General features: G+C 60.1%; 59 protein-coding genes (2 of these 59 only partly in view). 27 read left to right on the plus strand and 32 right to left on the minus strand.

Annotation, left to right across the window (positions count from 1 at the left end; translation table 11 throughout):
- Together MKR05_RS01445 and yeaG are read right to left on the minus strand one after the other, a co-directional pair.
- On the minus strand, positions 1-319 hold the 5' portion of the coding sequence (locus tag MKR05_RS01445; protein WP_012968476.1) for a YeaH/YhbH family protein. The gene continues 965 nt to the left of window position 1, outside the view; only the first 319 of its 1284 coding nucleotides appear in the window; the start codon lies at positions 317-319; its stop codon lies off the left edge, out of view.
- Between the two features lie 85 nt (positions 320-404).
- On the minus strand, positions 405-2339 hold the full coding sequence (gene yeaG, locus MKR05_RS01450) for a protein kinase YeaG (protein WP_004203779.1): 1935 nt from the start codon (positions 2337-2339) through the stop codon (positions 405-407).
- A 416-nt stretch (positions 2340-2755) separates the two neighbouring features.
- Here yeaG and MKR05_RS01455 point away from each other — a divergent pair, with 416 nt between their 5' ends.
- Entirely contained in the window at positions 2756-3502 is a 747-nt protein-coding gene (locus MKR05_RS01455; RefSeq protein WP_023289272.1) for a MipA/OmpV family protein, read from the plus strand.
- A gap of 91 nt (positions 3503-3593) precedes the next feature.
- Complete coding sequence (locus MKR05_RS01460; RefSeq protein WP_048334776.1) at positions 3594-4448, plus strand: aldo/keto reductase; 855 nt, start codon at positions 3594-3596, stop codon at positions 4446-4448.
- A 60-nt stretch (positions 4449-4508) separates the two neighbouring features.
- Here the strand turns inward: MKR05_RS01460 and MKR05_RS01465 are convergent, their stop codons facing one another.
- Positions 4509-5393: a D-hexose-6-phosphate mutarotase gene (locus MKR05_RS01465; RefSeq protein WP_060591059.1), complete on the minus strand. Its 885-nt coding sequence runs from the start codon at positions 5391-5393 to the stop codon at positions 4509-4511.
- Positions 5394-5467: 74 nt separating this feature from the next.
- Complete coding sequence (gene gapA / locus MKR05_RS01470; protein ID WP_004203784.1) at positions 5468-6463, minus strand: glyceraldehyde-3-phosphate dehydrogenase; 996 nt, start codon at positions 6461-6463, stop codon at positions 5468-5470.
- Between the two features lie 337 nt (positions 6464-6800).
- Here gapA and msrB point away from each other — a divergent pair, with 337 nt between their 5' ends.
- Together msrB and MKR05_RS01480 are read left to right on the plus strand one after the other, a co-directional pair.
- A complete protein-coding gene (gene msrB / locus MKR05_RS01475; protein WP_004203786.1) occupies positions 6801-7214 on the plus strand; it encodes a peptide-methionine (R)-S-oxide reductase MsrB in 414 nt (137 codons plus the stop codon).
- Between the two features lie 43 nt (positions 7215-7257).
- Complete coding sequence (locus MKR05_RS01480; protein ID WP_004203787.1) at positions 7258-7536, plus strand: YeaC family protein; 279 nt, start codon at positions 7258-7260, stop codon at positions 7534-7536.
- Between the two features lie 94 nt (positions 7537-7630).
- Here MKR05_RS01480 and yajD read toward each other — a convergent pair whose 3' ends face one another.
- The 5 genes from yajD to sppA all read right to left on the minus strand — a co-directional run bounded on the left by yajD (position 7631) and on the right by sppA (position 13223).
- A complete protein-coding gene (yajD, locus tag MKR05_RS01485; protein ID WP_002901254.1) occupies positions 7631-7975 on the minus strand; it encodes an HNH nuclease YajD in 345 nt (114 codons plus the stop codon).
- A gap of 160 nt (positions 7976-8135) precedes the next feature.
- On the minus strand, positions 8136-9389 hold the full coding sequence (locus MKR05_RS01490) for a glycoside hydrolase family 18 protein (RefSeq protein ID WP_032452507.1): 1254 nt from the start codon (positions 9387-9389) through the stop codon (positions 8136-8138).
- Between the two features lie 171 nt (positions 9390-9560).
- Positions 9561-10202, minus strand: a complete 642-nt coding sequence (gene pncA / locus MKR05_RS01495) for a bifunctional nicotinamidase/pyrazinamidase (protein WP_048334778.1) — start codon at positions 10200-10202, stop codon at positions 9561-9563.
- Positions 10203-10211: 9 nt separating this feature from the next.
- Positions 10212-11231 (minus strand): asparaginase, encoded by a 1020-nt coding sequence (ansA, locus tag MKR05_RS01500; RefSeq protein WP_032452508.1) that lies wholly within the window; start codon positions 11229-11231, stop codon positions 10212-10214.
- 138 nt (positions 11232-11369) lie between these two features.
- On the minus strand, positions 11370-13223 hold the full coding sequence (gene sppA / locus MKR05_RS01505) for a signal peptide peptidase SppA (protein WP_004203792.1): 1854 nt from the start codon (positions 13221-13223) through the stop codon (positions 11370-11372).
- A gap of 166 nt (positions 13224-13389) precedes the next feature.
- Here sppA and MKR05_RS01510 point away from each other — a divergent pair, with 166 nt between their 5' ends.
- On the plus strand, positions 13390-13941 hold the full coding sequence (locus MKR05_RS01510) for an NAD(P)H nitroreductase (RefSeq protein WP_064154871.1): 552 nt from the start codon (positions 13390-13392) through the stop codon (positions 13939-13941).
- A gap of 240 nt (positions 13942-14181) precedes the next feature.
- Here the strand turns inward: MKR05_RS01510 and phoC are convergent, their stop codons facing one another.
- A complete protein-coding gene (phoC, locus tag MKR05_RS01515; protein ID WP_008807621.1) occupies positions 14182-14928 on the minus strand; it encodes an acid phosphatase PhoC in 747 nt (248 codons plus the stop codon).
- A gap of 225 nt (positions 14929-15153) precedes the next feature.
- Here phoC and selD point away from each other — a divergent pair, with 225 nt between their 5' ends.
- The 3 genes from selD to MKR05_RS01530 all read left to right on the plus strand — a co-directional run bounded on the left by selD (position 15154) and on the right by MKR05_RS01530 (position 19303).
- Entirely contained in the window at positions 15154-16197 is a 1044-nt protein-coding gene (selD, locus tag MKR05_RS01520) for a selenide, water dikinase SelD (RefSeq protein ID WP_284118034.1), read from the plus strand.
- Positions 16198-16201: 4 nt separating this feature from the next.
- A complete protein-coding gene (locus MKR05_RS01525) occupies positions 16202-18148 on the plus strand; it encodes a DNA topoisomerase III (protein ID WP_023289280.1) in 1947 nt (648 codons plus the stop codon).
- A gap of 174 nt (positions 18149-18322) precedes the next feature.
- Positions 18323-19303 carry an NAD(P)H-quinone oxidoreductase gene (locus MKR05_RS01530; protein ID WP_072413017.1) on the plus strand — a complete coding sequence of 327 codons (981 nt, stop codon included), beginning with the start codon at positions 18323-18325 and terminating at the stop codon, positions 19301-19303.
- A gap of 43 nt (positions 19304-19346) precedes the next feature.
- On the opposite strand, the gene gdhA is transcribed toward MKR05_RS01530, so the two are convergent.
- Positions 19347-20690: an NADP-specific glutamate dehydrogenase gene (gene gdhA / locus MKR05_RS01535; RefSeq protein WP_284118035.1), complete on the minus strand. Its 1344-nt coding sequence runs from the start codon at positions 20688-20690 to the stop codon at positions 19347-19349.
- A 182-nt stretch (positions 20691-20872) separates the two neighbouring features.
- Positions 20873-21283 (minus strand): pyrimidine (deoxy)nucleoside triphosphate diphosphatase, encoded by a 411-nt coding sequence (locus tag MKR05_RS01540; RefSeq protein WP_023289283.1) that lies wholly within the window; start codon positions 21281-21283, stop codon positions 20873-20875.
- Positions 21284-21369: 86 nt separating this feature from the next.
- On the opposite strand from MKR05_RS01540, the gene MKR05_RS01545 reads away from it, so the two are divergent.
- Positions 21370-21984 carry a CDP-alcohol phosphatidyltransferase family protein gene (locus MKR05_RS01545; protein WP_072422037.1) on the plus strand — a complete coding sequence of 205 codons (615 nt, stop codon included), beginning with the start codon at positions 21370-21372 and terminating at the stop codon, positions 21982-21984.
- Positions 21985-22035: 51 nt separating this feature from the next.
- Here the strand turns inward: MKR05_RS01545 and MKR05_RS01550 are convergent, their stop codons facing one another.
- The 7 genes from MKR05_RS01550 to MKR05_RS01580 all read right to left on the minus strand — a co-directional run bounded on the left by MKR05_RS01550 (position 22036) and on the right by MKR05_RS01580 (position 28650).
- Positions 22036-23343, minus strand: a complete 1308-nt coding sequence (locus MKR05_RS01550; RefSeq protein ID WP_124074151.1) for a sulfurtransferase — start codon at positions 23341-23343, stop codon at positions 22036-22038.
- Positions 23344-23436: 93 nt separating this feature from the next.
- Positions 23437-24069, minus strand: a complete 633-nt coding sequence (locus MKR05_RS01555) for an ATP-binding cassette domain-containing protein (protein ID WP_023289286.1) — start codon at positions 24067-24069, stop codon at positions 23437-23439.
- Positions 24069-25604 (minus strand): ABC transporter permease subunit, encoded by a 1536-nt coding sequence (locus MKR05_RS01560; RefSeq protein ID WP_238875512.1) that lies wholly within the window; start codon positions 25602-25604, stop codon positions 24069-24071. The genes MKR05_RS01555 and MKR05_RS01560 overlap by 1 nt, the downstream gene beginning before the upstream one ends.
- Positions 25577-26755, minus strand: a complete 1179-nt coding sequence (locus MKR05_RS01565) for an ABC transporter substrate-binding protein (protein WP_130952532.1) — start codon at positions 26753-26755, stop codon at positions 25577-25579. The genes MKR05_RS01560 and MKR05_RS01565 overlap by 28 nt, the downstream gene beginning before the upstream one ends.
- 2 nt (positions 26756-26757) lie before the next feature.
- On the minus strand, positions 26758-27318 hold the full coding sequence (locus MKR05_RS01570) for a carboxymuconolactone decarboxylase family protein (protein ID WP_023289289.1): 561 nt from the start codon (positions 27316-27318) through the stop codon (positions 26758-26760).
- On the minus strand, positions 27315-28025 hold the full coding sequence (locus MKR05_RS01575; RefSeq protein WP_023289290.1) for a TVP38/TMEM64 family protein: 711 nt from the start codon (positions 28023-28025) through the stop codon (positions 27315-27317). Before MKR05_RS01575 ends, MKR05_RS01570 begins: the two co-directional genes overlap by 4 nt.
- Entirely contained in the window at positions 28012-28650 is a 639-nt protein-coding gene (locus MKR05_RS01580) for a TVP38/TMEM64 family protein (protein WP_223822588.1), read from the minus strand. Before MKR05_RS01580 ends, MKR05_RS01575 begins: the two co-directional genes overlap by 14 nt.
- On the opposite strand from MKR05_RS01580, the gene MKR05_RS01585 reads away from it, so the two are divergent.
- Positions 28582-28725, plus strand: coding sequence for a hypothetical protein (locus MKR05_RS01585; RefSeq protein WP_023289292.1), 144 nt, complete (start codon positions 28582-28584; stop codon positions 28723-28725). The genes MKR05_RS01580 and MKR05_RS01585 overlap by 69 nt on opposite strands.
- A 155-nt stretch (positions 28726-28880) precedes the next feature.
- Here MKR05_RS01585 and xthA read toward each other — a convergent pair whose 3' ends face one another.
- Positions 28881-29687 (minus strand): exodeoxyribonuclease III, encoded by an 807-nt coding sequence (xthA, locus tag MKR05_RS01590; protein WP_023289293.1) that lies wholly within the window; start codon positions 29685-29687, stop codon positions 28881-28883.
- 438 nt (positions 29688-30125) lie between these two features.
- Here xthA and MKR05_RS01595 point away from each other — a divergent pair, with 438 nt between their 5' ends.
- The 6 genes from MKR05_RS01595 to spy all read left to right on the plus strand — a co-directional run bounded on the left by MKR05_RS01595 (position 30126) and on the right by spy (position 36978).
- Positions 30126-31346 (plus strand): aspartate aminotransferase family protein, encoded by a 1221-nt coding sequence (locus MKR05_RS01595; protein WP_023289294.1) that lies wholly within the window; start codon positions 30126-30128, stop codon positions 31344-31346.
- Positions 31343-32377, plus strand: a complete 1035-nt coding sequence (gene astA / locus MKR05_RS01600; protein WP_023289295.1) for an arginine N-succinyltransferase — start codon at positions 31343-31345, stop codon at positions 32375-32377. The genes MKR05_RS01595 and astA overlap by 4 nt, the downstream gene beginning before the upstream one ends.
- On the plus strand, positions 32374-33852 hold the full coding sequence (gene astD, locus MKR05_RS01605) for a succinylglutamate-semialdehyde dehydrogenase (protein WP_072413020.1): 1479 nt from the start codon (positions 32374-32376) through the stop codon (positions 33850-33852). The genes astA and astD overlap by 4 nt, the downstream gene beginning before the upstream one ends.
- Positions 33849-35174, plus strand: a complete 1326-nt coding sequence (gene astB / locus MKR05_RS01610; protein WP_238875510.1) for an N-succinylarginine dihydrolase — start codon at positions 33849-33851, stop codon at positions 35172-35174. Before astD ends, astB begins: the two co-directional genes overlap by 4 nt.
- A 9-nt stretch (positions 35175-35183) precedes the next feature.
- Entirely contained in the window at positions 35184-36149 is a 966-nt protein-coding gene (astE, locus tag MKR05_RS01615) for a succinylglutamate desuccinylase (RefSeq protein ID WP_023289298.1), read from the plus strand.
- Positions 36150-36492: 343 nt separating this feature from the next.
- Positions 36493-36978, plus strand: coding sequence for an ATP-independent periplasmic protein-refolding chaperone Spy (spy, locus tag MKR05_RS01620; RefSeq protein WP_072096650.1), 486 nt, complete (start codon positions 36493-36495; stop codon positions 36976-36978).
- Between the two features lie 87 nt (positions 36979-37065).
- On the opposite strand, the gene cho is transcribed toward spy, so the two are convergent.
- Positions 37066-37929, minus strand: coding sequence for an excinuclease Cho (gene cho, locus MKR05_RS01625; protein WP_023289300.1), 864 nt, complete (start codon positions 37927-37929; stop codon positions 37066-37068).
- Between the two features lie 99 nt (positions 37930-38028).
- On the minus strand, positions 38029-38856 hold the full coding sequence (gene nadE / locus MKR05_RS01630; protein ID WP_023289301.1) for an ammonia-dependent NAD(+) synthetase: 828 nt from the start codon (positions 38854-38856) through the stop codon (positions 38029-38031).
- A 282-nt stretch (positions 38857-39138) separates the two neighbouring features.
- Here nadE and osmE point away from each other — a divergent pair, with 282 nt between their 5' ends.
- The 8 genes from osmE to chbG all read left to right on the plus strand — a co-directional run bounded on the left by osmE (position 39139) and on the right by chbG (position 45063).
- Positions 39139-39477, plus strand: coding sequence for an osmotically-inducible lipoprotein OsmE (gene osmE, locus MKR05_RS01635; RefSeq protein ID WP_023289302.1), 339 nt, complete (start codon positions 39139-39141; stop codon positions 39475-39477).
- 278 nt (positions 39478-39755) lie between these two features.
- Entirely contained in the window at positions 39756-40076 is a 321-nt protein-coding gene (chbB, locus tag MKR05_RS01640) for a PTS N,N'-diacetylchitobiose transporter subunit IIB (protein WP_002901547.1), read from the plus strand.
- 19 nt (positions 40077-40095) lie between these two features.
- Positions 40096-40212, plus strand: a complete 117-nt coding sequence (locus tag MKR05_RS01645; protein WP_032429133.1) for a hypothetical protein — start codon at positions 40096-40098, stop codon at positions 40210-40212.
- An 11-nt stretch (positions 40213-40223) separates the two neighbouring features.
- Entirely contained in the window at positions 40224-41582 is a 1359-nt protein-coding gene (chbC, locus tag MKR05_RS01650) for a PTS N,N'-diacetylchitobiose transporter subunit IIC (RefSeq protein WP_004203823.1), read from the plus strand.
- A gap of 53 nt (positions 41583-41635) precedes the next feature.
- Complete coding sequence (chbA, locus tag MKR05_RS01655) at positions 41636-41983, plus strand: PTS N,N'-diacetylchitobiose transporter subunit IIA (RefSeq protein ID WP_023289303.1); 348 nt, start codon at positions 41636-41638, stop codon at positions 41981-41983.
- 27 nt (positions 41984-42010) lie between these two features.
- The gene (chbR, locus tag MKR05_RS01660; RefSeq protein WP_004203825.1) at positions 42011-42835 is read left to right on the plus strand and encodes a transcriptional regulator ChbR; all 825 of its coding nucleotides are present in this window, start codon (positions 42011-42013) and stop codon (positions 42833-42835) included.
- Positions 42836-42945: 110 nt separating this feature from the next.
- A complete protein-coding gene (locus MKR05_RS01665; protein ID WP_044522424.1) occupies positions 42946-44292 on the plus strand; it encodes a 6-phospho-beta-glucosidase in 1347 nt (448 codons plus the stop codon).
- A gap of 12 nt (positions 44293-44304) precedes the next feature.
- Positions 44305-45063 carry a chitin disaccharide deacetylase gene (chbG, locus tag MKR05_RS01670; protein ID WP_032452530.1) on the plus strand — a complete coding sequence of 253 codons (759 nt, stop codon included), beginning with the start codon at positions 44305-44307 and terminating at the stop codon, positions 45061-45063.
- Between the two features lie 56 nt (positions 45064-45119).
- On the opposite strand, the gene katE is transcribed toward chbG, so the two are convergent.
- Entirely contained in the window at positions 45120-47378 is a 2259-nt protein-coding gene (katE, locus tag MKR05_RS01675; RefSeq protein ID WP_124074144.1) for a catalase HPII, read from the minus strand.
- A 190-nt stretch (positions 47379-47568) separates the two neighbouring features.
- Here katE and cedA point away from each other — a divergent pair, with 190 nt between their 5' ends.
- Positions 47569-47823: a cell division activator CedA gene (cedA, locus tag MKR05_RS01680; RefSeq protein ID WP_008807754.1), complete on the plus strand. Its 255-nt coding sequence runs from the start codon at positions 47569-47571 to the stop codon at positions 47821-47823.
- 57 nt (positions 47824-47880) lie between these two features.
- Here the strand turns inward: cedA and MKR05_RS01685 are convergent, their stop codons facing one another.
- From MKR05_RS01685 to hxpB, 4 genes are all read right to left on the minus strand, one after another.
- Positions 47881-49272, minus strand: a complete 1392-nt coding sequence (locus MKR05_RS01685) for an L-cystine transporter (RefSeq protein WP_023289308.1) — start codon at positions 49270-49272, stop codon at positions 47881-47883.
- A 135-nt stretch (positions 49273-49407) separates the two neighbouring features.
- Positions 49408-49998 carry a metal-dependent hydrolase gene (locus MKR05_RS01690; protein ID WP_023289309.1) on the minus strand — a complete coding sequence of 197 codons (591 nt, stop codon included), beginning with the start codon at positions 49996-49998 and terminating at the stop codon, positions 49408-49410.
- 91 nt (positions 49999-50089) lie between these two features.
- The gene (gene kduD / locus MKR05_RS01695; protein ID WP_238875534.1) at positions 50090-50851 is read right to left on the minus strand and encodes a 2-dehydro-3-deoxy-D-gluconate 5-dehydrogenase KduD; all 762 of its coding nucleotides are present in this window, start codon (positions 50849-50851) and stop codon (positions 50090-50092) included.
- 149 nt (positions 50852-51000) lie between these two features.
- A complete protein-coding gene (gene hxpB, locus MKR05_RS01700; RefSeq protein WP_017898668.1) occupies positions 51001-51669 on the minus strand; it encodes a hexitol phosphatase HxpB in 669 nt (222 codons plus the stop codon).
- Between the two features lie 188 nt (positions 51670-51857).
- Here hxpB and MKR05_RS01705 point away from each other — a divergent pair, with 188 nt between their 5' ends.
- Positions 51858-52394, plus strand: coding sequence for a YniB family protein (locus tag MKR05_RS01705; RefSeq protein ID WP_023283571.1), 537 nt, complete (start codon positions 51858-51860; stop codon positions 52392-52394).
- Positions 52395-52423: 29 nt separating this feature from the next.
- On the opposite strand, the gene yciA is transcribed toward MKR05_RS01705, so the two are convergent.
- The 4 genes from yciA to MKR05_RS01725 all read right to left on the minus strand — a co-directional run bounded on the left by yciA (position 52424) and on the right by MKR05_RS01725 (position 54706).
- A complete protein-coding gene (gene yciA, locus MKR05_RS01710; protein ID WP_002901629.1) occupies positions 52424-52822 on the minus strand; it encodes an acyl-CoA thioester hydrolase YciA in 399 nt (132 codons plus the stop codon).
- A gap of 107 nt (positions 52823-52929) precedes the next feature.
- Entirely contained in the window at positions 52930-53469 is a 540-nt protein-coding gene (locus MKR05_RS01715; protein ID WP_004203842.1) for a septation protein A, read from the minus strand.
- A 54-nt stretch (positions 53470-53523) separates the two neighbouring features.
- Positions 53524-54267 (minus strand): YciC family protein, encoded by a 744-nt coding sequence (locus tag MKR05_RS01720; RefSeq protein WP_023289311.1) that lies wholly within the window; start codon positions 54265-54267, stop codon positions 53524-53526.
- Positions 54268-54292: 25 nt separating this feature from the next.
- Positions 54293-54706, minus strand: a complete 414-nt coding sequence (locus MKR05_RS01725; protein WP_238875506.1) for a YkgJ family cysteine cluster protein — start codon at positions 54704-54706, stop codon at positions 54293-54295.
- 269 nt (positions 54707-54975) lie between these two features.
- Between MKR05_RS01725 and ompW the strand changes: the two genes are divergently transcribed.
- The gene (ompW, locus tag MKR05_RS01730) at positions 54976-55614 is read left to right on the plus strand and encodes an outer membrane protein OmpW (RefSeq protein ID WP_023289313.1); all 639 of its coding nucleotides are present in this window, start codon (positions 54976-54978) and stop codon (positions 55612-55614) included.
- 78 nt (positions 55615-55692) lie between these two features.
- Here the strand turns inward: ompW and ybiX are convergent, their stop codons facing one another.
- Positions 55693-56284: the 3' portion of a PKHD-type hydroxylase YbiX gene (ybiX, locus tag MKR05_RS01735; protein ID WP_032428774.1), read on the minus strand. 86 nt of this gene lie beyond the right edge of the window; the window shows 592 of its 678 coding nt (coding positions 87-678); its start codon lies beyond the right edge, outside the window; it ends in the stop codon at positions 55693-55695.

Consider the following 56284-nt stretch of genomic DNA (forward strand, 5'->3'; position numbering starts at 1 on the left):
CGCTGGCTTGCCCCTGACCGCCGCCCCCGCCGCCGCCGCCCCCTTGCGGGCGTTCGATGCGGTCGTTTTGCACGAAATGGTCGTTGCCCGGGTGGACGCGGTTGCGCAGCCCGCCGCGACCCTGATGAAACATCGGCTCGTTGATATCGTCCGTCGGGATCGAGACGGATTCTCCGCTCTCAATATCGGTCACCGAGCGCTTGTTGATGGCCTCGGAGATCGACTGTTTAATCTGCGCCTTATAACGGCGCAAAAAGCGCTGACGATTGACGGCGCTTTTGTTTTTCCCGTTCAGGCGTCGGTCTATGAACCAGGTCATATGCCCTCCTGTACTGCATTAGCCAACTTTACTTATCATCATTCAGCTGCAGTTTGCCCGGCGGCGCACCGCCGGGCTGGACGCATCAGGACGATTTACGAACCCGCAGGTACCACTCGCACAGCAGGCGAACCTGTTTGCGGGTGTAGCCTTTCTCCATCATGCGGTCGACAAAGTCGTCGTGTTTTTTCTGCTCATCGGTTGAGGTTTTGGCGTTAAACGAAATGACCGGCAACAGCTCTTCGGTATTGGAGAACATTTTCTTCTCAATAACCGTGCGCAGTTTCTCATAGCTGGTCCAGTTCGGATTACGTCCGCTGTTGTTGGCTCTGGCGCGCAGCACAAAGTTGACGATTTCATTACGGAAGTCTTTCGGGTTGCTGATCCCGGCCGGCTTCTCAATTTTCTCCAGCTCGGCATTCAACGATTCACGGTCAAACAGCTGCCCGGTGTCCGGATCGCGGTATTCCTGATCCTGGATCCAGAAGTCAGCGTAGGTGACATAGCGATCGAAAATGTTCTGCCCGTACTCGGAGTAGGATTCCAGATAAGCGGTCTGGATCTCTTTGCCGATAAACTCGGCGTATTTCGGGATCAGATAGCCTTTGAGGAACTCCAGATAGCGCTCGGCCTGCTCCTGCGGGAACTGTTCGCGCTCAATCTGCTGCTCCAGCACATAGAACAGATGCACCGGGTTGGCCGCCACTTCAACATGGTCGAAGTTAAACACCCTTGAGAGGATCTTAAAGGCAAAGCGGGTGGAGAGCCCGTTCATCCCTTCATCCACCCCGGCATAGTCGCGATACTCCTGATAGGATTTCGCTTTCGGGTCGGTATCCTTCAGGCTCTCGCCGTCATAGACCCGCATTTTCGAGTAGATGCTCGAGTTTTCCGGCTCTTTCAGGCGCGACAGAATCGAGAAGCGCGCCAGCGTTTCCAGAGTGCCCGGGGCGCATGGCGCATGCGTCAGTTCGCTGCTGTTGAGCAGTTTTTCATAGATACGGATCTCTTCGGAGATCCGCAGGCAATAAGGTACTTTGACGATATAGACGCGGTCGAGGAAGGCCTCATTGTTTTTGTTATTACGGAAGGTCACCCATTCCGATTCGTTGGAGTGGGCAAGGATGATCCCGTTAAACGGCAGGGCGGAGATCCCTTCGGTCCCGTTATAGTTACCCTCCTGGGTCGCGGTCAGCAGCGGATGCAGCACCTTGATCGGCGCTTTAAACATCTCGACGAACTCCATGATCCCCTGGTTGGCGCGGCACAGCGCACCGGAGTAGCCGTAGGCGTCCGGGTCGTTCTGCGCATAGTGTTCCAGCTTACGGATATCCACTTTACCCACCAGCGCTGAAATATCCTGGTTGTTCTCATCGCCCGGTTCGGTTTTGGCGATGGCGACCTGCTCGAGAATCGACGGCCAGACTTTGACCACGCGGAATTTCGTGATATCGCCGCCAAACTCATGCAGGCGTTTGGCCGCCCACGGCGACATAATGGTGCCGAGATAGCGGGTAGGGACGCCATACTCTTTCTGAAGGATCTGCGCATCCTCCTGCGGATTGAACAGGCACAGCGGGTGATCGTTAACCGGGCTGCGCTCGCCGTTGGCGCTCAGCACATAGATAGGCACGCGCTGCATCAGGGCTTTCAGCCGTTCAGCCAGCGATGATTTACCACCGCCCACCGGTCCCAGCAAATAGAGGATCTGTTTCTTCTCTTCCAGCCCCTGGGCGGCATGCTTGAGGTAGGAAACGATCTGCTCAATGGCGTCTTCCATACCGTAAAACTCTTCAAACGCCGGATAGCGTGCGATGACCCGGTTTGAAAAGAGACGGGATAGCCGCGGCTCGAGAGCCGTATCAACCATGACGGGTTCACCAATGGCCATCAACAGACGTTCTGCCGCATTGGCATAGGCACTGCGATCTTGCCGGCAGATGGTAAGAAACTCCTGCAGTGTGAACTCTTCGTCCTTGGCAGCTTCATAGCGCTGGCGATAGTGATCGAATATATTCATGGCATGCCGTCCTTTCGTTTTTTAGCACAGGTTGAGAGCCGTTCATATGAATAGTGGGGGCCCCCGGAAGACATAAGCTGAACATCGCTCTCCTGGTATCCAGCAACCCTTATGCCAGGTTGCGGGTGGGGTAGCGTGAATGTGCCCTGCAATTACACCTTCTAAATTTAAGCGTAGATGCATTTAGAAATCTTGCATGCCGCAGAAAATCAATTTCAATGACATATCAATAACTCATCCTGAAAAAGACGCTTTTTGATTCGCCGGGACGTGAAGCTGTCATCGGGCTGTCACCAGATGGTAAGAGAAGGGTGGGAAAGTGAACGATTTGTGTCATATCGGGTAAAGAATTTGAGGCATGAGACCTACGACGGTAAACTGCACGGGCTGATTATTTGACAACGGGAATATGGATTGTGACTAAAATCAAACTTCTGGCACTCGGCGTGCTGATTGCGACCTCCGCCAGCGCGGCGCATGCCGATGGGAAGTTCACGCTTGGGGCTGGCGTCGGCATCGTTGAGCATCCGTACAAGCAGTATGATGCGGATGTTTATCCGGTGCCGGTCATTAGTTATGAGAGCGATAACTTCTGGTTCCACGGTCTGGGCGGGGGTTACTACCTGTGGAATGACACCAACGATAAGCTGTCGATAACGGCCTACTGGTCGCCGATGTACTTCAAGCCGGGCGACAGCGATAGCGAACAAATGCGTCGCCTGGATAAACGTAAATCGACCGTGATGGCCGGTCTTTCTTATGTCCACAATACGCCCTATGGCTTCCTGCGCACGACGATTGCCGGCGATACGCTGGATAACAGCAACGGCATCAACTGGGATCTCGCCTGGCTGTACCGCTACACCAACGGGAACCTGACGCTGACGCCGGGCATTGGCGTCGAGTGGAACAGCGACAATCAGAACGAATACTACTATGGCGTCTCGCAGCATGAGTCCCGTCGCAGCGGGATGCGCAGCTACGATCCGGACAGCAGCTGGAACCCGTATCTGGAGCTGGCGGCCAACTATCGCTTCCTCGGCGACTGGAGCGTATACGGTATTGCGCGCTACACGCGTCTGTCGGATGAAATCACCGATAGCCCGATGGTGGACAAATCCTGGAGCGGTCTGATCTCAACCGGGATCACCTACACCTTCTGATTGTGCATTATTACAGTGCGCTTTATGCATCAAAACAGGGCTTCGCGCCCTGTTTTGCTTTATGGTGGTGCAGGGCGCGAAGAAGGAGACGATGGTGAAAAAAACAGTATGCTTTGGCGAGCAGGCGGCAGTTCCGGCCATCGGGCTGGGAACCTGGTATATGGGCGAGAACGCGGCGCAGCGTCAGCAGGAGGTGGCTGCACTGCGCGCGGGCATCGACCATGGCCTGACGGTAATCGATACCGCGGAGATGTATGCCGACGGCGGGGCGGAGGAGGTAGTGGGCCAGGCGATCCGCGGCCTGCGCGACCGGGTGACGCTGGTCTCCAAAGTCTATCCCTGGCACGCCGGCGGAGCGGCGATGCGCCGCGCCTGTGAAAACAGTCTGCGCCGGCTGCAGACCGACTATCTGGATATGTATCTCCTGCACTGGCGGGGCGATATCCCCCTGCAGGAGACGGTCGAGGCGATGGAAAGGCTGGTGGCCGAGGGCAAAATCCGCCGTTGGGGCGTCTCCAATCTGGACACCGACGATATGCAGGCGCTGTGGCGCACGGCGGGCGGCGAACGCTGCGCCACCAACCAGGTGCTCTATCATCTCGCGTCGCGGGGCATTGAATACGATCTTCTGCCCTGGTGTCAGCAGCACACCCTGCCGGTGATGGCCTATTGCCCGCTGGCGCAGGCGGGGCGCTTACGCGATGGACTTTTTCAGCATACCGATATCATCAATATGGCTAACGCGCGGGGCGTGACGGTGGCGCAGCTGCTGCTGGCCTGGGTGATTCGTCATCCGGGAATGCTGGCGATCCCGAAAGCGGCGACTATCGAGCATGTGGTGCAGAATGCCGCCGCGCTTGATATCGTTCTCAGCCCGCAAGAGCTTGCGCAGCTGGATCGCCTCTATCCGCCGCCGCCGCGGAAAACCCGGTTGGATATGGTTTAACCCACAGCGCATCCAGGTGGAGAAGAGAAAAAGCCCCGTGATAAACGGGGCTTTTTGCGGTTAGCGTTTTTTCACGCTGATGGTTTGCGCCAGGCGAGACGGGGTCTCTTCACTGGCTTTCTGCGGCTGGGTCACGCAGCAGGTTTCGACGCAAACGAAGGTTTTATAGCCATCGTCCGGCATGTCGCCCATGCTGACGGACAGCGCCGGGCCCGGGTTCCAGGCCACCACGTTGTGCTGATGATGATGCACCACGTCGATCGTGCGGCTGAGCGCGTCGTCGCGGATCACGCTGCAGCCTTCGGCGTCGAGATAGACGCGGTCGGTACGATCCGGGAAGGTCTGCACGCCGTTGTTCAGAACGCCTTCTTCGGCGTTCTTCACTTTATCGATATAGCGCTCGCCAAGACCGCTCACTTTCACCGCCGCGATATCGCCAACGTTGAAGTAGCTGTGCAGGGCAGAGGTGGTCTCGAATTCGCCGTGGGCTTCCAGCTCGATTTCGCAGGTCTTGCCCAGCTTGAAGCGGGCATAGAGGGTGAACTCATGCGGCCACAGCTTCATGGTTTCAGCGCTGTTCTGCAGCGCAAAGGTCAACATCACGCCGCTGTCGTCTTCATCATGCCCTTCCAGGGTCCACGGCAGGTTGCGGGCAAAGCCGTGCGACGGCAGGCCCTGCTGCGCCGATGGGCCAAACCACGGCCAGCAAATCGGCACGCCGCCGCGCAGGGCGACGCCCTGTTTAAATGGGGTGTTGTTGCTCAGCCACAGGACTTCTTCTTCACCGGCGGGTTTCCAGGAGAGCAGGTGCGCCCCCTGCAGCGCCACAGAGGCTTTCACCTGCGGATGGTCGATGACAATCAGCTCCAGGTCGTCCAGCTGGCGACGGGAGATAACGGGCGAAATGGTTTCATTCACCGGGAGAGCAAAAATTTTATTTATCATTGTGCAATCCTATCTCTGCAGACAAAAAAAAGAGCGACCGAAGTCGCTCTTACAGATTACTTTTTCATCTCAACTTATTTGGAGATGTGGGCAATCAGGTCCAGAACTTTGTTGGAGTAGCCAGTTTCGTTGTCGTACCAGGAAACCAGTTTAACGAAGTTGTCGTTCAGTGCGATACCTGCTTTAGCATCGAACACGGAAGTGCAAACTTCGCCGTTGAAGTCGGTAGAAACAACGTCGTCTTCGGTGTAACCCAGAACGCCTTTCATTGCGCCTTCAGAAGCGGCTTTGATAGCTTTCTTGATTTCTTCGTAGGACGCTGCTTTTTCCAGACGAACGGTCAGGTCAACAACGGATACGTTCGGAGTCGGAACGCGGAACGCCATACCGGTCAGTTTGCCGTTCAGTTCTGGCAGTACTTTACCTACTGCTTTAGCAGCGCCGGTAGAGGACGGGATGATGTTCTGAGCTGCGCCGCGGCCGCCGCGCCAGTCTTTGTGAGACGGGCCATCAACGGTTTTCTGAGTAGCGGTGGTTGCGTGGACGGTGGTCATCAGGCCTTCAACGATACCGAAGTTGTCGTTGATGACTTTAGCCAGCGGTGCCAGGCAGTTGGTGGTGCAGGATGCGTTGGAAACGATGTCCTGGCCAGCGTAAGTGTCGAAGTTAGCGCCGCGAACGAACATCGGGGTGTTGTCTTTGGACGGGCCAGTCAGAACGACTTTTTTCGCGCCAGCGGTGATGTGTTTACGAGCGGTTTCGTCGGTCAGGAAGATACCGGTTGCTTCAGCAACAACGTCAACACCAACTTCGTCCCACTTCAGGTTAGCCGGGTCACGTTCAGCGGTAACACGGATTTTTTTACCGTTAACGACCAGATGACCGTCTTTCACTTCAACGGTGCCGTCGAAACGACCGTGAGTGGAGTCATACTTCAGCATGTAAGCCATGTACTCTGCGTCTAACAGGTCGTTGATTGCAACGATCTCGATGTCAGAACGTTTCTGAGCAGCACGGAAAACAATGCGACCGATACGGCCAAAACCGTTGATACCTACTTTGATAGTCATATATTCCACCAGCTATTTGTTAGTGAATAAAAGGTTGCCTGTAAAATTACAAAAACCTTACGCAGCGTCAAGCGGAATCGTGTCAATCATTGCGACAAATCAATCCTGAGCACACCTTGCGCGATTGATTTGCCTCACTCTCCCTTTGAGCCCAATTCCATATGGGGGCTGCGCGCGGAATTTTAAAGGGCATTTAAGATAAAAACGTGATTTAAGTCACAATTATCTGGCTGCCTGTGGGCACCGGATAAGTTTAGAACAAAAGTGTACGCTTCATTGTTAATGTTTTGTTAGAATTGGGGCGAAAGTTGTCCATTGCAAAGCGAGATGTAAGCCCATGGCAAATAAACCCTCCCCGGAAGAGCTGAAAAACGGCTTGAGCGAAATGCAGTTTTACGTGACCCAACATCATGGCACCGAACCGCCTTTCACCGGACGGCTGCTGCACAACAAGAAAAATGGCGTGTATCACTGCCTGGTGTGCGATGCGCCGCTGTTCAACTCCCAGACCAAATACGACTCCGGCTGCGGCTGGCCGAGCTTCTACGAGCCGGTAAGCGAAGAGGCCATTCGCTATCTGGACGACAGCTCCCACGGCATGCAGCGCATTGAGATCCGCTGCGGAAATTGTGATGCCCATCTCGGTCACGTGTTTCCGGATGGCCCGCAGCCGACCGGCGAGCGCTATTGTGTCAATTCGGCGTCGCTCAGCTTCACCGATGAGCAGAACGGCGAGCAGATCAAGGGTTGAAGAAACGATTCAGCAAATTATTCCAGGTGGAGGTGAGCGGAAGATGGATATTGAGCAAATTATCGACAGCATGACCCCGGAAGTGTATCAGCGTCTGGCGACGGCGGTAGAGCTGGGAAAATGGCCGGATGGCGTGGCGCTGACGCCGGAGCAGAAGGAAAACAGCCTGCAGCTGGTGATGCTGTGGCAGGCCCGGTATAACACCGACGCCCAGCATATGACCATCGACACCCGCGGGCAGATGGTGATGAAGAGCAAACAGCAGCTGAAGGAAGATTTCGGCATCGTGCCGAAGCCGATCGCCACCGTGAAGTTGCAATAAACCGCCGGCCGGCGGGGAGACGTTCCGGCGTCGGGTGATCCGGCGCCGGACAAGGGTAGCGTCAACGACCGCGCCCGGCGGTCAGTCGCTTCGCTTACTTTTTATTCATCATCGCTTTCAGGTCGGCAAACGGGTTGTAGGTGGCCTCGCCGACGCTCTTTTGCGCATCTTCGCCCGCTACCACCGTGGAGCCATACTGATCGGCTTCGGTGTACTTGGAGTGTTCGTGATCGTGACAGTAAAGGCACAACATCTCCCAGTTGCTGCCATCTTCCGGGTTATTGGAGTGGTCGTGATCGATATGGTGCACCGTCAGCTCGCGCAGATTGGAGTAGACAAACTCCCGTGAGCAGCGTCCGCATACCCAGGGAAAGAGCTTGAGCGCCTTTTCGCGGTAACCCACTTCCAGACGTGCGTAATTTTTGGGGATATAGGCCATGGCCCCCTGCCTCCTGTCAAACGGTTAAGCTGCGCCAGCCCCTGGCGCAGCGGATAACAGGCATCATAACCTATCCCGGGCGGCGCGATATACCTGCATTGCCGGCGATGCTGCCTGCGTCACGCCGCCCGGCGGCGGCGATGCGGCGGAACAGCCGCGATTAGTGTTTGATCCCCAGCGATTCCGCCAGCTGGCGGGCCAGCTGGTTCTGGTCATCGGCGCCATACTCCCAGAACATCGCTCCGGCGAGGCCTTTCGCCTTGATGTAGTCCGCTTTAATGGCCACCGAGCGCGGGTTCTCATAGGAGAGGGCGAACAGCGGCTTGCCCTCCGCGGACTGCACCGACAGCCACGGGACTTTCGCCTCATCGTCCCAGTGCTCGGTAAAGCGTTTCTGCGGATCGTTGAGCAATTTGCCCACGATATCATTGTATTTCACGTAAGTGTCTTTGCTCAGGTCATAGCCCAGCGAGGCAAACAGCGCGATCTGCTGTGGACCAAAATAGGGCTGGGTGACCGGGTTCTTTTGCGCATCCGCTTTACTCCAGTCAATCCCCGGCTCGACCGCCCGTTTCGGCACCCGGCCATAAAAACCAATTCCGAGGTTCATCTGGCTGGGTTTAAGCCCGGCGGCCAGGTAATTGTTGACCACAAAATCGGCGCTGTATTTATCCGCCGCGGCGACCGTCGGCCAGTGGCTGGAGTCATACAGGTTCGAGTTGAAGTACTGCGTGCCGTAGGCCATGTCGTAGGTCATCAGGTTGATGTAGTCGAGCGATGACGCAATCGCTTTAACGTCCACCCAGCTTTTCGGGCTTTCGGCGTTGGCGCCCACGGCGATAGTGACCAGTTTCCTGGTACCAAACGCTGCGCGCAGCTCTTTTAACAGCGCGGTAAAGTTATCGCGATCGGCCGGTTGACTGGCAACCAGCCCCCAGGCGCCGTTGACCGGAAACTCCCAGTCGAGGTCAATCCCATCCAGACCATATTTTTCAACAATTTCCTGCGCAGACTGAATAAACACCTTCCGGGTTTCTTTGCTTGCCGCCGCGCCGGAGAAACCGCGCGCCCCCCAGCCGCCGACCGACAGCAGGACTTTGAGGTCCGGGTTCTGTTTACGCAGGGCCGGGAGCTTTTGCAGATCCGCCTGCACCTTCGGCGACAGCCAGATCTCATGCAAATGAGCAGGATCCTTCAGGGCTGCGTTGGTCTCGTCTTTTTCATCGTTATAGATAAGGCCAAACGAGTAGTTGAGATGGGTGATCTGCCGGACGTCCAGCTTGTCGATATCCCCGCCCGGCCCGGCAGTGACGTCGCCGCCGCCGTTGAAATAGCCGACGGACATCAGCGGTTGGGCAGAGAGCGCGGAAGCGCAAAGCAGGGGCAAGGCTGCCAGCAAGGGCAAACGTTTCATAGTGGTTCCTCTTTGACTTAAAAAAATAACCGCGCCACGGAAATGGCGTGGCGAAAAAACAACCTTGCCAGACTACCAGCAATAACCTGTTGAAACTGCGAGAGAGTTCAATTTATGGACGATAACGAAGCGGCAGAAGAAGCCCCCGGCGCGGACGCGCCGGGGGAGGGATCAGGCGTGGGTTTCCCGCCAGTCGTCGAGGGTATAGAGCGTGGCGCCTGCGGCGGCCATCTCCATAAACGCCTGGCTGCTGTCCTGCGGCTGAAGATTCACCCCGCGGCAGCCGTCGGTGATGACGTTGACCGCGTAGCCCAGCGCCAGGGCATCCAGCACGGTGAACTTAACGCAGTAATCGGTGGCGAGGCCGAGCACGGTCAGCTCCACGATCCCCTGACCACGCAGCCAGCCGTCCAGTTCAGTTTTCTGCCGGTGACCGTTGTCAAAAAAAGCGCTGTAGCTGTCGATGACCCGGTTTTGCCCTTTGTGGAACACGGCGGCGATGGCCTGCTGCTTGAGCAGGGGATGCAGCGCCGCGCCTTCGCTGTGCTGAACGCAGTGATCCGGCCAGAAAGTTTGCGCCAGGCCATCCAGGTCGCCCTGGGTGTAGGGTTCCACCTGGTGCTGGCTGGCGAAGCTGCCGTGATCCGCCGGGTGCCAGTCCTGGCTGGCGACGATGGGCTCGCCGCGCGCCAGACTCCAGTCGATAAGCGCATTGGCCACCTCGACGGTGCTGTCGCCTTCGGGAACCGCCAGCGCGCCGCCGGCGCAGAAGTCGTTCTGCAAATCAACCAGTAACAGCGCTCGATGCGCCATACGTCCTCCTTAAGCTTCGTCAGGGGTCAGTTCGCCACGCAGATTCTGCTGCATCGCCGCGCGAATGGCGTCAACGTCCAGCTGCTGGCTCAGCAGATAGTGTAGCTTGGTCAGCGTCGCTTCCACCGTCATATCGAAACCACTGATGACTCCCGCCTGGGCGAGGGCATTGCCGGTGGCATAGCCGCCCATGTTCACTTTACCGGACATACACTGCGTCAAGTTGACCACCACAATGCCGCGCTGGCTGGCTTCCGCCAGCACCTGAATAAACTCGCCATTCTGCGGCGCATTGCCGACGCCGTAGGAGCGGAGGATCAGCGCTTTCACCGGCTGGCGCAGGAAATTACGCACCACGTCGGCGGAGATGCCGGGGTAAATCGTCACCACGCCAATCGGCTGCGGGGTGATGGGGTGCACGATAAGCTCTCCGCAGCCCTGCGGCGCCGGCGGGGTACCGAGACGGCGGATATGGATCCCGGCCTCCAGCAGCGGCGCGAGGTTTGGCGAGGCGAAGGCGTCAAAGCCGTCGGCATGGGCTTTAGTGGTACGGTTGCCGCGGAACAGCCGATTGTTGAAGAACAGCGCCACTTCGTTAATCGGATAGTTGGCGGCGACGTACAGGGCATTGAGCAGGTTGATCTGGCCGTCGGAGCGCAGCTCGGCCAGCGGGATTTGTGACCCTGTCACAATCACCGGTTTGCCGAGGTTTTCCAGCATGAACGACAGCGCAGAGGCGGTAAACGCCATGGTGTCGGTACCGTGGAGGATCACAAAGCCATCATACTCCTCGTAATGGCTGCGGATATCGTCGGCGATGTGCTGCCAGTCCTCAGGGGTCATATCGGATGAATCCATCAGCGGATGGTATTCATGGATCGTGAAGTCCGGCATCTCCGGGCGATGGAACTCAGGCATCAGCGCCAGTTGACGCTGGAGATGGCCGGAAACGGGTACATAGCCGTGTTCAGAGCGCTGCATACCGATGGTCCCACCGGTGTAGGCAACGTAAATCGATTTTTTTTGCATAGCATCGCTTAGGTTGGTCGTAGACAGGCGCAGTATAAAGAGACGGAGGAAAAAATACAGTGTTGGCCGCTCGCTTTGTGGCGGCGCTGGCAGGTGCGGAAAAAAGGCTGCCCCGGGAGACGGGGCAGCCGCTGCCTATTAACGGATGTTGGCGCAGGTCAGGCAGAAGGCATAGCGGTTCTGCGGGTCGTTAAACGCCGCCAGCTTGTCGCTTTCGGCTTTCACCGTCTCGGCTGCCGCGGCCACCGGCGCAGGCAGCCAGGCCTGAATGGCGGCCGGCAGCGAGGCGCGTACCGAACCGGTCAGGCTGTCCAGCACCATCGAGAAGAAGGTGGGCTCTTCCTGATAGTAGTTGAGGTGCCAGGTTTTCAGCTTCGCCAGCTCGGCGGCCTTGGCCACCGCGTCGTCGAAGTCGCCGAGGCTGTCGACAAGACCGTTGGCTTTGGCATCTTCCCCGGTCCAGACGTGGCCCTGGGCAATCTGGTCGATTTTCTCCGGCGTGCTCTTACGCGCGTTAGCCACCAGGGTGATAAAGCGTTGATAGCCGTTCTCAATGCTCAACTGCATCAGCTGCTGCACTTCCGGCGGCAGCGCTTTGGTGCTGGAGATATCCGCCAGCGGCGACGTGGCGACGCCGTCGGTATGGACGCCAATCGACCCAAGGGTGTTTTCCACGGTGTTGATCACCCCAAAGATGCCGATGGAGCCGGTGAGGGTGCTTGGGTTCGCGACAATGTAGTCCGCCGGCGTGGAGATCCAGTAGCCGCCGGAGGCCGCCATGCCGCCCATTGAAACGACCACCGGTTTACCCGCGGCTTTGGCCGCCGCCAGCTCTTCGCGAATGATTTCCGAGGCGGTCACGCTGCCGCCCGGGCTGTTGACGCGCAGGACGATGGCCTTAATTTTCGGGTCGAGGCGCGCATCGCGAATTTGCGCAGCGGTGGTGTCGCCGCCGACGTTGCCCGGGGTCTCCTCGCCGTCCATGATGGCGCCGTTGGCGAAGATCACCGCGATGGCGGAACCCTGGTCAGACGGTGTCTTCACGTTGTAGTCGTAATAGCTGATCGCCCGGTAATTGTTATCCGCTTTGCTCCAGCCAAACTGTTTGGTCAGCGCCTTTTCCACTTCCGTGGAGGTCGCCAGCTCATCCACCAGCTTATTGTCCAGCGCATATTTCGCCGTATCGCCGCCCACCTTACGCAGGCCATCGATAATGCCCTGGGCGCCCGGGAAGAGCTGCTGGGCGGTGATCTGCCGGTTGGCGGCGATGGTGTTGAGGTAGTTCTGCCACAGTTCGCCAATCCAGCGGCTGTCCGCTTCGCGGGCGGCAGGGGACATGTCATCGCGAATGAAAGGCTCGACGGCGGATTTATAGGTGCCGACACGGAAGACATGGGTGGAGACTTTCAGCTTATCCAGCAGCGACTTGTAGTACAGCCCGTTGGTGGCGAAGCCGTGCAGGTCCACCTCGCCCTGCGGAGAGAGCCAGATTTTGTTGGCAAAGCTCGCCAGGTAGTACTGGCCCTGGCTGTAGCTGCTGCCGACGGCATACACCGGTTTGCCGCTGTCGCGGAATTCGCGCAGCGCTTTACCGATGTACTGCATGGAGGGCTGATCGCCGCCGACGAAGTTTTTCAGATCCAGCACAATACCGGTGATATTACGGTCATCCTTCGCCTGACGGATGGTCTGCACGATATCGAACAGAGAATTCTCCTGCAGACGGTCCGAGCTGGCGCCAAACAGTTGGCGGCCAATTACGCCGAGCTTGCTGCTGGCGGACGGTTTATCCACCACCACGCCGGTAATATCCAGCAGCAGCGCGCCGCGCGCAGCATGTTCGCTGGTGGTGCTGCTGAACTGGCTCCAGATGCCGATACACACCAGCACCAGCACCAGGAAGATCGCATTGAGGGCCAGTTTGCGAATAAAGTTGAGTATCCGCCACGTCCATTTAAAAAAGCTGGCAATCAGTCGCCAAAGGGTTCGCATGTATTCTCCCTAACGTTATCTAAAAATGGGCAGGCCGCAGGGGCCGCCGCGTCTGGCTATCCTAAAGAGTGAGCCGTCGGTTGTCAGCAGGAATCACCGACCGCGCTGTAACAAAATCCTTGTGCATGTTAATTTTATGAAAAATGACATCACAGGAGTTATACAGATGGATGCTCTCGACCTACTGCTTAATCGCCGCAGCGCTTCCCGCCTGGCGGAACCGGCCCCGGCCGGCGAACAGCTGGAAAACATTCTGCGCGCCGGGCTGCGCGCCCCGGATCATGGCGCCCTGCAGCCGTGGCGCTTTTACATCATCGCCGATGCCGGCCGCGAACGCTTTAGTCAGCTGCTGGAAAAGGGGGCCCGGGAGGCCGGCCAGGATGAGAAGGGCATAGAGAAAGCCCGCAATGCGCCGTTTCGCGCGCCGCTGATCATTACCGTAGTGGCGCGCTGTGAAGACCACCCGAAGGTGCCGCGCTGGGAGCAGGAGATGTCCGCTGGCTGCGCGGTGATGGCGATGCAGATGGCGGCCCTGGCCCAGGGATTCAACGGCATCTGGCGCAGCGGAGCATTGACCGAGAGCCCGGTGGTGCGGGCCGGCTTCGGGTGCCGCGAGCAGGATAAAATCGTCGGCTTCCTCTATCTGGGCACGCCGCAGCTGAAAGCCTCAACCACCATTGCCCTGCCGGATACCGCGCCGTTTGTGACGCGATTCTGAGTCAGCGCGTGTTACGCCGGGTGGCGGCTGCGTCTTACCCGGCCTACATAACCATCCTTATATCAGACGGATACCCCTTAATGTAGGCCCGCGCAAGCACAGCGCCGCCGGGCGATGGCAGCAGGCTCGGAGCCGCATCTATGCCGGGCGGCGGCGTGCGCCTTACCCGGCCTGCCGCCCCAAAGGTAGCCCGGACAAGGCGCGCCAGGCGCCGTATCCGGGAGTTCAACGACGATGACGTTACTTCTGCGTTTTGGCGAATTCGTCTTTGGCTTTCTGCAACTGCTGCTGGAAGGCCGGGTTGGTGTGCAGCGTGGCGACCACCGCGGAGCCGACGATGCGCGCCGCATCGACATCGCTCTGCCAGTGATAGCCGCAGATCACCCGGCTCTCGCCGAGCTCATAGCCGCGCTTCAAAATTTCGTTCTGCCGCTGCGGGTTGATCTCCGCCAGCACCAGGGCGGTGGCCCAGCCGATGGAGGTATGCCCGGATGGGTAAGAGCCGTTCTTCGACAGCTTGTCCTGCTCGGTGGTGTTGCAGGTGGAGACACCGTAGAAGGCAAACGGGCGAATGCGCATATACTTCTCTTTCGCGCCGCGGGTCGCCAGATCGCCGGCGTCTTCAATCATATTGGTCAGCAGCTTATGGAGCTGCGGCGCGTCCTTTTCGGTGATCGGCGAGCCAAAGGCGCTGGAGAAAGCGTTAGCCACGCCGCCCGCGCTGAGGTTGGCATCTTCTGCCGCCAGCTTCCCGCGCTCGGTGTTGCGCAGCAGGCGCCCCTGCTCATACATCGCCTGATCGTTTAAGAACGCGATACTGCCCACCGCCGGCGGCGGCGGCAACAGCGCCAGGCTGTCGATGGCCTGGGCATTGGTCAGATAGTAGAGATCGGGCTTGGTGGTGACATCGTTACCGGGGGGAACCAGCGCGAAGGCGTTAACGGAGAAGAAACTGGCCAGGCAAAGGGCAAGAACACGCTTTTTCATTAGAATTTCCTTACGTCATAATCATTCCAGAGAAGACAGTCCTGGGTTGTCACATTTCTGTCATCTTTAAGTAAAAGTGAAAATGGTCGGGAAAAAATTGCCGCGTCTCGCAAAAACGGCTTTTTGTCTGCTTAATGAGCAACCATACGCGATTTCAGACTGTCGTACTTACCACCCTGACGTTTGGGCGCTAACATAGCGGGATTGCAATGACAGGAGATGTCCATGAGCGAGCAAGCCATTCGTTTAACGCAATACAGCCACGGAGCCGGTTGTGGTTGTAAAATTTCCCCGAAAGTGCTGGAAACCATCCTGCATAGCGAGCAGGCGAAGTTTGTCGACCCGAACCTGCTTGTCGGCAACGAAACCAGCGATGATGCCGCCGTTTACGATCTTGGTAATGGCACGTCAATCGTCAGCACCACCGACTTCTTTATGCCGATTGTCGATAATCCGTTCGACTTTGGCCGCATTGCCGCCACCAACGCCATCAGCGATATTTTCGCCATGGGCGGGAAACCGATTATGGCGATTGCCATTCTCGGCTGGCCGATCAACACCCTGGCGCCGGAAATCGCCCGCGACGTGGTGGAGGGCGGGCGCTTTGCCTGCCAGCAGGCCGGGATCGCGCTGGCGGGCGGCCACTCCATTGACGCTCCTGAGCCGATCTTTGGTCTGGCGGTCACCGGCGTGGTGCCCACCGAGCGCATCAAGAAAAACAGCACCGCGCAGGCGGGCTGCAAACTGTATCTCACCAAACCGCTGGGGATCGGCGTGCTGACCACCGCGGAGAAAAAATCGCTGCTCAAGCCAGAGCATCAGGGGCTGGCGACGGAGACCATGTGCCAGATGAACCTCGCCGGCGCCGCGTTTGCCGCTATCGACGGGGTGAAGGCGATGACCGACGTCACCGGCTTTGGCCTGCTCGGCCACCTCAGCGAGGTGTGCCGCGGGGCCGGCGTGCAGGCGCAACTGCGCTATGCCGATATCCCGAAACTGCCGGGGGTGGAGGAGTATATCGCCGCCGGCGCGGTGCCGGGCGGCACCGGGCGCAACTTTGCCAGCTACGGCCATTTGATGGGCGAGATGCCGACGGCGTGGCTCGATCTGCTGTGCGACCCACAGACCTCAGGCGGTCTGCTGCTGGCGGTGACCCCGGAGGCGGAGGCGGAAGTCCAGGCCGCCGCGGCGGAGTTCGGTATTAAGCTGGCCGCCATCGGCGAACTGGTGACCGCCCGTGGCGGGCGACCGATGATCGAGATCCGTTGATTCGATGCGGTTGTTTATTGCAGAAAAACCGAGTCTCGGTCGGGCTATCGCCGATGTGTTGCCTAAACCGCACCGCAAAGGCGATGGCTATATTGAGTGCGGCAACGGGCAGGTGGTCACCTGGTGTATCGGCCATCTGCTGGAGCAGGCGCAGCCGGACGTCTATGACAGCCGCTATGCCCGCTGGAATCTCACCGACCTGCCGATTGTGCCGGAGAAATGGCAGCTGCAGCCCAAACCTTCGGTCACCAAACAGCTGAATGTGATCAAGCGCCTGCTCGGCGACGCAGAGGAGGTTATCCACGCTGGCGACCCCGACCGTGAGGGGCAACTGCTGGTGGACGAGGTCCTCGACTACCTGCAGCTGGCGCCGGAGAAGCGCCAGCAGGTGCAGCGCTGTCTGATAAACGATCTCAACCCGCAGGCGGTGGAGCGGGCGATCAACCGCCTGCGCGCCAACAGCGAGTTTGTGCCGCTTTGCGTGTCGGCGCTGGCGCGGGCGCGCGCCGACTGGCTGTACGGCATCAATATGACCCGGGCCTATACTCTGCTGGGGCGCAACGCCGGCTATCAGGGGGTGCTCTCCGTGGGGCGGGTGCAGACCCCGGTGCTCGGCCTGGTGGTGCGCCGCGATGAAGAGATTGAAAATTTCGTCGCCAAAGATTTCTTCGACGTCAAAGCGCATATCGTCACGCCGCAGGAGGAGCGCTTTGTCGCGACCTGGGTGCCGAGCGAAGCCTGCGAACCTTACCAGGATGAAGAAGGGCGCCTGCTGCATCGTCCGCTGGCCGAGCACGTGGTTAAGCGTATCGAAGGCCAGCCGGCGCTGGTGACCGGCTATAACGATAAGCGCGATTCCGAACCCGCGCCGCTGCCGTTTTCGCTGTCGGCGCTGCAGATTGAGGCGGCCAAACGTTTCGGCTTCAGCGCGCAAAACGTGCTGGATATCTGCCAGAAGCTGTATGAAACCCACAAGCTCATCACCTATCCGCGTTCGGACAGCCGCTACCTGCCGGAAGAGCATTTCGCCGGCCGCCATGCGGTGCTGAATGCGATTGCCGTCCATGCGGCGGATCTGCTGCCGCAGCCGGTGGTGGATCCGGAGATCCGCAACCGCTGCTGGGATGATAAAAAGGTCGACGCGCACCATGCGATTATCCCGACCGCCCGCAGCAGCCAGGTCAAACTCACCGATAACGAAGCGAAGGTCTACACTCTGATCGCCCGGCAGTATCTGATGCAGTTCTGCCCTGACGCGGTGTTCCGTAAATGCCAGATTGACCTTGAGATCGCCAACGGCAAATTTGTCGCCAAAGCGCGTTTTCTGGCCGAGGCGGGCTGGCGGACGCTGCTTGGCAGCAAAGAGCGCGATGAAGAGAACGACGGCACGCCGCTGCCGGTGGTGGCCAAAGGCGATGAACTGCTGTGCGAGAGGGGCGAGGTGGTGGAGCGCCAGACGCAGCCGCCGCGCCACTTTACCGACGCCACGCTGCTGTCGGCGATGACCGGGATTGCCCGCTTCGTGCAGGATAAAGATCTGAAGAAGATCCTCCGCGCCACCGACGGCCTCGGCACCGAAGCAACCCGCGCCGGGATTATCGAACTGCTGTTTAAGCGCGGTTTCCTGAGCAAAAAGGGGCGCTATATTCACTCCTCGGAGGCCGGAAGGGCGCTGATTCATTCCCTGCCGGAGATGGCCGGGCGACCGGACATGACCGCCCACTGGGAGTCGGTATTGACGCAAATCAGCGAGAAACAGTGCCGCTATCAGGACTTTATGCAGCCGCTGGTGGGGACGCTGTATCAGCTGATCGAGCAGGCGCGCAGCACGCCGGTGCGCCAGTTCCGCGGTCTGGTGGCGCCTGGCGGGGCGAAAAAATCCTTCAGTAAGGGCAAAGGCAAAGCGAAAGGCAAAAAAGCGGCAGACGATGCCGCGCCGCCGCCGCAATAACCCGCCCGGCGGCCGCGAGGATGCGCTTCCCCGCGGCCGCCGTTTCTCCCCCCGCCAGGTCAATGGTCTACACTAAACAGCCGGGAAGGGGTTGACGACCCTCTCAAAACAGGGATGCCCATTGCCCTTCCCGATGCCGTTGCTCATTTCTCTCCCAGGCGATAAGGAGGACCCGTGAAATATATCGCTATCAGCCAACCGGGCGGCCCGGAAGTATTGCAGATCCGCGAAGGTGAGATCCCCACCGTCGGGGAGCATGAGGTGCTCATCGAGGTGAAAGCGGCGGGCGTCAACCGGCCGGATATTCTGCAGCGCCAGGGGCTGTACCCTATGCCTGAGGGCGTCACCCCCGTGCCCGGCCTCGAGGTGGCGGGTGTGGTCGTGAAGGTCGGCGCGCAGGTCACAACCTTTGCCCCCGGGGATCGCGTCTGCGCGCTGACAAACGGCGGCGGGTATGCCGAATACTGCGCCGTCCCGGCAGGCCAGACGCTGCCGATCCCGGCGGGCCTCAGCTTTAGCGAAGCGGCCGCCATTCCGGAAACCTTCTTCACGGTGTGGGCGAACGTTTTCCAGCTCGGTAAGCTGCAGTCCGGCGAGAGCATTCTGATCCACGGCGGCGCCAGCGGGATTGGCACCACCGCGGTCCTGCTGTGTCACGCGCTGGGGATGAGCGTCTATGCCACCGTCGGCCAGGACGAAAAAATTGCCGCGCTGCGACCCTACGCCACGGCGATCAACTACAAAACCGAAGATTTCGCAGAGAAAATTCACCAACTGACCAACGATGAAGGGGTGGATGTCATTCTGGATATCGTGGGCGGCCCTTACTTTAACCGCAACCTGGGGCTACTGAAAAAGGACGGGCGGCTGGTCATCATCGGCTTTATGGGCGGGCGAATCGCTCATGAGGTGGATATTCAGACCCTGATGCTCAAGCGGGCGACCGTCACCGGCTCCACCATGCGCGGCCGGACGACGGCGGAGAAACAGGAGATTGCCGAGGCGCTGCGGCGCCACGTCTGGCCGCTGCTTGAGGCAGGGAAATGCAAGCCGATGATCTACGCCAGCTACCCGATGGCGGAGATTGCCGAAGCGCATGCCTGTCTGGACAGTGGTCAGCATCTGGGGAAAGTGGTGATCACGATGACGTCGTGAGACGCCTCCCGGCGGGCAGCCGCCGGGAGGGCGTCAGGGGAGGTTAAATCACGCCCTGGGCGAGCATGGCATCCGCCACCTTCACGAAACCGGCGATATTGGCGCCGCGCACGTAGTTGGTCTGCTTCGCTTCACCGCCGTACTGCACGCAGGCGTGGTGGATATCCAGCATAATGTGATGCAGGCGGGCATCCACTTTTTCCGCTTTCCAGCCCATGCGTGCGGCGTTCTGCGCCATCTCCAGACCGGACGTCGCCACGCCGCCGGCGTTGGCCGCTTTGCCCGGGGCAAACAGCACGCCAGCTTCAAGGAACAGATCGGTCGCGGCGATGGTGGTCGGCATGTTGGCGCCTTCCGCCACGGCCTTCACGCCGTTGGCAATCAGCTGGCGGGCGGCATCGACGTCCAGTTCGTTCTGAGTGGCGCAAGGCAGGGCGATATCCACCGGCACTGACCATGGCTGCTGGCCTTCGAGATAGGTGAGGCCAAACTCGCGGGCGTAGTCGGCCACCCGGCCGTGGGCACGCTCTTTGATGTCGATCAGGCGGGCCAGTTTTTCTTTGGTGAAGCCCGCCTCGTCAACGACGGTGCCGTTGGAGTCGGAGGCGGTGACCACCCGCGCGCCGAGCTCCATCGCTTTCTCAATGGCGTATTGCGCGACGTTGCCGGAGCCGGAGACCGCCACGCGAGCGCCTTCGAAGCCGAGGCCGTGACGTTTGAGCATTGCTTCGGTGAAGTAGATCAGGCCGAAACCGGTGGCTTCCGGACGGATCAGGCTGCCGCCGAAGGAGAGGCCTTTACCGGTGAAGACGCAGGCGCTGTTGTTAGAGAGTTTGCGCATCATGCCGGCCATAAAGCCGACCTCGCGGCCGCCGACGCCGATATCGCCCGCCGGTACGTCGGTATCCGGGCCAAGATGACGATAGAGCTCGGTCATCAGCGCCTGGCAGAAGCGCATCACTTCGCCATCGCTCTTGCCTTTAGGATCGAAATCGCTGCCGCCTTTCCCGCCGCCCATCGGCAGGGTGGTCAGGGCGTTTTTGAAGGTCTGCTCGAAGCCAAGGAATTTGAGAATCGACAGATTCACCGACGGATGGAAGCGCATCCCGCCCTTATACGGGCCGATGGCCGAGTTGAACTGCACGCGCCACGCGCGGTTGACCTGGACCTGATTGCGGTCGTCCACCCACACCACGCGGAACTGGATCACGCGCTCCGGTTCCACCAGACGTTCCAGCAAAGCAAGCTGACGATAGCGCGGATTTTCCTCAAGGAAAGGCCACAGGGTGGTCATGACCTCCCGGACGGCTTGAGCAAATTCGGTTTGATGAGGATCGCGCTGTTGAACGCGGGTGAGAAAGCCTTCCAGAGTGCACGTCTGATCCATAGATATAAGTTCCCCTTATGGTTGTGGTTGCGTGTATTTATTATGATTCGGTCCTTGAAAAAACCGATTTTCCGACTATAACACCGCTAATCCTTAGGCAAGCAAGGAAAAATTAAGCCGTCAGCAAAATTTATAATTGCCCGCCCGTCATAACTAAAAACGATGACGAGGCGGCGAGCGGATCAGCGGGGAGAAAGGGACGGGCGCTGGGCGATAAAGGCGTGCAGGAGGGGGATATCGGCCGGGGCGAGATCGAGGGTTAAGGCGTCGGCAGGAAGGCACCAGCGCAGCTGGCTGTGATAGTGGGCCAGCGGCGCGCCCTGAAAGTTCGGTACCCACCAGGCGTGCAGATGGATCTGGCGACCGGAGACTTCCCGCTGATGGCTGGCGATATAGCATGCCGGGTGGGCGATGATGCCCATCTCCTCCCGCAGCTCCCGGGCCAGCGCCTGCGGCTGGCTTTCACCCGGCTCCACTTTGCCGCCGGCGAATTCCCACATTCCCGGCTGGTCGGCGTGGGGCGGGCGCTGCGCCAGCAGAATTTTGCCATCCTGTTCAATAATGGCGGCGACAACTTCAATCATTTTTAGCATAAGCATCAACGTTAATAAGACCAAACTGGCCTATTATCACCGCCATAGACCTTCACTGACAACCGCCAACTCTGCTGGAGACCCCCGTGCTTGATAGCCACCTGCATCCTCGCCTCAAACCTCTGCTTAACACTGCCGCCGGCGCGCTTGACCGCCCGGGCATTTCGCCAGACGGGCTGACGCTGCTCGGTTTTGCCATCGGCGCGCTGGCTCTGCCATTTCTGGCATTAGGGTGGTATGGCGCGGCGCTGGCGGCCATTCTTCTCAACCGCCTGCTGGACGGCCTGGACGGCGCCCTGGCGCGGCGGCGCGGGCTTAGCGACGCCGGCGGTTTTCTCGATATCTCACTGGATTTTCTCTTCTATGCCCTGGTGCCGTTCGGTTTTATCCTGGCGGATCCGCAGAATAACGCGCTGGCGGGGGGCTGGCTGCTGTTTGCCTTTATCGGCACCGGCAGCAGCTTTCTCGCCTTTGCCGCGCTGGCGGCAAAGCACCAGATCGCCAATCCCGGCTATGCCCATAAATCGCTGCACTATCTCGGGGGGCTGACGGAGGGGACGGAGACTATCCTGCTGTTTGTCCTCAGCTGCTTGTTTCCGGCGCATTTCGCCTGGCTGGCGTGGCTGTTTGGCGCGCTATGCTGGCTGACGACGGCGACGCGTATCGCCAGCGGCTACCAGACCTTAAAGCGGGTGGCGTGAGCGGGAAATTGCGCGTCGCCGGCAGGGGACGACGCGCGCGGGTGGGACGCGTTACTGGCTGCTTTCCGGGCCGCGTTCTCCGCGGGCGACCGGATTGTGCGGGTTGCTGCTCCATTCGTACCAGCCGCCGTCATAGACGGCGACGTGCGGCCAGCCCATGGCCCGGGCATACATGAAGGTTTCCGAGGCCCGCCAGCCGGTTCCGCAATAGAACGCCACCTGCTGGTCAGGCAGGATGTTCCACTGGCGCCACAGGGCGGCGATATCGTCGGCGCTGCGCATGGTGCCGTCCGGGTTATGGAAGTCTTCCATGTGCGTGGAGTCGCTTCCGGCATGGCCCCAGCGGGCGCCGGCGATGTCGCCCTTCGGTTTGATATAGCTGTAGCCGCTGGTGGTGCCGATAAACTCCGGCCACGAGCGGACGCTGACCAGCGAGGCGTCCTGGCGGTGCAGCAGACCGCGGGCCTGCCCGGTATCCAGCATCAGCTGCGGCTGGCCGGGGATCGGCGCGCCAAAATCCGGCGCCGTCTGCGGCGTCGGCGGCATGCCGCGCGCCACCGGCAGACCGGCGTCGGACCAGGTCTGCCAGCCGCCGTCCAGCAGGCGCACGTCTTTGACGCCGGCGTACAGCATGATCTGCGCCACCCGCGCCGCGGCGTAGACGTCGCGACCGTAGAGGATCACCGTGGTGTCATGGCGGATGCCGTGCTTCGCCAGCATCGCCTTCAGCTGCGCATCGGAGACTTTATTCCACAGCGGTTCGCTCTCCACCTCATTGGTGTCGATATAGCCCGCGCCCGGGATATGGCTCAGCAGATAGAGCTTCGGCGCTCCCCAGGCGGCCTCAAACACTTTCCAGTCGCCGGCCGGGGCGGCAGCCACGCTTTTCCCTTGCTGCAGATCGTGCAGCCACTGCGGGTAGACCAGCTGTTCAAAGTGCGGCAGCTTTTGCAGACGGTCGCCCTGGCTCAGAGCGTCGCTCAGGACGTTGAGCCGGGTGAAGCCCGCTTGTTTCAGTCGCGCCGCGACGCTGGCGTTATCCTCAGGACTGCCGTACAGCGCGATGGGGGTATCGGGCTGGAGCTGGTACTGCTTAGCCCAGCCCTGGAGCTGCTCGTCGCTCATGGCGCCGAGCCAGCGGGCGGAAAGGTTCAGCGCCTGCGGCTCATGCCCTTCCGGGCCGTTGACGTGCTGCGGCCAGCCGTTGTAATAAGCGCTCAGGCGGGTGTCGATGGCCACGCCGTGCTGCTGTTGCAGGTGGGAGAGGGTGAGCGCTGGCATGGTTTCAGCGGCGCAGGTGGTGGTAGCAGCAAGCCCCATGAGCAGGGCGAGTGCGGTCAATTGAGAAACACGTTTCATCGAAATGCCCGACGGTAAAAAGTGGAGGGCGTATTCTCCGCTTGCCTGGCGTTGATTTCTTTGCGGTAACGCAGGTTTGCACGCTATTGCGCTTCATTGCCAGCGCTCCATCGCCAGGCACCGCCCCGTCGGCGGACAGTCCTCGCGATCGTGGGTCACCAGGATCGCCGGAATGGCCTGGCGGGCCAGTTCCTCAAATACCCAGCGGCGGAACGCGGCGCGCAGGGTAGCATCCAGGCGGCTGAAGGGCTCATCCAGCAGCAGCGCCTCGGGGCGCGCCAGCAGGGCGCGCAGCAGACTCACCCGCGCCCGCTGTCCGCCGGAGAGCGTGGCCGGGTCGCGCACGGCGAAGCCATGCAGCCCGGCGCGACTGAGCGCCTGCTCCACCGCGGCTTTTCGCGCCTCGCCGCGCACGCTTTCCGGTAGCGCCAGCTGTAAATTTTGCCCGACGCTGAAATGGTCGAACAGCAACGGGTCCTGAAACAGGATGCCGATGCGCCGGCGCTCCGTCGGCAACGTATCGCAGCGCCGATCGTTGAGCCACAGCTCGCCCTCGGCGCGGAAGTCGCCGGCCAGAGCGCCAATCATCCATGCAAACAGCGTCGATTTTCCGCTGCCGGAAGGGCCCATCAGCGTCAGCACTTCACCCGGGGCCACCGAGAAGGCGACCTCCCGCAGCAGCGGCTGACGTTTCACGCTCAGGGTCAGATGGTTTACGGTTAGCACTAGCGAAGTCCTCGTCGATAGCGGCCCGCCAGCCAGGCCAGCAGGGCCGTCAGGGTAAAGCATACCGCCGGCAGCAGTAATTGCCACAGCGCCTGGGCGGCGAGCGTCTGCGCCTCGCCGCCGCCGCTGAGCGCCACCGCCTGGCTGGTGAGCGTCGGGATACGGCCTGCCCCCAGCCATAGCGTTGGCAGATACTGCGCAATGCTCACCGAGAAACCCACCGCCAGGGCGGTCAGCAGCGGGCGGGTCAGCGAGGGCAGGGTCAGCAGCCAGAAAATACGCGTGGGATCCCAGCCGAGCGTGCGGGCGATCACCGCCATCCGCGGATCGCGCTGGCGCCAGGCCGGGCGCAAAATAAACAGCATCCACGGCACCACCCACAGCAGATGGCCCCACAGGACGGTCCACCATTCGCCGTCTAGCCAGGCGTACAGCGCCAGCCGGTACTGGCCGTCGGCCAGCGGCAGGGCCGGCAGCACCAGCGGCAGCCAGACCCAGCCATCTCTCCGTGCCGGACCGCAGGCCAGCCACAGCAGGCAGACGGCCGCGCCGAGGGCGCAGGCCGCCAGCGCCAGACCAAGGCTGTTAATCAATGCCTCGATCTGCGGCGGCGCCGAGCGCGCCAGCCCCGCCAGCAATAGCGCGCACAGCAGGCCGCTCAGCGGCAGGGCACTCGCCAGCAGGCGGCCGGGCAGGGCGTGGGGATGGGGATGCCGAACGCCGCGCAGATCGGGCAGGCGTCGACGCTGTAGCCGCCATCCGCCCCAGGCGACCAGCGCCAGCCCGCCGAGGATCGCCAGCAGCAGCAGGCTGGCCAGCGCCCCTTTCGCCTGCTGCAGGTCATCGCCCTGGCTTAACCACTGCCACGCCAGCACGGCGAGGGTGGGTGGATTGCCGGGCCCCAGCACCAGGGCGACGTCTACCGTCGACAGGCTCCAGGCCGCGGCGGCCAGCAGCACCATGCCGAGGGCGGGCAGCAGCCCAGGCAGCACCAGCCAGCGCAGGCACTGCCAGCGGCCGTAGCCGAGGCTCTTTAGCGCTGTCGCCTGGTCGGCGAGGCGCGCCTCCCCCAGCAGGCCGTAGATCACCCACAGCACAAAGGCGCTCTCTTTCAGGGCCATCGTCAGGCCAAGCCCGATGCCGTACCGGTCGACCGGCGGCGTCAAAAACGGCAGCCGCTGCCAGATCCAGCCGCCTTCGGCGAACAGCAGCAGCGCCGCCGTCGCCAGGGCAAGATGGGGCACCGCCAGCAGCAAGGGCAGGCGGGAAGCCAGTCGCCGCCAGCGGGCCGAAGGCCAGAGGGCGGCGACGATGGTCAGGGCGATCAGTAACGCGCCGCCGACGGACAGCAGCGTGGAAACAAGGGTGGCGGCCAGCGCCTGGCCCAGCTGCGGGTCGGCGAACAGCGCCCGCCAGTGGACCGGGGAGAGCGCCGGCCACACCAGCCCTGCGGCGGCGGGGAATAAGGGCAGATAGATTGCCGCCATCGTCCCCCAGGCCAGCAGGATCAGTGGGTACCGTAGCGGCGCAGCCATTCCTGCTCCAGTGCGTCAACCCACGCCGCGTGCGGCTCGGCAAGCACCGGCGGCAGATCCTGCGGCAGGGTGGCCGCCAGCGCCTGGCGCTGCTTGTCAGGTAGACGCTGCGGGTCCAGGACGCTTGGATCGCCCCAGACGGCGGCATCCGCCTTGCGCAATTGCGCCTCAGGGGAGAGCAGGAAATTGGCCACCACTTTGGCGGCGGCGACGGCGCGCGCGTTGGCCGGAATAGTCACGAAATGGACGTTGCCGAGGGTCCCTCCGGTAAAGCCGAAGCTGTAGCTGTCCGCCGGTAACTCCCCGCTGGCGGCCTTCTGCCGGGCATGGAGCGGATTAAACGTCAGCGACAGGCGGAGGGTGCCCTGGTTGAGCATGGCGTCCATCCGCGCCGGCGACGCCGGGAAATCCTTGCCCGCCCGCCACAGCGCCGGGTGCAGCGTATCGAGATAGCGCCACAGCGGGGCGGTGACCGCCGCGAAAGTCGCCGTCTGAGGCGGCTGGCGCAGGGCGGCAGGCTGGTCGGTGAGGGCGATCAGCAGTTGCTCCAGCAGGGCGGTACCGGTGAAGTCCGGTGGCCGCGGGTAGGTTACGCTGCCCGGATGGGCTCTGGCGAAGGCCAGCAGCGCCTGCGGGCTGGTGGGAGGCTGCGGGGTTTGTTCGCGGCGGGCGATAAACGTCAGCTGGGCGCTGCCCCACGGCGACTCGGCGCCCTCGGTGGCGACAGAAAAATCTTCCTGAACCGGCTTTTGCCGATCGACATAGCGCCAGTTGGGCAGCGATTCGGCCCAGCCGGTGAGCAGCAGGTTGGCCTGTTTTAGGGTGTGAAAGTTTTCGCCGTTGATCCACAGCAAATCCACCGAACCGCCGCGGCGACGGCCAGCCTGCGCCTCAGTCTGGATGCGTTTCACCGCGTCGGCGGCGTCGGCGATGGGGACAATACGCAGGTCGATCGCGTAGTGTCGTTTGACCTCCTCGCTGACCCACGTCAGATAGCGGTTAACGGCCGGGTCGCCGCCCCAGGCGTTAAACCAGACGGTCTGGCCACGGGCTTCCGTCTGGGTCTGCCGCCAGCTGTCGTCGGCATTCACCACCAGCGGCCAGAGCAGCAGCAGGTACAGACAGAGGCTGAAATCACGCAAACGGCGCATCGTTACTCCTTATTATGCGGGGAAGAGGGGGGTATCTTGCACAGCCCCTGGGCCGGGATCGCCATCGCGGCGTTGAACCGCGCTGATAAATTTTGCAGGCCAATCAGGGCGGTCAGCTCGGTGAGCGCCCGGGCGTCAAAATGCGCCGTCATCGCGCTGCGCAGGGCATCATCCACCTCCGGCGGCGTCTGACTGGCGGCTTCGGCATAGGTCAGCGCCAGACGCTCTTGCTCGCTAAACAGCGTACTGTTGCGCCAGTCGGCGACCGCCAGCAGTTTGTCGCGACCTCCGCTCCGCGCCGCGAGGGTCATGCTGGTGATATCGATGCAGAATTCGCAGTGGCACAGCTGGGCGATGCGGGCGCTGACCAGCGAGCGCAGCACCGGATCCAGCGGCGAGCGGCGGCGTTCAATATAGCCCACGAACAGCGAGACCAGGTAAAACAGCCACGGGATCCGTCCCCACCAGCGAATGGGGCTCAGCACTTGGCCGTAATGACGACGGTGCAGCCAGGCCTGCGGACGAAGGATCAGGGGGACAGTATCCAGCGGGGGTAAGCTCATGGCGACGATCTCTTATGACGTTCACGGTAAATATTTTTGGCGATGGAGATGACCACCGCCAGGGCAAAAAGCAGCGAAAGGCCAGTGGCCAGCCAGAAGGCGCCTCCGGTCAGCAGGCTCCCGGCCCAGGAATAGACGATGGTCGCCGGCAGCTGTCCCACGCCGGTGGCCAGCATAAAGGGCCAGAAGCGCAGCGAAGTCAGTCCGGCGGCATAGCTGACCGGATCAAAAGGGACAAACGGCAGCAGGCGACAGACCAGGATCGTCTGCGGGCCAAAGCGGGCGAAATAGCCGTCGACGCTGCGCAGCACCGTGCGGCCGGTGAGTTTCTCCACCACCTCGCGCCCCAGCGCTCTGGCGATGCAGAAGCAGAGCCCGGCGCCGACCATGGCGCTGAACCACGACAGCGCGCCGCCCCAGAAGGCGCCGAACAGCGCGGCGTTCGCCAGGGTTATCAGGAAGGCCGGCAGCGGGGCGACGATCGCCTGGAGGATCATCAGCGCAAAAGAGACCAGCGCCGCCTGCGCCCCCCAGGCGGCGATAAAGTCTTTAACATGCTGGGGATCCAGCGACGCTAGCGCCGTCAGGCTGTGCTGCAGAAAGGCTCGCCCGCCGGGGAACCACAGCCAGGCGGCCAGAGCGGCAACGGCCACCACGGCGAGAGCCAGCCGGGCGCGGCGCAGGTGACGGCGATCAGGTCGGGTCATGGCGCACCTCCTCGCCGGGCGTTGCCACACGGCGGGCGCGGGCAAACCGTTTGCCCATCTGCACCAGGGCAAACAGCAGCCCGCCGGCGAGGCTCAGCTTGAGCGCGAAGGCGAAGGTCGCCCCCTCGCGAGCCAGTTCGCTGGCCATCACCGAATAGATCACCAGGCCCGGCAGGGTGGTCACGGCGGAGATCAGGGTAAAAGGCCAGAAGGGGATCGCCGTCAGGCCGTAGGCGTAATTCTGAATGTTGTAGGGAAAGAGCGGCACCAGGCGGGTGAGGATCAGAAAATCGCTGCCGCTGCGGGCGATACCGCGCTCAATGGCCTGGAAGACGGCGGTATGGCCCACATAGCGCTGCAGCAGATCGCGCCCAAGCCAGCGGGCGATCAAAAACGACAGCGAAGAGGCGACAGTGGCGGCGGCAAACGAGAGCAGAGAGCCGGTCAGCGGGCCGAAGAGTATTCCGCCGGCGATCACCAGCAGGCTGCCGGGGATCAGGCACAGGGTGGCAATGATAAACAGCGCTGCATAGACCAGATAGCCCCAGGCGCCCTGATGGCGCAGGGTCTCCTGCAGCAGATGCAGGTGAGTCAGCAGATCGTGGAGACCGACGCGGTGGCTGATAACGGCCAGCGTGGCCGCCAGCGCGATGAGTCCCAGCCCTTTACCAATGGCCGGATGATGGCTTCTTTTTCATGAAGGGGTCTCCTGTACAGCCTGGACGCGGTGGACATTAAAAAGTGCGCGCGACAGTATCCTGTTCAGACGACGGCCACAATGGTTTACCGTCGCTTTGTTGATTTTGCTCAGGAAATTCTGCCCCCCGCGCGGCGGGAGGCAGGTCAGGACGTGGCTTACGGCCGGAAGGTGGCCCACACCGGCGCGTGGTCGGACGGTTTTTCCATCCCGCGGATCTCATAATCGATTCCGGTCTCCACGCAGCGCTGGGCCAGAGGCTGGCTGGCCAGCAGCAGGTCGATGCGCAGCCCGCGGTTATCGTCGAAGCCTTTGGAGCGGTAATCAAACCACGAGAAGTGCTCCTGATTGTCCGGGTTAGCCTGACGCCAGGTATCCACCAGGCCCCAGCCCAGCAGGCGGTCCATCCATTCCCGCTCTTCCGGCAGGAAGGAACATTTACCGGTGCGCAGCCAGCGTTTGCGGTTCTCTTCACCGATACCGATGTCGAGATCGGTAGGGCTGATGTTCATATCGCCCATGATCAGCACCGGATTCTCTTTATTGAGCTCGGTCTCCAGGTAGTTCTGCAGATTCTGATAGAACGCCGCTTTGGCCGGGAATTTGGTTTCATGATCGCGGCTTTCACCTTGCGGGAAATAACCATTAATCACCGTAACGTTACCGAACGGCGACGGGATCTCGGCCATGATGATGCGGCGCTGAGCCTCTTCGCCATCGTCCGGGAAACCGCGGCGGACGGCAATCGGCGTCTCTTTGGTCAGCAGAGCGACGCCATAATGGCCTTTCTGGCCGTGATAAAAGACGTTATAGCCGAGTCTGGCGACCTCTTCGAGAGGGAACATATCGTCGTGAACTTTGGTTTCCTGCAGGCCAATCACGTCCGGCTGGTGCTTTTCGACGATGGCGGCCAGTTGGTGTGGGCGGGCGCGCAGGCCGTTGATATTAAAAGAGACGAATTTCATAGTCGCTGCCACTGTGCAAGGTGAATAGTGCAGGGATGGTAGCAGAAATTCGCCAGGCTGGCTGCCATCCGATGCGTCATTCTGCCAATCGCTGCGCATGAGCGTGCCGTGGGTGCCCCTTTTGCGGGCACGCCGCGCCAAAAAAGGGCAAATAGCTACGATAAATTTCGCAGAAGATCACAATTACAGAATTATATCTTACCTTTGCATAACTTATCTTCTTTAATCACTGTTCATCCCCCTTTATCGGATACTTATTCACTAAGTATGCATTTTATGTGAATAGCGCCAGGTTGTAACTCATTGATATTGCGTTATCTCATCCGGTTTATGCATTTTTATCGCTGGCTGGCACGAACCGTGCAATCTACATTTACAGCGTAATAACTCATATTTATTAACATTATTGCTACTTTTAATTTACCGGAAGAGGTCGATATGTCTCAGTCAATTACGCGTAACCACTTTGATGAATGGATGATGCCGGTCTACGCGCCAGCGGCTTTTATTCCGGTACGGGGCGCCGGGTCGCGGCTGTGGGATCAGCAGGGCAAAGAGTATATCGATTTTGCCGGAGGCATCGCCGTGAACGCGCTGGGGCATGCGCATCCGCGGCTGGTGCAGGCCCTCACCGATCAGGCTGGCAAGTTCTGGCATACCGGCAATGGCTATACCAATGAGCCAATCCTGCGTCTGGCCAAAATGCTTATCGATGCCACCTTCGCCGACCGGGTCTTCTTCTGTAACTCCGGGGCCGAGGCCAATGAGGCGGCGCTCAAGCTGGCGCGTAAATATGCCCACGATCGCTTTGGCAGCGAGAAAAGCGGCATTGTCGCCTTCCAGAACGCCTTCCACGGGCGGACGCTGTTCACCGTTTCGGCAGGCGGTCAGCCGGCCTACTCCCGGGATTTTGCCCCGCTGCCGCCGCAGATCCAGCATGCGGTGTTTAACGATCTCGCGTCGGCAAAGGCCTTAATCAATGACCAAACCTGCGCGGTGATCGTCGAGCCGGTGCAGGGCGAAGGCGGCGTGGTGCCGGCCAGCGTCGAGTTTTTACGCGGCCTGCGCCAGCTTTGCGACCAGCACAACGCCCTGCTGATTTTCGATGAAGTGCAGACCGGGGTCGGGCGCACCGGCGAACTGTATGCCTATATGCACTACGGCGTGACCCCCGATGTGCTGACCACCGCCAAAGCGCTGGGCGGCGGCTTCCCCATCGGCGCGCTGCTGGCGACAGAGGCCTGCGCCAGCGTGATGACCGTCGGCACCCACGGCACCACCTACGGCGGTAACCCGCTGGCGGGGGCGGTGGCCGGCGAGCTGCTGTCGATCGTCAATACCCCGGAAGTGCTCTCCGGCGTCAGACAGCGCCATCAGTGGTTTTGCGAACGCCTGCAGGCGATCAACGCCCGCTATGGTCTGTTCAAGGAGATCCGCGGCCTGGGGCTGCTGATCGGCTGCGTGCTGAACGACGCCTGGGCCGGGAAGGCGAAAACCCTCAGCAACCTGGCGGCGGAAGAGGGCGTGATGATCCTGATCGCCGGCGCCAACGTGGTGCGTTTCGCGCCGGCGCTGAACGTCAGTGAAGAAGAGGTGAACAGCGGGCTGGATCGCGTTGAGCGGGCCTGCGCGCGATTCCTGGCGGGAGTTTCATCATGATGGTTATTCGACCGGTGGAGCCGGGCGATCTGCCCGGGCTGCTGAAGCTGGCGGCGGAGACCGGCGGCGGGCTGACCTCGCTGCCGGTGGATGAAGCCACCCTCGCGGCGCGGATCGCCCGCTCACAGCAAACCTGGCGCGGCGAGCTGCCGAAAAGCGAGCAGGGCTATGTCTTTGTGCTGGAAGAGAGCGAGAGCGGCGCAGTGGTGGGCATCTGCGCGATAGAGGTGGCGGTGGGGCTCAACGATCCCTGGTACAACTACCGGGTCGGCACCCAGGTCCATGCCTCGAAGGAGCTTAACGTCTATCAGGCGCTGCCGACGCTGTTTCTCAGTAACGACCACACCGGCAGCAGCGAGCTGTGTACCCTGTTCCTCGACCCGCAGTGGCGCAAAGAGGGCAATGGCTATCTGCTGTCGAAATCGCGCTTCTTATTTATGGCCGCCTTTCGCGAGCGCTTTAATGAGAAGGTGGTTGCCGAGATGCGCGGGGTGATTGACGAGCACGGCTATTCCCCGTTCTGGGAGAGCCTGGGCAAACGCTTTTTCGCCATGGAGTTTTCCCGCGCCGACTACCTGTGCGGCACCGGACAGAAGGCTTTCATTGCCGCCCTGATGCCCAAGCACCCGCTATATATCGATTTCCTCACCCCCGAGGCGCAGGCGGTGATCGGCAAGGTCCACCCGCAGACCGCCCCGGCCCGGACGGTGCTGGAGAAAGAGGGGTTCCGCTACCTGAACTACATCGATATTTTCGACGGCGGCCCGACCCTGGAGTGCGATATCGACCGGGTGCGGGCGATCCGCAAAAGCCGTCTGGTGACCACCGAGGCCGGCGAAACGCCGCCCGGCGACGGACCGCTGTGCCTGGTGGCGAACGAACAGTACCACCAGTTCCGCGCCCTGCTGGTGCATGCCGACCCGGATGGCGACACCCTGACCCTCAGCGCCCGCGAGCTGGATATGCTGAAGTGTCATGCCGGCGACCAGGTGCGCATGGTGCGCCTGATCCCTGAGGAGAAAACCGCATGAGTCTGTGGATTAACGGCGAGTGGCGGCCCGGCGATGGGCCGCGCTTCAGCAAACAGGATCCGGTCAACCTGAAGGTTGTCTGGCAGGGAGAGGCGGCGGACGCCGGGCAGGTCGCCGAGGCGGTGGCGGCAGCCCGCCAGGCGTTCCCTGCCTGGGCGCGGCTGCCGTTTGCCGACCGCCAGGTCATCGTCGAAAAGTTTGCCGCGCTGCTGGAGGCCAGCAAGGCGGAGCTGACGGCGATTATCGGCGCCGAGACCGGAAAGCCGCGCTGGGAGGCGGCCGGGGAAGTGACGGCGATGATCAACAAGGTGGCGATCTCGGTGAAGGCGTACCACACCCGCACCGGCGAACAGCACAGCGATCTGCCCGATGGCGCCGCGACGCTGCGTCACCGGCCGCATGGCGTGCTGGCGGTCTTTGGCCCCTATAACTTTCCCGGCCATCTGCCGAACGGGCATATCGTGCCAGCGCTGCTGGCGGGCAATACCGTGGTGTTTAAACCCAGCGAACTCACCCCGCACAGTGGCGAAGCGGTGGTGAAGCTGTGGGAGCAGGCCGGCCTGCCCGCCGGGGTGCTCAACCTGCTGCAGGGCGGTCGGGAAACCGGCGAGGCGCTCAGCGGCCAGGCGGATATCGACGGGCTGCTGTTTACCGGCAGCTCGACCACCGGTTTTCATCTGCATCGCCAGCTGGCCGGACAGCCTCAGAAGATCCTCGCGCTGGAGATGGGCGGCAATAACCCGCTGATCGTCGACGATCCGTGGGACGTCGATGCCGCGGTGCATTTGACCATCCAGTCCGCCTTTATTACCGCCGGCCAGCGCTGCACCTGCGCCCGGCGTCTGCTGGTCCGGCGCGGAGAGGCGGGAGATGCTTTCCTCTCCAGGCTCGTGACGGTGAGCCAACGGCTGATCCCCGCGGCGTGGGACGCCGAGCCGCAGCCGTTTCTCGGCGGGCTTATCTCTGAACAGGCCGCGCAGAAAGTGCATCAGGCCTGGCTGCAGCGGGTCGCGGCAGGCGCAGCCACCCTACTGGAGCCGCGCTTATTGCAGGCCGGGACGTCGCTGCTGACGCCGGGGATTGTCGACATGAGCGACGTGGCCCAGGTCGAGGATGAAGAGGTGTTCGGCCCGCTGCTTGGCGTCTGGCGCTACGACACTTTCGAGGAGGCGATTGCCCAGGCCAATGCCACCCGCTTCGGGCTCTCCTGCGGGTTAATCTCCCCGGAACGGGAGAAGTTCGATCGGCTGCTGCTCGAGGCGCGGGCCGGGATAGTCAACTGGAACAAACCGCTGACCGGGGCGGCGAGTACCGCGCCGTTCGGCGGCAGCGGGGCCTCTGGCAATCATCGCCCCGGGGCCTGGTATGCCGCCGATTATTGCGCCTGGCCGATGGCCAGTCTCGAATCGCCGACCCTGACGCTGCCCGCCAGTCTCAATCCGGGGCTCGACTTTCGGGCCGGGGAGGCGTCATGACCGCCCGCGAAGTCAACTTTGACGGTCTGCCCGGACTGACCCATCACTACGCCGGGCTCTCCTTTGGCAATGAGGCCTCCACCCGGCACCGCTTTCGGGTGTCGAACCCGCAGCTGGCGGCAAAGCAGGGGCTAAAAAAAATGAAAGCCCTCGCCGACGCCGGCTATCCGCAGGCGGTGATCCCCCCTCAGGAGCGGCCCAACGTGCCGCTCCTGCGTCAGCTGGGCTTTAGCGGCAGCGATGAACAGGTGGTGGCTCGCGCGGCTCAGCAGGATCCGGATCTGCTGTCGGCGGTGAGTTCGGCCTCGGCGATGTGGGTGGCCAACGCCGCGACGGTCTGTCCCTCCGCCGATTCGCTGGATGGCCTGGTACACCTGACGGTGGCGAATCTGCAGGATAAATTCCACCGCGCCAGCGAAGCCCCCACCACCGGGGCGTTACTGCAGGCGATCTTCCCGGACCGCACGCGATTTGCCATCCATCCGGCGCTGCCTGCCTCGGCATGGTTTGGCGACGAAGGGGCGGCGAACCATAACCGTCTCGGCGGGGAATATGGCGCCCCCGGCGTTCAGCTCTTTGTCTATGGCCGCCGCCGGGGAAGCGAAGAGGCGCCGCGTCGCTATCCGGCGCGGCAAACCCTTGAGGCCAGCCAGGCGGTGGCGCGCCTTAATCGGGTCAATCCCCGTCAGCTGATCTTCGCCCGCCAGCATCCGGCGGCGATCGACATGGGGGTTTTTCATAACGATGTCATCGCGGTGAGCAATCGTCAGGTCCTGTTCTGCCATGAGCAGGCCTTTGCCGACCAGAACGCGGTTTTGCAGCAGCTGGCGCAGCAGGTGCCGGGCTTCACCCCGCTGGTGGTTCCCGCCAGCCGGGTCACGGTGGAAGAGGCGGTTGCCACCTATCTGTTCAACAGCCAACTGTTGAGCCGGGCGGACGGCAGCATGGCGCTGATCCTGCCCCAGGAAGCCCAGGCGCATCCGGGCGTGTGGAACTATCTCAATGAGCTGCTGGCCGGGGATAACCCCATCGCCGCGCTGCAGGTTTTTGATCTGCGCGAGAGTATGGCCAACGGCGGCGGTCCGGCGTGCCTGCGTCTGCGGGTAGTGTTGACGGCCGAGGAGTATCAGACGGTCAATCCGCACGTCCTGATGAACGATACGCTGTTTGCCACCCTCAATGATTGGGTGGATCGCTACTATCGCGATCGTCTCACCCAGGCCGACCTCGCCGACCCCCAGCTGCTGCGGGAAGGGCGCGACGCGCTGGATCGGTTGACCCAGATCCTGCAGCTCGGTTCGGTTTATCCATTTCAGCAATAAGGGGGCGCGGTGGAACACTTTCTGGCATTAACCCTGGCGGGACGTTTGCCCCATCACTTTCACGGCGAGACGGCCCATTTCCGCTGGCACTGGCTTGGGGAGGGGATCCTTGAGCTGACGCCGCATGCGCGCTGCGAGCGCGGGCTGGTGCTCTCCTGCGCCATCCATGGCAACGAAACGGCGCCGGTGGAGATTGTCGACCGGCTGGTGCAGCGGCTGGTTCGGGAGGAACTCCCCCTGCGCTGGCGGCTGCTGGTGATCGTCGGTAACCCGCCGGCGCTGCGGGCGAATAAACGCTATCTGCACAGCGATATGAACCGGATGTTTGGCGAGCGCTGGCGGCAATTCCCGGCCAGCGAGGAGACGCAGCGGGCGCAGCGGCTGGAGCAAGCGGTGGGCCGCTTCTATCGCGACCACGATGGTCCGCGCTGGCACCTCGATCTGCATACCGCGATCCGCGGGTCGCTGCATCCGCGCTTCGGGGTGCTCCCGGCCCGCGATACGCCCTGGGAGGAGGATTTTCTTCACTGGCTGGGCGGCGCCGGGCTGGAGGCGTTGGTGTTTCATCGCCAGCCAGGCGGGACCTTCACCCACTTCAGCTGCGAGCGGTTCGCGGCGCTGGCCTGCACCCTTGAGCTGGGCAAAGCGCTGCCGTTGGGGGAAAACGATCTGACGCAGTTTGCCGCCGCCGAGGGGGCTATCTCCCGGCTGTTGGTGGGGGATCTGGCCATTGCCGACGCCCCGGCGCCGTTGCGCTACCGGGTGGTGCAGCAGATCACCCGCCATAGCGACGATTTCCGTCTGCATATGGCGGATCGGACGCTGAACTTCACCCCCTTCGCCCCAGGCACGCTGCTGGCGGAGGAGGGGGAGATGCGGTATGTGGTGGGGGCAGAGCCGGAGTATGTTCTGTTTCCCAATCCGGCGGTGGCCAGGGGGCTGCGCGCTGGCCTGATGCTGGAAAAATTACCCTGAGGGCAAGCCGTCCGCCGGGCGGCCTGCTTAATTTCGCGCGTCGTTTTACATCTTCTTATTTTTTCGTGCGCCAGCGTAAATTTGCAGATTATTCCTGGTAAAATGCTTTGTTTTTAATCTCTCCTCCTTTATACTCTCCATAATTTCTCTGCAAAACAGTAGGTTATTTATTTTTTATTGCAATTCCTCGTTCAAATTCCTTATTTTCTCCATAATTGGTGAGAAACTGTTTTTTACACTTTCATTGTTTTACTCTTGCTCTGACTAATTGACGATTAACGTCGTAAAGTTAATCTCGTCAACACGGCAACGCGCCGTAAGAATAACGTAAAGTAAGGATTGAATGATGAAGAAACTCACTGCACTGTTTGTTGCCTCTACTCTGGCTCTGGGCGCGGCTAACCTGGCTCACGCCGCCGATACCACCACCGCGCCGAGCGACAGCAAGCCGATGATGATGCATCATAAAGGCGGCCCGGGTCAGCATGACATGATGTTTAAAGGCCTCAACCTAACCGATGCGCAGAAGCAGCAGATCCGCGACATCATGAAGAGCCAGCGCGAAAATATGAAGCGTCCGTCCCTTGACGAACGCCGCGCGATGCACGAGCTGATCGCCAGCGATACCTTCGACAAGGCGAAAGCGGAAGCGCAGATCGATAAGATGGAGGCGCAGCATAAAGCGATGGCGCTGTCCCGCCTGGAAACGCAGAACAAGATCTACAACATTCTGACCCCAGAGCAGAAAAAACAGTTCAATGCCAATTTTGAGAAGCATCTGACAGAACGCAACGCGCCGGCAGGTAAAATGCCTGCACCCGCTGAATAATGTAGCGTACTGAATCAAGACCGCCGGTCTTGCCCAATAATGCCATCAGGCGTTGGGCAGGGCCGGCGGTTTTTTCTTTCTGGCTTTTCAGCTAAGCGGGTGCAGCGGGTAGTTGCCGCTGAGCAGAGGCTTACAGAGAATTTTGTAACCATCCTGGTCGAATCCGGCGGGCAGGCGAGTGAGCTCAGCGGCCTGGTCGAGCGAGTCGACGGCCCCCAGCCACAGCCAGTTATGAATGACATGATACTGCGTCATATCAGGGCCGCGCTCCTCCAGCGCCACCGGTCCTGCCCAAGGCCAGCACACCAGCTGCAGCTTGCTCATCTGCGCCAGCAGACGCTGGCGGTGCGCCTCCACGCTCTCCTTTCCACAGCAGGCGCCGGCGCAGCGGCCCAGCGCGGATCGAAAGCAGGCGCGACCGCGGCTGAGCGGCTCCAGACCGAGCAGGCCATAACAGAGGCGCTGTTCGTCAGCGAGGCTCTGCAGCATCTGCAGCGCCGCCCGCCGGTTGGCGAACAGACCATAGAGATGCTGCTGATGAGAGAAATCAACCTCGCGGGCATAGACAATCTGCGGCCGGTCGTCCGCAAGCAGCCAGGCGCAGAGTTGCTTGTTACGCCGTAGCCGCTTGTTAAACAGCGGCTGCTGCTCTTTAATTAACCGCGCCTCCAGCAGCAGCGCCCCCAGCTCGCCAGCGGTGCGCTGCCAGGTAATACGCCGGGACTGACGCAGCATCGCGGCCTCTTCAGGCGTGCGCAGGTGGGAGAGCACCCGGCTGCGCAGGTTAACGCTCTTGCCGATATAGAGCGGCATCGTGTCGCTGTCGCCGTGAAACTGATAGACGCCCGGCAGCTTCGGCAGCGCCTCCAGCCACGGGCGAAGGTGTTCGGGATATTCATAGATCGCCGCCGCCTCAAACTCCAGACGCGGGGCAGATTGCTTTCTGGCCACAATAACTCCTGATACTGTCTATCTATCCAGTATAGCAGGCGGTTTTTGCGGCGAAAAGCGCAAAAAATAACCCCGGCGCGGGCCGGGGCGGGGGAGGGACTATTTTTTCCAGAAATCGTCAAAGACGGTGATGGGCGGCCGACGCTTGTGTTCGGTTTTCAGATACCAGCCTTCGATCGTTTTGGCGATGCTGGGGTCCAGCGTTTTGCCTTCCAGATAGTCGTCGATATTCTCATAGGTGACCCCCAGCGCCACTTCATCCGGCAGGGAGGGGCGATCGTCTTCCAGATCGGCGGTCGGCAGCTTCTTATACAGATGTTCCGGGCAGCCGAGATGGGCCAGCAGCTGTTTGCCCTGACGTTTGTTCAGGCGGAAGATCGGGTTGATGTCGGTGCCGCCGTCGCCATATTTAGTGAAGAAGCCGGTAATCGCTTCCGCCGCATGGTCGGTGCCGACCACCACCCCTTTGGTCATCCCGGCGATGCTGTACTGGGCTTTCATGCGCTCACGGGCTTTTTCGTTGCCGCGAACGAAGTCGCTCAGTTCGATCCCCGCTTCGCGCAGGGCCTGTTCGCTTGCCAGCACCGAGGCTTTGATATTCACCGTCAACACGCGGTCAGGCTGAATAAAGGCGATGGCATCCTGGCAGTCCTGCTCATCCGCCTGCACGCCGTAGGGTAAACGGACGGCGATAAACTGCAGGCTGCTGTCGCCAGTTTCGGCGCGCAGTTCATTGATCGCCATCTGGCACAGTTTCCCCGTCAGGGTCGAGTCCTGGCCGCCGCTGATACCCAGCACCAGCGATTTAATAAAAGGGTAAGTCTGCAGATAGGATTTCAGGAAATCGACGCTGCGGCGGATCTCGCCTGCGGCATCAATCTGCGGCTTCGCGCCCAGCGCCTGAATAATCTCTTGTTGTAGCGTCATCGCGCCCTCCGAAAGTGAATCTGTTTGGCAACCTGTTGGCTTAAAGCTACCTCTTTGCCGCTGAAACGACAAGGACCGGGGTTTTGACTGCCGGAAAAGAAGGCAATCAATGACATAGGATTTCATTATAGATGCCCGCGCGCAGGAGAAAGCGCCGGTCGTCGGCGGAGCGTCAATCCTGTTTACGCAATAACACAATCAGACATGATTTCGCTGTTCGGCTTGAAAAATAACACTATTTATTCCAGGCTTATCGTTACACAGTGGAAGAGAGGAACCAAAATGAACAAAAGCTTAGCAGGAATACTGGGCGTCACCGTCGCGTTAACCTTACTCGCGGGCTGTACCGCTTACGATCGTACCAAAGACCAGTTTACCCAGCCGGTGGTGAAAGATGTGAAGAAAGGAATGTCGCGTGAGCAGGTGATGCAGATCGCTGGCAAACCTTCAACGGAAGTGACGATGGTCCATGCCCGCGGCACCTGCCAGACCTATATCCTCGGTCAACGAGATGGTAAAGTGGAGACCTACTTTGTGGCCCTCGACGAAACGGGGCACGTGATGAACTCCGGCTACCAGACCTGCGCTGAGTATGATACGGATCCGCGCAACGCTAAGTAAGCGCCCTACTGTTGACTGAGTTGTACGTAAGCCCGACCACTGGTCGGGCTTTTTTGTGAGTCCTGATGCTTATTTAATTGCGCGAATTATTTGGATGAAAATGTGAGGGTAGTCAAAACCGGAGGTCAATGAGAGACAATTCTGTTCAACAGGGAATTATCACGACGGCTCAGGTTGCCGTATACTCAACCCATAAACAGAATTAACCTGATGTTACCAGTCTTACCGGCTCTCAGCGGTTACTGAAGGCCCTGGTCTCACACATTGAGGAAGCGTTCATGGAAAAGAAACACATTTATCTGTTCTGCTCGGCAGGCATGTCCACGTCACTGCTGGTCTCCAAAATGCGGGCGCAGGCGGAAAAATACGAAGTCCCGGTCATTATTGAAGCCTATCCTGAGACTCTCGCGGGTGAAAAGGGACCGGAAGCCGACGTTGTATTATTAGGGCCACAAATTGCGTATATGTTACCGGAAATTCAGCGCCTGCTGCCGAATAAACCGGTAGAAGTCATCGATTCTCTTCTGTATGGCAAGGTGGATGGTTTAGGGGTATTGAAAGCCGCCGTCGCGGCCATTAAGAAAGCTGCAGCACAATAATTTTAAATTTTAAAACTCGATATATTTTGACGCCTGGCGGCATCCCGTTGCCGGACGTCAAAGAATAAAGAGTTTATTTTCCCGTCAAAGAGTAATTTCATACATCATCGCCGTAATAGTTTATTGCGGCTTTTAAGGGTATTGACTATGAGTAAAGTGATCGACTCGCTTGAAAAGGTACTCCTTCCTTTTGCAGTGAAAATAGGAAAGCAGCCGCATATTAATGCGATTAAAAATGGATTCATTAAATTAATGCCGTTGACCCTCGCCGGGGCCATGTTTGTATTAATTAACAACGTTTTTCTGAGCTTCGGCGAAGGCTCTTTCTTTTATTCCATGGGCATTCGCCTGGATGCCTCCACCATTGAAACCTTAAACGGTTTTAAGGCTATCGGCGGTAACGTCTATAACGGCACCCTCGGCATTATGTCGCTGATGGCGCCATTCTTTATTGGCTCCGCGCTGGCGGAAGAGCGCAAAGTCGACCCGATGGCCGCAGGCCTGTTGGCGGTCGCGGCCTTCATGACCGTGACCCCGTATAGCGTGGGCGAAGCCTATGCCGTCGGCGCCAACTGGCTGGGCGGGCAGAACATCATCTCCGGCATGATTATCGGTCTGGTCGTCGCGGAGCTGTTCACCTTCGTGATCCGTCGCAACTGGGTGATCAGACTGCCGGACAGCGTGCCGGGGTCGGTATCGCGCTCTTTCTCCGCGCTGATCCCTGGCTTCTTGATCCTCTCCATCTTCGGCATTATCTCGTGGGCCCTGTCGAGCTACGGCAGCAACTTCCACCAGATCATCATGGACTCCATCTCTACGCCGCTGGCGGCGATGGGCAGCGTGGTCGGCTGGGCATACGTCATCTTTAACTCCCTGCTGTGGTTCTTCGGGGTGCACGGTTCGCTGGCGCTGACCGCGCTGGATAACGGCATCATGACGCCGTGGGCGCTGGAAAACATCGCGCTGTACAACCAGTACGGATCGGTTGATGCGGCGATCGAAGCGGGTAAACAGTTCCACTTCTGGGCCAAGCCGATGCTCGACTCCTACATCCTGCTGGGGGGTTCCGGGGCGACGCTGGGTCTGATCATCGCCATCTTTATCGCTTCCCGTCGCGCTGACCATCGTCAGGTTGCGAAGCTGGCGCTGCCGTCAGGCATCTTCCAGATTAACGAACCGATTCTGTTTGGCCTGCCGATCATCATGAACCCGGTCATGTTCATCCCGTTCGTGCTGGTCCAGCCGATTCTGGCGGCCATTACTCTCGCGGCCTACAGCCTGGGGATTATCCCACCGGTGACCAACCTGGCGCCGTGGACCATGCCAACTGGCCTGGGGGCGTTCTTCAACAGTAACGGCAGCGTCGCCGCTCTGCTGGTCGCCCTGTTCAACCTTGGCGTCTCCACCCTGGTCTACCTGCCGTTTGTGGTGCTGTCGAATAAAGCGCAGACCGTCATCGAGCAGGAAGAGAGCGAAGAAGACATCGCCAACGCACTGAAATTCTGATACCGCGCGGTACGGGCAGCGTCCCGTACCGCCTGAGAAATGAGGGAAATATTATGTTTGATCTGGACAACATCGACGCGGTAGAGACCCCGGAAAACGACCTCGAAGAGGTGGTGATGGGGCTGATTATCAACTCCGGACAAGCCCGTAGCCTGGCCTATGCCGCGCTAAAACAGGCCAAGCAGGGGGATTTTGCCGCGGCGAAATCGATGATGGAGCAGTCGCGTCAGGCGCTGAGCGAGGCGCATCGCGTGCAGACCCAGCTTATCGAAAGCGACGAGGGCGAAGGGAAAATGAAGGTCAGCCTGGTGCTGGTGCATGCTCAGGATCACCTGATGACCTCCATGCTGGCCCGCGAGCTGGTTGCGGAATTGATTGAGCTGCACGAGAAGGTACAATAGGCCATCACGACGATGAGGCAGCCCAGGATGATGACCACCGAGATCAGTACCGCCAGAGAACAGCAGTTGTTCAACGGGAAGAACTTTCATGTGGTCATCTATAACAAAACGGAAAGCGTGAGCGGGCTCCACCAGCATGATTACTACGAATTTACCGTCGTATTAACCGGGCGCTATTACCAGGAGATCAATGGCAAACGGGTGTTGCTGGAGCGCGGGGATTTTGTCTTTATCCCGATGGGCTCGCACCACCAGAGCTTCTACGAATTTGGTGCGACGCGCATCCTTAACGTCGGCATCAGCAGGCGCTTCTTTGAGAAACACTATCTGCCGCTGCTGCCGTTTGGCCTGGTGGCGTCGCAGGTCTACGCCGTGCAGAGCGCTTTTCTCGGCTATATTGAGTCGGTCATCGCCTCACTCAATTTTCGCGAAACGGAATTTGACGAATTTATCGAGCTGGTCTCCTTTTATGTCATTAACCGTTTACGTCACTATCGCGAAGAGCCGGTTGCAGACGTCGTCCCACAATGGTTAAAAAATACCGTTGAGGCCATGCACGATAAACTGGAGTTTGGCGAGAGCGCCCTCGAGAATATGGTTCGGCTATCGGGCAAAACGCAGGAATATTTAACCCGGGCGACCCAGCGCTATTATGGTAAAACGCCGATGCAGATAATTAACGATATCCGTATCAACTTTGCCAAAAAGCAGCTGGAAATTACCAACTATTCGGTGACGGATATTGCCTATGAGTCAGGGTACAGCAGCCCGAGCCTGTTTATTAAAACCTTTAAAAAGCTGACCTCGTTTACGCCGAGCAGTTATCGCAAACATTTGACCAGTATTAATTAAACCCGCGCGGTATTAGCCGCCCGGCTTACACCGTAACTAATTTAAGTTAACTGTCCGCATTTATGCGGAGAGCGGCCTGCGCCCAGGCGCAGCGCCTAAGGGAGAAAAAAATGAGCCAGAAATTAAAAGTCGTCACCATTGGCGGCGGTAGCAGCTATACCCCGGAATTACTGGAAGGTTTTCTGAAACGTTATCATGAACTGCCGGTGACAGAGCTGTGGCTGGTGGATGTGGAAGAGGGCCAGGAGAAGCTCGATATTATCCATGCGCTGTGCGAGCGGATGGTGGAAAAAGCCGGCGTGCCGATGAAGGTTTATAAAACGCTGAACCGCCGCGAGGCGCTGCAGGGCGCGGATTTCGTTACCACCCAGCTGCGGGTGGGCCAGCTGAAGGCGCGTGAAAAAGATGAGCGCATCCCGCTGAGCCACGGCTATCTTGGCCAGGAGACCAACGGAGCGGGCGGGCTGTTTAAAGGGCTGCGTACCATCCCGGTGATTTTCGACATCGTGAAAGATGTGCAGGAGATCTGCCCGGACGCATGGATCATTAACTTCACCAACCCGGCGGGCATGGTCACCGAGGCGGTCTATCGCCACACCAGTTTCAAACGCTTTATCGGCGTGTGCAACATTCCCATCGGCATGAAGATGTTCATCACCGACGTGCTGCAGCTCAGCCCGAGCGATGAGCTGAACATCGACCTGTTCGGTCTGAACCACCTGGTGTTCGTCCGCGACGTGCTGGTTAACGGCGTCTCGCGCTTCGATGAACTGCTGGACGGCGTTGCCTCCGGCCGCCTGACCGCGAACTCGGTAAAAAATATCTTCGACCTGCCGTTTAGCGAGGGGCTGATCCGCTCCCTGCGCCTGATCCCATGCTCCTATCTGCTCTATTACTTTAAGCCAAAAGAGATGCTGGCGATTGAGATGGGCGAGTACTATAAGGGCGGCGCGCGCGCCCAGGTGGTGCAGAAGGTGGAGAAGCAGCTGTTCGAGCTGTATAAAAATCCGGATCTCAAGGTCAAGCCGAAGGAGCTGGAGCAGCGCGGCGGCGCCTATTACTCCGATGCCGCTTGCGAAGTGATCAACGCTATCTATAACGACAAGCAGACTGAGCACTATGTGAATATCCCGCATCATGGCCATATCGATAATATCCCGGCGGACTGGGCGGTCGAGATGAGCTGCACCTTAGGTCGCGATGGCGCGAAGCCGACGCCGCGCATCACCCATTTCGACGAGAAGGTGCTGGGGCTTATCTACACCATCAAAGGGTTTGAAGTGGCGGCCAGCCAGGCGGCGATCAGCGGCGAGCTGAACGACGTGCTGCTGGCGCTGAACCTAAGCCCGCTGATCCATTCCGATCGTGACGCCGAGCAGCTGGCGCGGGAGATGATTCTGGCTCATGAAAAATGGCTGCCGAACTTTGCGGCGACGATCGAAAAACTGAAAGCGTAACGGGAGCGGCAAATGGAACGCGTATTGATCGTCAACGCCGACGACTTCGGCCTCAGTAAAGGGCAGAACTACGGCATTATCGAAGCCTGCCGCAACGGCGTGGTGACATCGACTACGGCGCTGGTCAACGGCGCGGCTATTGACCACGCCGCCCAGCTGAGCCGCAGTACGCCGGAGCTGGCGGTCGGGATGCACTTTGTGCTGACGCTGGGCGAACCGCTGTCGGCCATGCCGGGGTTAACCCGCGACGGCCGGCTGGGCAAATGGATCTGGCAGCAGGCGGAAGAAGATACCCTGCCGCTGGAGGAGATTGCCCATGAGCTGGCGTGTCAGTACCGTCGTTTTATCGATCTCTTCGGCCATGAGCCGACGCATCTCGACAGCCATCACCATGTGCATATGATCGCCCCGATCTATCCCATCGTCGCCGCTTTTGCCCGCGACAAGGGCATCGCGTTGCGCATCGATCGCCAGGTGGCGGCGCAGAGCGGTCTCGATCAGCAGGCGGCGCGCAGCAGCGCAGGCTTCAGCAGCGAGTTTTATGGGGAAGCCGTCTCTGAGGCGCTGTTCCTGCAGACGCTGGACGCCTCAATCGCCCGCGAGGAGCGCTCCCTGGAGGTGATGTGTCATCCGGCCTTTGTCGACCAGACCATCATGGGCAGCGCCTACTGCTACCCGCGGCTGGGCGAGCTTGATGTGCTGACCTCTGCCTCGCTGAAAGCGGCGGTGGCCGACCGGGGTTATCGCCTGGGAACCTACCGCGACGTGTAAGCCCGACGGGGGAAAGGAAAGTGAGTCAAGCCCGGCACACCGTGCCGGGCTTTTTGCTACGCCGGAATAGCGGCGATTTTCGGGCTTCTCGACCACACCCGGTGGGCCGTCATCAGCGCGAGCAGTTTATCTGCCGCCGGGGTGTCGAGAGCATCGCTAACGATGACGCCCTCTTCGCCCTGGGCCGGGACCTGGAGAACCGACGTTAACTGCCGCGCATCGCCTGCCAGCAGGATCGGCTTCAGGTGCTTATAGGCCTCCAGCAGGTAGTAGCGCGCATCGCCGCTCTGGCTAAGGGCGCTGAGGTCGCCGCCGGGCACCACCACGGCATCCACCGTCAGCGATGGGGAACCGGCGAAGGTGCCGGCGATCGGCACGGGAGAACCATCGTCGGCGATGACCTCGCCCATCCGCGAATAGAGCAGTTTACTGTGCACGCCCTGGGCCTGTAGCGCCTGCAGGAGATGGACCAGGTCCTGCGCCGAGGTACGCTCATTGAGCAGCACCGCCACCACGCGACCTTTCACATCCCCTTCGGCGTCCGCATAGAGGCTGAGGGTGGGATCTTTCTCCACGCCGTTGACCGGGGAGGGCAGAGTGAGGCTGCGCTGCTCATCGCTCAGTTCAATACCTAAATTCGCCCCGACCGCTTCCGCCAGCCGGGTATCGATATGGGCCAGGTGATCGACCACCCGCTCGCGGATCCAGGTGCGGACCACTTTGCTGAGCTCGAAGCTGAAGCCATCGATAATATGCTGCTGCTCAATCGGCGTCTGGCTCAGCCAGAACAGACGCGGCTGGGCGTAATATTCGCCGAATGAAGGGCTGCGCTGGCGGATCTTCTCACCGTCGACGCGCTCGGCAAGGGACTCGAAACCGCCGCGTTTGGCGGCTGGCGGCGTCTCGCGCGGCCAGTTGTCGTTGATCGAGTTGGGTTCGTAGTTGGCCGGGTTGGTGTCAATCTCCATCCGGTGCATACCGTCGCGCTGGAAGTTGTGGTACGGGCATGTTGGCCGGTTGATCGGGATTTCATGGAAATTCGGTCCGCCGAGGCGGCTAATCTGCGTATCGGTGTAGGAAAAGAGACGCCCCTGCAGCAGCGGATCGTTGCTGAAATCGATGCCCGGTACGATATGCCCGGGATGGAAGGCCGCCTGTTCGTTCTCGGCAAAGAAGTTGTCCGGGTTGCGGTTGAGGACCATTTTGCCGACCCGTTGCACCGGCACCAGCGCCTCAGGGATCAGCTTGGTGGGATCTAACAGGTCGAAGTCAAAATCAAATTCGTTCTCCTCGGGGATCAGCTGCAGCCCGAGCTCAAATTCCGGGTAGTCCCCGGCTTCAATGGCCTCCCACAGATCGCGGCGATGAAAATCGGGGTCACGGCCGGTCAGCTTCTGCGCTTCATCCCACACCAGCGACGCCTTGCCGGCGACCGGTTTCCAGTGGAAGCGAACAAAGGTGGCTTTGCCCTCGGCATTGATCAGGCGGAAGGTGTGGATCCCGAAGCCTTCCATGGTGCGATAGCTGCGCGGGATGCCGCGATCGGACATCGCCCACATCACGTTGTGCAGCGTTTCCGGCTGCAGGGAAACGTAGTCCCAGAAGGTGTCGTGAGCGCTTTGTCCCTGGGGGATGGCCCAGTGGGGCTCAGGCTTCACGGCGTGGACAAAGTCGGGAAACTTCAGCGCGTCCTGAATGAAGAAGACCGGGGTGTTGTTGCCGACGAGGTCAAAAATCCCCTCGTCGGTGTAAAACTTGGTGGCGAAGCCGCGAATATCGCGAACGGTGTCCGCCGACCCCGCGCCGCCCTGCACGGTGGAGAAGCGCACAAAGACCGGGGTGATTTTATCGGCTGCCGAGAGAAAATCGGCTTTGGTCAACGCTGTCAGGCTTTTGTAGGGCTGGAAGTAACCGTGGGCCGCTGAGCCGCGGGCATGTACGATACGCTCCGGAATTCGCTCATGGTCGAAGTGGGTGATCTTCTCCCGCAGAATGAAATCTTCCAGCAGCGTTGGGCCGCGGGCGCCGGCGCGCAGCGAGTTCTGATCGTCGGCAATGCGCACGCCCTGGTTGGTGGTCAGCGGATAGTCTTCTCCGCCTTTGCGCTGCGGCTCCAGGGCGTCAAGTTTGCTGCTGTGGGTATCAGGCGCTTTCAGGCTGCCAGGGGCGGTCGGTTCAGCGCCAGGGGCGGTGGGTTTCGGCGTGGGGCGCCACTCCCGGTCATCCGGCGCCAGCGAGTCGAGACCCGGCTGCGCTTCCTCGCTGCCGTGAACCGGTGCCTGCTGGTGGTGCGGGTTTGGGTGCTTATCAGACATTGCTCGTCTCCTGCTTTCATTGCTAAAAGTGGTCGTTGATAAACCAAAACCCTTCTAACTATAGAACATTACGCTGGCTGCGCCCGGCGAGGGGGCAGGGAGTTATCCTAAAATGCGCATCGGCGGCAGGGGGGCGACGAACGGGGCCACGATCGGCTATGATAGAGGTTTCTGTTTCCCGCTTTGCTTAGTGAATCCATTTGTTATGAAACCATTGCGCCAACAAAATCGCCCTGTCATTAGCTACGTGCCGCGCGTGGAGCCTGCGCCCCCGGAACATGCCGTGAAAATGGACCATTTTCGCGATGTCTGGATTTTGCGCGGGAAGTATGTCGCCTTTCTGCTGATGGGGGAGCATTTCCGCCGTTCACCGGCGTTCAGCGTGCCGGAGTCGGCGCAGCGCTGGGCTAACCAGGTGCGTCAGGAAGGTGAGATTGAAGCCTGAATCTGCTGCAGAAATAAAAAAAACCGCTGATTATCAGCGGTTTTTTGTGCTTACCGTTTAGCGATGCGCCAGTTCGGCCTCTTCTTCGCTATCGAAAATCGACTTGTCGGTCTGGCGCAGCCACTGGCTGGTCAGCGTCCCGGCGGTCATGGAGCCGTTAACGTTCAGCGCGGTACGCCCCATATCGATCAGGGGTTCGACGGAGATCAGCAGCGCCACGAGGGTCACCGGCAGGCCCATCGCCGGCAGGACGATCAGCGCGGCGAAGGTGGCCCCGCCGCCCACCCCGGCGACGCCCGCCGAGCTGACGGTGACGATGCCCACAAGGGTGGCAATCCACATCGGATCCAGCGGGTTGATGCCTACGGTCGGTGCGACCATCACCGCCAGCATGGCCGGGTAGATACCGGCGCAGCCGTTCTGACCAATGGTGGCGCCAAAGGAGGCGGAGAAGCTGGCAATCGACTCCGGTACGCCGAGACGACGGGTCTGCGCTTCCACGTTCAGTGGAATGGAGGCGGCGCTGGAGCGGCTGGTGAAGGCGAAGGTGATCACCGGCCAGACTTTACGGAAGTACTTCAGCGGGCTGATGCCGTTAATCGCCAGCAGCAGGCCGTGAACGACAAACATGATGCCCAGCGCGATGTACGAGGCCACCACGAAGCCGCCAAGCTTGATGATATCCTGTAGATTCGACCCGGCAACCACTTTGGTCATCAGCGCCAGCACGCCGTAAGGGGTCAGCTGCATCACCAGACGAACCAGCTTCATCACCCAGCCCTGCAGGGTATCGATGGCGGTCAGTACGCGCTGGCCTTTTTCCACATCCTCTTTCAGCAGCTTCAGGGCTGCGACGCCGAGGAAGGCCGAGAAAATGACGATGCTGATGATCGAGGTCGGGTTAGCCCCGGTGAGGTCAGCAAACGGGTTCTTCGGCACGAAGGAGAGGATCAGCTGCGGGACGCTGAGATCGGCCACTTTACCCACATAGTTGCTCTGAATGGCGTTCAGACGGGCGGTCTCCGCGCTGCCCTGGACCAGCCCCTCGGCGGTGAGGCCGAACATGTTGGTCACCAGCACGCCAACCAGGGCGGCGATCAGGGTGGTGAACAGCAGAGTACCGATGCTCAGGAAACTGATTTTCCCCAGCTGCGAGGCATTGTGCAGGCGGGCCACGGCGCTAAGGATTGACGCGAAGACCAGCGGCATAACGATCATTTGCAGCAGCTGGACATAACCGTTGCCGACGATATTGAACCACTGGATGGAGTCTTTCAGCACCTGGCTGTCAGACCCATAGATCAGCTGTAGCGCCAGACCGAAGATCACGCCAATCGCCAGGCCGACCAGGACCTTCCTGGCCAGGCTCCACTGTTTATGGCGAGTTTGCCCCAGCGCAAACAGCAATACGGCGAACACGACTACGTTCGCTATTAATGGAAAGTTCATCCCCGTTCTCCTGATATTTTTATAACCTGGGCTGGTGGATAACCAGCTCTTATGACCGCAAGGTTAGCAGAAGGCGTTATCAAGGACTTATATTCAAATGGAATGGGTTATAACCAAATGGCGTTTTCTGCCGGTTTATCGCCCACTCTGGTGACTTATGAAGCGATTGAAGGTGATCTGCAGGGAATTAATCACCCCGGAAGACCAGCGTATCGCGCTGTTGTCCGCCAGCGTCTGCGGCATCCAGACGGCATAGACGAACAGCGCCATGCATAAGGCGCGCTCCAGCTGGTTGCCTTTGCGCGGCGCAAGGATCGGCAGCCGGAAGCGCCAGCGACACGGCCATAGCAGCGGCACTCCGGCGGGGGTGAGCATATCGGCGAGAATGTGGCTGAGATAGCCCAGCACCAGGCCCTGGAGGGCGTCCGCCGGGACAATCCAGCTGTCAGGCACCTTGAGGTAGAATAGCGTCAGCGCGCCAAACACCGCCAGCAGGCTGTGGGTGAAGCCGCGGTGGCCAAAGGCCCGCGCCACGGGCCTGGAGATCCAGCTCAGCCGCTGGCCAAGAAACGACTTTGGGTGATCGATGTCAGGCAGCAGGCAGGTCAAGACCGCGGAGGGCACAATATGCCACCAGTCGCCCTGCGCCAGCACCGGCGTTAACTCTGCGTTTTTGGCAAATACTGCGCAGGCGATTGAAAAGAAGAGATGGCCTTCCGCCGTCATGATAACACACCCTAAACTGTCGATTCATACAGTATAGGGTTTTTATACAGTGCACGGAAGAGGTGACGGTGTAACTCTTTGTCACAAATTCTCAGCGCGCCAGCCATCCGCCGTCGACGGCCAGGGTATAGCCATGAATATAGTCGGCGGCGGACGAGGCGAGAAACACCGCCGGCCCCTGCAGGTCACCCGGCACCCCCCAGCGACCGGCGGGGATACGCTCAAGGATTGCCTGGTTACGCTCTTCATCTTCGCGCAGCGCCTGGGTGTTATTAGTGGCCATATACCCGGGCGCAATGGCGTTGACGTTGATACCCTGACCAGCCCATTCGTTGGCCAGCAGGCGGGTCAGGCCCAGCACGCCGCTTTTCGAGGCGGTATAAGAGGGGACGCGGATCCCGCCCTGAAACGAGAGCATCGAGGCGATGTTAATAATTTTCCCGCCTTCACCCTGGCGAATGAACTGCCTGGCGACCGCCTGGCAGAGGAAGAAAACCGCTTTCAAATTCAGATCGATGACCGCGTCCCAGTCGCTTTCCGTGAAGGTCAGGGCGTCATGGCGGCGGATAATCCCGGCGTTGTTAACCAGAATATCGACCCGGCCCATCGCTGCTACCGCCTGGTCGACCAGAACGGTCATATCATCATGATGGCTGAGATCCGCCTGAATGGCATGAAAGCGGCGGCCCAGCGCCTCAACCTGCGCGGCCGTGTCGTGGGGAATTTTGCGGTTGATGCCGACGATATCGCATCCGGCCTGCGCCAGGCCCAGCGTCATTCCCTGTCCCAGGCCGGTATCGCAACCGGTCACGATGGCGACCTTACCCGTCAGGTCGAAGGCGTTCAGTACCATATTCACCTCTGCGTGCTGATCTTCAGGCGTACGATGACGCCACCTGTGCCCAGCATAGAGGCAGGAAAACAAAATTACAATTAAAATGAAACGCTGTTTTGATTTTATTGCCGGCGGCGTGACGGCGATCGCGTCAGCCGCCAGCGGCCTTACCCGAGCAGCGCCTCGACGGTCAGGGCCTGCAGTGACGGCAGCTTGACGTCCGCCAGCACAAAGCGCGGGTCGCGGCTGTTCTCCGCTTCCGGCACCACGATAGCGCGCATGCGTGCAGCTTTGCTGGCGATCATGCCGTTGACCGAGTCCTCCAGCGCGACGCAGCGCTGTGGGTCGACCCCGAGGGCGGCGGCGCAGTTGAGATACACCTGCGGGTGCGGTTTGCTCCAGGGCAGATGCTCCGCCGAGGCGAGGGCATCAAACTGATCGCGCAGCTCGAACATATTGAGCACTTTCTCCAGCATCACCAGCGGCGAGGCTGAGGCCAGCCCTACCTTCAACCCCTGGGCTTTACACAGGGCCACCGCCTCGCGCACCCCCGGCAGCAGCGGACGTGAGGCTTCCACCAGTTCGATGGCGCGACGGATAATGCGCGCGGTGGCTTCCGCGCGGTCCACGCCGCGCCACGGCTGCTGCGCGTACCACAGATCCACCACCAGGTCGATTCGCAGACCCAGCAGGTCGGGCAGTTCATCGCGGCGGCGGGTATCCACCCCCAGGCTCTCCATGACCTCGACCTCCGCCTGATCCCAAAGCGGCTCAGAGTCAATCAGCAACCCGTCCATATCAAAAATCGCAGCCTCAATGCGGCGCTTCGCTGACATATGTCCTTCTCCTGTTGCGTAATCAGATAAACGAATCGGCATTCATGGTATATCATACCGCGCGTTATTGGGCGAAATTCGCCGTGGAAGATAGACTTATACCCGACACATTCGGGTAAGCGAGGAGCGCCTGCGCCACGCCACGGGCGGCAGGCGAACCACTAACGCGTCTTTAACAAGGGGAACTCATGACGTACCAACAAGCTGGACGCATTGCGGTCATCAAACGTATTTTGGGATGGGTCATCTTTATTCCCGCCGTGCTGTCGACGCTGATTTCTGTCCTCAAATTTATGTATGAGCACAGTGAAAAGAAACCCGGCATTGACGCGGTAATGATGGATTTTGCGCACGTCATGATTGAGATGATGCGCTTTAACACGCCGTTCCTGAACTTTTTCTGGTACAACTCACCGCTGCCGGATTTCCACCACAGCCTGAACATCGGCTTCTGGATTATCTTCATTCTGGTGTTCGTCGGTATGGCGCTGCAGGCCTCCGGCGCGCGGATGGCGCGGCAGGCGAAATTTCTCCGCGAGGGGATTGAGGATCAGCTGATCCTCGAGCAGGCGAAAGGCGCGGAAGGGTTAACTCGCGAGCAGCTCGCCGAACGCATTGTGGTGCCGCGACATACGATCCTGGTGCAGTATTTCCCGCTGTACGTGCTGCCGGTGATCGTAATTGTCATCGGCTACTTCTTCTTCTCGCTGCTGGGCTTTCTCTAAGCCAGGTGCCCGGTTAGCCGGGCGCCATCTTATTCCGCCGGCAGAGGGCGTGGTTTACCCTGATTATCGACGGCAACGTAGATAAACAGCGCTTCCGTCGCCTTGTAGCGCTGGCCAATTGGTTCTGAAGAGACTTTTTTCACCCACACTTCGATGTTAATGGTCACCGAGGTATTGCCGCGCTTCACGCAGCGGGCATAGCAGCACACCACGTCGCCGACGGCCACCGGGCGTAAAAAGGTCATCCCATCCACGCGCACGGTCACCACGCGACCCTGGGCGATCTCTTTGGCCATAATGGCGCCGCCGATATCCATCTGCGACATCAGCCAGCCGCCAAAAATATCCCCGTTGGCATTTGTATCCGCCGGCATTGCCAGGGTGCGTAAAACCATTTCGCCCTTCGGGGCGAGATCTGTTGTTGTCATGCTCTACTCTGTTGTGGTCAAAGACGATCAGCGGGATGCTACTATGAAAACGGCGGAGAGAGAATAGGGGATAGCGCCCGCGGAGGCGGGCGCAGGCTGCCGGGGAATTAGTGGTGGTCGTCCTGCGGCATATGGCGGTAGATGTAGATCCCGCTCAGCAAGGTAAAGACCAGCGTGAGAGCGGTTAAACCGAAGACCTTAAAGTTAACCCAGATATTCTGCGGCAACCAGAAGGCGATATAGATATTAGCCAGCCCACAGAGGATAAAAAACGCCGCCCACGCCAGGTTTAGACGCGACCAGACCTGCTGCGGCAGGGTCAGCTCTTTACCCAGCATGCGCTGGATAAGCGGCTTTTTCATTACCCACTGGCTGAACAGCAGCGCGCCGGCGAACAGCGCATAGATCACCGTCACCTTCCATTTAATAAACTCATCATTGTGGAAGAAGAGCGTTAATCCGCCGAAGACGGCCACCAGCACGAAGGTGATCAGCGCCATTTTTTCGATTTTACGGTAGCGCACCCAGCTGTAGATCAGCACGATGGCGGTCGCCACAATCAGCGCCGTGGTAGCGGCGTAGATATCGTAAAGCTTGTAGAAGGCGAAGAAGACCACCAGCGGTAAAAAATCCAGAAACTGCTTCATACATCGATCCCGTCTGTCAGGACGGACCGGGAAATTCCCCGGTCCAGGTTAAAATTAGCTACGGATAAGCATATACACGCGGAATAAATAGATCAGCAACAGGGCGGAAATCAGGTTGCTGATGGTGTTGATGACCACCGCGCCGACGTTCGGCGTCAGCACGGCAAAGCTGGAAGCGAACAGCAGCAGCAGGGTTTTCGCCACCAGCCAGCCGATAATGGCCGGCGCCACCAGCCGCAAATTGGCCCAGGCCAGACGCATGCTGCTGCGCATGGCGCTGAGGATGCCCATTTTGTCCTGCACCAGCATGATCGGCGCAAAGGCCAGCACAATGGCCAACAGGACGCCGGGCACCAGCACTAACATCATCCCCATCTGCACCAGGAAGGTGGTGAAGAGGATCAACAGCAGCAGCTTCGGCAGCACCGGCGCCGAGGCGCCGATAGCGCGCAGAGCGCTGACGCGATGACCGGCAGAGACCAGCTGGATGAGCAGCAGGACGCCGCCGGCGAGGATCGCATTGCCCACCAGACCCGAGAAAGTCGATGCCGCCGAGGCGCGCAGCAGAACCTGCTGCTGCTCCGGCGTCATATTCTGCACCAGCTCGAACAGGCCTGCGCTACCGGCGAGGTTATCGCCTTCGCTGAGTATCGACAGCTGCTCGTCGCTGGGTGAAAAGGCATGGCCAAGTACTACCGTAATGAACGCGCACAACAGCGCAATCAGCAAAATGGTAATGAACTGATTACGAAAAAAATTCCCGGTGTCACGGTAGACGGACTTCGCCGTGATAGACATGCATTCTCCTTGAGTGTCGCAGGTGTTAACTAGCCGGCGATTGTACCGCAAATCGTTCCGTCGTAGCACTCTCTGCGCCGGTCAGGGCAGGTATATCTTTGTAAAGAGGCCGCAATGGCGGCAGGCCATAGCGCGCTCGCGCCCGGTTGCAGGCCTCGTTTTCCTCGCCATCTTCCCCGGACATGGCGAATTCGCGGCATGGCGAGGGACGGTTTTCATAGATAGTGCAGTGGACGGCGTCGCCGATCTCGCCCGATAGCGCCGCGCAGCGGCCCTGGCGTTGGTTGGTGCCGCTCATGCAGCGCAGGAAAGGGGTTAGCGGCTCGGTCAGCGCGGAGGGCACCAGGCCGCCCGCATCGTCGGCTTCCGCCCAGTAGAAAGAGACACGAAAATACGCACAACAGGCACCGCACGTCATGCACGGGTTGATTTCACTCATAATTACACCTGAAAAAAACGCATCAACACAGATTGTCGGCAGTTAACTTATCCAGCCGCCTCAGCGGCGGCAAGAGGGGCATAAATAATTTTTTTCGCGAAAAGTGAAAATTGATGTGCGAAGGATTCAGCGTATTGCGATCGGTATCAAAAATTAATCTGGATCAATAAATGTTAAATCTAAGGTTTTATTGTGATCTAAAACAGATCAAACGTAACTCGTTATAGGTATATTTGGCCGCGCTGAAAAACCATAATGAGGAAGTGGATATGAAGAAGTTAGCAGCGGCGGCATTAATTCTAAGCACTCTTTCCACCGGCAGCGTCTGGGCGCATGAAGCGGGTGAATTTTTCATTCGCGCCGGGACCGCCACCGTCCGACCGACGGAGGGCTCTGACAACGTGTTAGGCAGCCTGGGCGGTTTCAACGTCAGTAACAACACTCAGTTGGGTTTAACCTTTACCTATATGGCGACCGATAACATCGGCGTGGAACTGCTGGCGGCAACGCCGTTCCGCCATAAGGTTGGTACCGGGCCAACCGGCACCATCGCCACCGTCCATCAGTTGCCACCCACCCTGATGGCGCAGTGGTACTTTGGCGATGCGCAAAGCAAGGTGCGCCCGTACGTGGGGGCGGGGATTAACTACACCACCTTCTTTAATGAAGACTTTAACGATAACGGCAAGGCGGCCGGGCTTTCCGATCTGAGCCTGAAGGACTCCTGGGGCGCGGCGGGGCAGGTCGGCCTCGATTACCTGATTAACCGTGACTGGCTGCTGAATATGTCGGTGTGGTACATGGATATCGATACCGATGTGAAATTCAAAGCCGGCGGCGTGGACCAGAAAGTCAGCACCCGCCTGGATCCGTGGGTGTTTATGTTCTCCGCAGGCTATCGGTTCTAACGCCTGCTGCAAACTGGCCAGCGGACGGCCAGTTTGTTGCCTCCTCACTCCTCCCTGCGATACCCCTTCGCCTGCGGATCACACTTCCGTCCACTGGCGCAGCAGGTTGTGATACATATTGAGCAGGGAGAGCACCTCTTCTCCGTCGCCAAAGCGCGTTTTGAGCGACTGGATCGTGCGGTCCAGGTCGTAGAGCATCGCGCGCTGCTTATCGTCGCGGACCATCGACTGGATCCACAGGAAAGAGGCCTGGCGTACGCCGCGGGTGACCGGGGTGACGCAGTGCAGGCTGCTGGCGGGATAGAGCACCAGATGCCCGGCCGGGAGCTTCACCCGATGCTGGCCATAGGTGTCTTCAATGACCAGTTCGCCTCCCTCATAGCTTTCCGGTTCGCAGAGAAACAGCGTCGCCGATAAATCGGTCCGCATCCAGCCCGCTTCGCCGTTCTGACGCACCGCGCCATCGACATGAAAGCCGTAGGTCTCCCCCGGCCCGTAGCGATTAAACAACGGTGCGGAAATCGTCCGCGGCAGCGCGGCGGAAAAAAACTGCGGATGGCCGCGCAGCGCGTCGAGTACGGCGGCCTGCAGACGGGCGTACAGCGGCGTGCGGGTATCGATCTGCTGGTTTTGTTTGACGGTCGCCCCCTGGCTGCCGACGGTAACCCGC

The sequence above is a fragment of the Klebsiella sp. K5-204 genome (assembly GCF_030128585.1).
Lineage (GTDB): Bacteria > Pseudomonadota > Gammaproteobacteria > Enterobacterales > Enterobacteriaceae > Klebsiella > Klebsiella quasipneumoniae.

Coding starts and splice junctions, on each gene's coding strand:
- selD (WP_284118034.1), top strand. CDS start 15,154: ATGAGCGAGCAAGCCATTCGTTTAACGCAATACAGCCACGGAGCCGGT.
- hxpB (WP_017898668.1), bottom strand. CDS start 51,669: ATGTCAGCGAAGCGCCGCATTGAGGCTGCGATTTTTGATATGGACGGG.
- ansA (WP_032452508.1), bottom strand. CDS start 11,231: ATGCAAAAAAAATCGATTTACGTTGCCTACACCGGTGGGACCATCGGT.
- yciA (WP_002901629.1), bottom strand. CDS start 52,822: ATGACAACAACAGATCTCGCCCCGAAGGGCGAAATGGTTTTACGCACC.
- xthA (WP_023289293.1), bottom strand. CDS start 29,687: ATGAAATTCGTCTCTTTTAATATCAACGGCCTGCGCGCCCGCCCACAC.
- ompW (WP_023289313.1), top strand. CDS start 54,976: ATGAAGAAGTTAGCAGCGGCGGCATTAATTCTAAGCACTCTTTCCACC.
- osmE (WP_023289302.1), top strand. CDS start 39,139: ATGAACAAAAGCTTAGCAGGAATACTGGGCGTCACCGTCGCGTTAACC.
- chbB (WP_002901547.1), top strand. CDS start 39,756: ATGGAAAAGAAACACATTTATCTGTTCTGCTCGGCAGGCATGTCCACG.
- chbA (WP_023289303.1), top strand. CDS start 41,636: ATGTTTGATCTGGACAACATCGACGCGGTAGAGACCCCGGAAAACGAC.
- MKR05_RS01725 (WP_238875506.1), bottom strand. CDS start 54,706: ATGAGTGAAATCAACCCGTGCATGACGTGCGGTGCCTGTTGTGCGTAT.
- MKR05_RS01705 (WP_023283571.1), top strand. CDS start 51,858: ATGACGTACCAACAAGCTGGACGCATTGCGGTCATCAAACGTATTTTG.
- msrB (WP_004203786.1), top strand. CDS start 6,801: ATGGCAAATAAACCCTCCCCGGAAGAGCTGAAAAACGGCTTGAGCGAA.
- MKR05_RS01575 (WP_023289290.1), bottom strand. CDS start 28,025: ATGACCCGACCTGATCGCCGTCACCTGCGCCGCGCCCGGCTGGCTCTC.
- chbC (WP_004203823.1), top strand. CDS start 40,224: ATGAGTAAAGTGATCGACTCGCTTGAAAAGGTACTCCTTCCTTTTGCA.
- MKR05_RS01480 (WP_004203787.1), top strand. CDS start 7,258: ATGGATATTGAGCAAATTATCGACAGCATGACCCCGGAAGTGTATCAG.
- astB (WP_238875510.1), top strand. CDS start 33,849: ATGACCGCCCGCGAAGTCAACTTTGACGGTCTGCCCGGACTGACCCAT.
- kduD (WP_238875534.1), bottom strand. CDS start 50,851: ATGGTACTGAACGCCTTCGACCTGACGGGTAAGGTCGCCATCGTGACC.
- pncA (WP_048334778.1), bottom strand. CDS start 10,202: ATGGCGCATCGAGCGCTGTTACTGGTTGATTTGCAGAACGACTTCTGC.
- phoC (WP_008807621.1), bottom strand. CDS start 14,928: ATGAAAAAGCGTGTTCTTGCCCTTTGCCTGGCCAGTTTCTTCTCCGTT.
- gapA (WP_004203784.1), bottom strand. CDS start 6,463: ATGACTATCAAAGTAGGTATCAACGGTTTTGGCCGTATCGGTCGCATT.
- yeaG (WP_004203779.1), bottom strand. CDS start 2,339: ATGAATATATTCGATCACTATCGCCAGCGCTATGAAGCTGCCAAGGAC.
- chbR (WP_004203825.1), top strand. CDS start 42,011: ATGATGACCACCGAGATCAGTACCGCCAGAGAACAGCAGTTGTTCAAC.
- MKR05_RS01490 (WP_032452507.1), bottom strand. CDS start 9,389: ATGAAACGTTTGCCCTTGCTGGCAGCCTTGCCCCTGCTTTGCGCTTCC.
- MKR05_RS01715 (WP_004203842.1), bottom strand. CDS start 53,469: ATGAAGCAGTTTCTGGATTTTTTACCGCTGGTGGTCTTCTTCGCCTTC.
- astD (WP_072413020.1), top strand. CDS start 32,374: ATGAGTCTGTGGATTAACGGCGAGTGGCGGCCCGGCGATGGGCCGCGC.
- MKR05_RS01540 (WP_023289283.1), bottom strand. CDS start 21,283: ATGCTAAAAATGATTGAAGTTGTCGCCGCCATTATTGAACAGGATGGC.
- MKR05_RS01690 (WP_023289309.1), bottom strand. CDS start 49,998: ATGACGGCGGAAGGCCATCTCTTCTTTTCAATCGCCTGCGCAGTATTT.
- MKR05_RS01550 (WP_124074151.1), bottom strand. CDS start 23,343: ATGAAACGTGTTTCTCAATTGACCGCACTCGCCCTGCTCATGGGGCTT.
- spy (WP_072096650.1), top strand. CDS start 36,493: ATGATGAAGAAACTCACTGCACTGTTTGTTGCCTCTACTCTGGCTCTG.
- MKR05_RS01720 (WP_023289311.1), bottom strand. CDS start 54,267: ATGTCTATCACGGCGAAGTCCGTCTACCGTGACACCGGGAATTTTTTT.
- nadE (WP_023289301.1), bottom strand. CDS start 38,856: ATGACGCTACAACAAGAGATTATTCAGGCGCTGGGCGCGAAGCCGCAG.
- MKR05_RS01460 (WP_048334776.1), top strand. CDS start 3,594: ATGGTGAAAAAAACAGTATGCTTTGGCGAGCAGGCGGCAGTTCCGGCC.
- chbG (WP_032452530.1), top strand. CDS start 44,305: ATGGAACGCGTATTGATCGTCAACGCCGACGACTTCGGCCTCAGTAAA.
- MKR05_RS01565 (WP_130952532.1), bottom strand. CDS start 26,755: ATGCGCCGTTTGCGTGATTTCAGCCTCTGTCTGTACCTGCTGCTGCTC.
- MKR05_RS01510 (WP_064154871.1), top strand. CDS start 13,390: ATGGATGCTCTCGACCTACTGCTTAATCGCCGCAGCGCTTCCCGCCTG.
- MKR05_RS01570 (WP_023289289.1), bottom strand. CDS start 27,318: ATGAGCTTACCCCCGCTGGATACTGTCCCCCTGATCCTTCGTCCGCAG.
- MKR05_RS01585 (WP_023289292.1), top strand. CDS start 28,582: ATGGCGCAGGGTCTCCTGCAGCAGATGCAGGTGAGTCAGCAGATCGTG.
- MKR05_RS01525 (WP_023289280.1), top strand. CDS start 16,202: ATGCGGTTGTTTATTGCAGAAAAACCGAGTCTCGGTCGGGCTATCGCC.
- yajD (WP_002901254.1), bottom strand. CDS start 7,975: ATGGCCTATATCCCCAAAAATTACGCACGTCTGGAAGTGGGTTACCGC.
- gdhA (WP_284118035.1), bottom strand. CDS start 20,690: ATGGATCAGACGTGCACTCTGGAAGGCTTTCTCACCCGCGTTCAACAG.
- sppA (WP_004203792.1), bottom strand. CDS start 13,223: ATGCGAACCCTTTGGCGACTGATTGCCAGCTTTTTTAAATGGACGTGG.
- MKR05_RS01465 (WP_060591059.1), bottom strand. CDS start 5,393: ATGATAAATAAAATTTTTGCTCTCCCGGTGAATGAAACCATTTCGCCC.
- MKR05_RS01665 (WP_044522424.1), top strand. CDS start 42,946: ATGAGCCAGAAATTAAAAGTCGTCACCATTGGCGGCGGTAGCAGCTAT.
- astA (WP_023289295.1), top strand. CDS start 31,343: ATGATGGTTATTCGACCGGTGGAGCCGGGCGATCTGCCCGGGCTGCTG.
- katE (WP_124074144.1), bottom strand. CDS start 47,378: ATGTCTGATAAGCACCCAAACCCGCACCACCAGCAGGCACCGGTTCAC.
- MKR05_RS01595 (WP_023289294.1), top strand. CDS start 30,126: ATGTCTCAGTCAATTACGCGTAACCACTTTGATGAATGGATGATGCCG.
- MKR05_RS01560 (WP_238875512.1), bottom strand. CDS start 25,604: ATGGCTGCGCCGCTACGGTACCCACTGATCCTGCTGGCCTGGGGGACG.
- MKR05_RS01685 (WP_023289308.1), bottom strand. CDS start 49,272: ATGAACTTTCCATTAATAGCGAACGTAGTCGTGTTCGCCGTATTGCTG.